The 55,407-nt window shown below is 62.9% G+C and carries 55 protein-coding genes and 5 pseudogenes (1 of these 60 only partly in view); 36 read left to right on the top strand and 24 right to left on the bottom strand.

The features are described 5' to 3' along the window. From hemA to BQ8482_RS13075, 3 genes are all read right to left on the bottom strand, one after another. Positions 1-164, bottom strand: partial view of a 5-aminolevulinate synthase gene (gene hemA / locus BQ8482_RS13085; RefSeq protein ID WP_123148062.1) — the beginning only. 1,093 nt of this gene lie to the left of the window's left edge; 164 of the gene's 1,257 nt are visible here — the first part of the coding sequence; the start codon lies at positions 162-164; the stop codon falls past the left edge of the window. Positions 165-350: 186 nt separating this feature from the next. Next, on the bottom strand, positions 351-578 hold the full coding sequence (locus tag BQ8482_RS13080; RefSeq protein ID WP_244602781.1) for a hypothetical protein: 228 nt from the start codon (positions 576-578) through the stop codon (positions 351-353). An 80-nt stretch (positions 579-658) separates the two neighbouring features. Then, positions 659-1,144 (bottom strand): SCO family protein, encoded by a 486-nt coding sequence (locus BQ8482_RS13075; protein WP_244602780.1) that lies wholly within the window; start codon positions 1,142-1,144, stop codon positions 659-661. Positions 1,145-1,453: 309 nt separating this feature from the next. Between BQ8482_RS13075 and BQ8482_RS13070 the strand changes: the two genes are divergently transcribed. The 10 genes from BQ8482_RS13070 (at position 1,454) to BQ8482_RS13035 (ending at position 10,750) form a co-directional block, all read left to right on the top strand. Next, positions 1,454-2,152: a hypothetical protein gene (locus BQ8482_RS13070; protein WP_425294098.1), complete on the top strand. Its 699-nt coding sequence runs from the start codon at positions 1,454-1,456 to the stop codon at positions 2,150-2,152. Between the two features lie 90 nt (positions 2,153-2,242). Continuing rightward, complete coding sequence (locus tag BQ8482_RS13065) at positions 2,243-3,379, top strand: metallophosphoesterase family protein (protein WP_123148006.1); 1,137 nt, start codon at positions 2,243-2,245, stop codon at positions 3,377-3,379. A 29-nt stretch (positions 3,380-3,408) separates the two neighbouring features. After that, a complete protein-coding gene (locus tag BQ8482_RS13060) occupies positions 3,409-3,870 on the top strand; it encodes a c-type cytochrome (protein ID WP_123148005.1) in 462 nt (153 codons plus the stop codon). Positions 3,871-4,031: 161 nt separating this feature from the next. Continuing rightward, positions 4,032-5,453, top strand: coding sequence for a cbb3-type cytochrome c oxidase subunit I (locus BQ8482_RS13055; protein ID WP_123148060.1), 1,422 nt, complete (start codon positions 4,032-4,034; stop codon positions 5,451-5,453). Further along, entirely contained in the window at positions 5,450-7,135 is a 1,686-nt protein-coding gene (locus tag BQ8482_RS13050) for a cbb3-type cytochrome c oxidase subunit II (RefSeq protein ID WP_123148004.1), read from the top strand. Before BQ8482_RS13055 ends, BQ8482_RS13050 begins: the two co-directional genes overlap by 4 nt. A gap of 3 nt (positions 7,136-7,138) precedes the next feature. Then, a complete protein-coding gene (locus BQ8482_RS38100) occupies positions 7,139-7,315 on the top strand; it encodes a hypothetical protein (protein ID WP_165848552.1) in 177 nt (58 codons plus the stop codon). Further along, positions 7,287-7,490 (top strand): hypothetical protein, encoded by a 204-nt coding sequence (locus BQ8482_RS13045; protein WP_133254763.1) that lies wholly within the window; start codon positions 7,287-7,289, stop codon positions 7,488-7,490. Before BQ8482_RS38100 ends, BQ8482_RS13045 begins: the two co-directional genes overlap by 29 nt. 169 nt (positions 7,491-7,659) lie before the next feature. Next, positions 7,660-7,782, top strand: a complete 123-nt coding sequence (locus tag BQ8482_RS40065; RefSeq protein WP_280178825.1) for a hypothetical protein — start codon at positions 7,660-7,662, stop codon at positions 7,780-7,782. Between the two features lie 56 nt (positions 7,783-7,838). Next, positions 7,839-8,567, top strand: coding sequence for a sulfite exporter TauE/SafE family protein (locus BQ8482_RS13040; RefSeq protein ID WP_123148002.1), 729 nt, complete (start codon positions 7,839-7,841; stop codon positions 8,565-8,567). Further along, positions 8,564-10,750, top strand: a complete 2,187-nt coding sequence (locus BQ8482_RS13035) for a heavy metal translocating P-type ATPase (protein ID WP_244602778.1) — start codon at positions 8,564-8,566, stop codon at positions 10,748-10,750. Before BQ8482_RS13040 ends, BQ8482_RS13035 begins: the two co-directional genes overlap by 4 nt. Before the next feature lie 8 nt (positions 10,751-10,758). Here BQ8482_RS13035 and BQ8482_RS13030 read toward each other — a convergent pair whose 3' ends face one another. The 4 genes from BQ8482_RS13030 to BQ8482_RS13015 are packed head-to-tail and all read right to left on the bottom strand — an operon-like array spanning position 10,759 to position 13,217. Beyond that, positions 10,759-12,027 (bottom strand): NAD(P)/FAD-dependent oxidoreductase, encoded by a 1,269-nt coding sequence (locus BQ8482_RS13030; RefSeq protein WP_123148000.1) that lies wholly within the window; start codon positions 12,025-12,027, stop codon positions 10,759-10,761. Next, positions 12,024-12,374, bottom strand: coding sequence for a c-type cytochrome (locus tag BQ8482_RS13025; protein WP_244602777.1), 351 nt, complete (start codon positions 12,372-12,374; stop codon positions 12,024-12,026). Before BQ8482_RS13025 ends, BQ8482_RS13030 begins: the two co-directional genes overlap by 4 nt. A gap of 54 nt (positions 12,375-12,428) precedes the next feature. After that, the gene (gene soxZ, locus BQ8482_RS13020) at positions 12,429-12,755 is read right to left on the bottom strand and encodes a thiosulfate oxidation carrier complex protein SoxZ (protein WP_208867669.1); all 327 of its coding nucleotides are present in this window, start codon (positions 12,753-12,755) and stop codon (positions 12,429-12,431) included. Between the two features lie 15 nt (positions 12,756-12,770). Next, complete coding sequence (locus BQ8482_RS13015; protein WP_123147998.1) at positions 12,771-13,217, bottom strand: thiosulfate oxidation carrier protein SoxY; 447 nt, start codon at positions 13,215-13,217, stop codon at positions 12,771-12,773. Between the two features lie 168 nt (positions 13,218-13,385). On the opposite strand from BQ8482_RS13015, the pseudogene BQ8482_RS39205 reads away from it, so the two are divergent. Next, positions 13,386-13,619 (top strand): annotated as a pseudogene (locus BQ8482_RS39205) (sulfite exporter TauE/SafE family protein); the annotation flags it as partial. A 91-nt stretch (positions 13,620-13,710) separates the two neighbouring features. Here BQ8482_RS39205 and BQ8482_RS13005 read toward each other — a convergent pair. Both BQ8482_RS13005 and BQ8482_RS13000 read right to left on the bottom strand, forming a co-directional pair. Further along, positions 13,711-14,073: pseudogene (locus BQ8482_RS13005) on the bottom strand (tyrosine-type recombinase/integrase); the annotation flags it as partial. 389 nt (positions 14,074-14,462) lie between these two features. After that, the gene (locus BQ8482_RS13000; RefSeq protein WP_123148058.1) at positions 14,463-14,873 is read right to left on the bottom strand and encodes a DoxX family protein; all 411 of its coding nucleotides are present in this window, start codon (positions 14,871-14,873) and stop codon (positions 14,463-14,465) included. Positions 14,874-15,625: 752 nt separating this feature from the next. Here BQ8482_RS13000 and BQ8482_RS12990 point away from each other — a divergent pair. The 11 genes from BQ8482_RS12990 to BQ8482_RS12940 all read left to right on the top strand — a co-directional run bounded on the left by BQ8482_RS12990 (position 15,626) and on the right by BQ8482_RS12940 (position 27,293). Next, on the top strand, positions 15,626-17,020 hold the full coding sequence (locus BQ8482_RS12990; RefSeq protein ID WP_244602776.1) for an FAD/NAD(P)-binding protein: 1,395 nt from the start codon (positions 15,626-15,628) through the stop codon (positions 17,018-17,020). A 269-nt stretch (positions 17,021-17,289) separates the two neighbouring features. Further along, positions 17,290-18,240, top strand: a complete 951-nt coding sequence (locus tag BQ8482_RS12985) for a sulfonate ABC transporter substrate-binding protein (protein ID WP_123147995.1) — start codon at positions 17,290-17,292, stop codon at positions 18,238-18,240. Beyond that, positions 18,237-19,415 carry an FMNH2-dependent alkanesulfonate monooxygenase gene (ssuD, locus tag BQ8482_RS12980; RefSeq protein ID WP_123147994.1) on the top strand — a complete coding sequence of 393 codons (1,179 nt, stop codon included), beginning with the start codon at positions 18,237-18,239 and terminating at the stop codon, positions 19,413-19,415. Before BQ8482_RS12985 ends, ssuD begins: the two co-directional genes overlap by 4 nt. A 2-nt stretch (positions 19,416-19,417) precedes the next feature. Beyond that, positions 19,418-20,236, top strand: a complete 819-nt coding sequence (ssuC, locus tag BQ8482_RS12975) for an aliphatic sulfonate ABC transporter permease SsuC (RefSeq protein WP_123147993.1) — start codon at positions 19,418-19,420, stop codon at positions 20,234-20,236. Between the two features lie 74 nt (positions 20,237-20,310). Continuing rightward, complete coding sequence (locus BQ8482_RS12970; RefSeq protein WP_425294097.1) at positions 20,311-21,063, top strand: ATP-binding cassette domain-containing protein; 753 nt, start codon at positions 20,311-20,313, stop codon at positions 21,061-21,063. A gap of 45 nt (positions 21,064-21,108) precedes the next feature. Beyond that, complete coding sequence (locus BQ8482_RS39200; protein WP_244602775.1) at positions 21,109-22,905, top strand: vanadium-dependent haloperoxidase; 1,797 nt, start codon at positions 21,109-21,111, stop codon at positions 22,903-22,905. A gap of 5 nt (positions 22,906-22,910) precedes the next feature. Beyond that, a complete protein-coding gene (locus BQ8482_RS12960; RefSeq protein ID WP_123147991.1) occupies positions 22,911-23,783 on the top strand; it encodes a sulfurtransferase in 873 nt (290 codons plus the stop codon). Positions 23,784-23,788: 5 nt separating this feature from the next. Continuing rightward, a complete protein-coding gene (msuE, locus tag BQ8482_RS12955) occupies positions 23,789-24,424 on the top strand; it encodes an FMN reductase (RefSeq protein WP_123148056.1) in 636 nt (211 codons plus the stop codon). 196 nt (positions 24,425-24,620) lie between these two features. Continuing rightward, entirely contained in the window at positions 24,621-25,469 is an 849-nt protein-coding gene (locus tag BQ8482_RS12950) for a MetQ/NlpA family ABC transporter substrate-binding protein (RefSeq protein ID WP_123148055.1), read from the top strand. Positions 25,470-25,573: 104 nt separating this feature from the next. Next, entirely contained in the window at positions 25,574-26,656 is a 1,083-nt protein-coding gene (locus BQ8482_RS12945) for a methionine ABC transporter ATP-binding protein (protein ID WP_123147990.1), read from the top strand. Further along, positions 26,637-27,293, top strand: coding sequence for a methionine ABC transporter permease (locus BQ8482_RS12940; RefSeq protein ID WP_123147989.1), 657 nt, complete (start codon positions 26,637-26,639; stop codon positions 27,291-27,293). Before BQ8482_RS12945 ends, BQ8482_RS12940 begins: the two co-directional genes overlap by 20 nt. Before the next feature lie 9 nt (positions 27,294-27,302). On the opposite strand, the pseudogene BQ8482_RS12935 reads toward BQ8482_RS12940, so the two are convergent. From BQ8482_RS12935 to BQ8482_RS12925, 3 genes and pseudogenes are all read right to left on the bottom strand, one after another. Continuing rightward, positions 27,303-27,584, bottom strand: a pseudogene (locus BQ8482_RS12935) (LLM class flavin-dependent oxidoreductase); the annotation flags it as partial. 17 nt (positions 27,585-27,601) lie between these two features. After that, positions 27,602-28,378: a sulfite exporter TauE/SafE family protein gene (locus tag BQ8482_RS12930; protein ID WP_123147988.1), complete on the bottom strand. Its 777-nt coding sequence runs from the start codon at positions 28,376-28,378 to the stop codon at positions 27,602-27,604. Positions 28,379-28,947: 569 nt separating this feature from the next. Then, complete coding sequence (locus tag BQ8482_RS12925) at positions 28,948-31,785, bottom strand: AMP-binding protein (RefSeq protein ID WP_123147987.1); 2,838 nt, start codon at positions 31,783-31,785, stop codon at positions 28,948-28,950. A 190-nt stretch (positions 31,786-31,975) separates the two neighbouring features. Between BQ8482_RS12925 and BQ8482_RS39195 the strand changes: the two are divergent. Both BQ8482_RS39195 and BQ8482_RS12915 read left to right on the top strand, forming a co-directional pair. Continuing rightward, positions 31,976-32,086 (top strand): annotated as a pseudogene (locus tag BQ8482_RS39195) (sulfite exporter TauE/SafE family protein); the annotation flags it as partial. Between the two features lie 217 nt (positions 32,087-32,303). Next, positions 32,304-33,575: a flavin-containing monooxygenase gene (locus BQ8482_RS12915; protein WP_123147986.1), complete on the top strand. Its 1,272-nt coding sequence runs from the start codon at positions 32,304-32,306 to the stop codon at positions 33,573-33,575. Between the two features lie 546 nt (positions 33,576-34,121). On the opposite strand, the gene bfr is transcribed toward BQ8482_RS12915, so the two are convergent. Continuing rightward, a complete protein-coding gene (gene bfr, locus BQ8482_RS12910) occupies positions 34,122-34,607 on the bottom strand; it encodes a bacterioferritin (RefSeq protein ID WP_029351163.1) in 486 nt (161 codons plus the stop codon). A 426-nt stretch (positions 34,608-35,033) separates the two neighbouring features. On the opposite strand from bfr, the gene BQ8482_RS12905 reads away from it, so the two are divergent. Beyond that, positions 35,034-35,471: a YybH family protein gene (locus tag BQ8482_RS12905; protein WP_123147985.1), complete on the top strand. Its 438-nt coding sequence runs from the start codon at positions 35,034-35,036 to the stop codon at positions 35,469-35,471. Positions 35,472-35,739: 268 nt separating this feature from the next. Here BQ8482_RS12905 and BQ8482_RS12900 read toward each other — a convergent pair whose 3' ends face one another. The 3 genes from BQ8482_RS12900 to BQ8482_RS12890 are packed head-to-tail and all read right to left on the bottom strand — an operon-like array spanning position 35,740 to position 37,808. Then, positions 35,740-36,456 (bottom strand): HoxN/HupN/NixA family nickel/cobalt transporter, encoded by a 717-nt coding sequence (locus BQ8482_RS12900; protein ID WP_123147984.1) that lies wholly within the window; start codon positions 36,454-36,456, stop codon positions 35,740-35,742. A gap of 39 nt (positions 36,457-36,495) precedes the next feature. Next, positions 36,496-37,536 carry a cation diffusion facilitator family transporter gene (locus BQ8482_RS12895; protein WP_123147983.1) on the bottom strand — a complete coding sequence of 347 codons (1,041 nt, stop codon included), beginning with the start codon at positions 37,534-37,536 and terminating at the stop codon, positions 36,496-36,498. Positions 37,537-37,544: 8 nt separating this feature from the next. After that, entirely contained in the window at positions 37,545-37,808 is a 264-nt protein-coding gene (locus BQ8482_RS12890) for a metal-sensing transcriptional repressor (protein WP_095491135.1), read from the bottom strand. 304 nt (positions 37,809-38,112) lie between these two features. Between BQ8482_RS12890 and BQ8482_RS12885 the strand changes: the two genes are divergently transcribed. Continuing rightward, positions 38,113-38,328: a hypothetical protein gene (locus tag BQ8482_RS12885; RefSeq protein ID WP_095491134.1), complete on the top strand. Its 216-nt coding sequence runs from the start codon at positions 38,113-38,115 to the stop codon at positions 38,326-38,328. Positions 38,329-38,349: 21 nt separating this feature from the next. Here BQ8482_RS12885 and BQ8482_RS12880 read toward each other — a convergent pair whose 3' ends face one another. Beyond that, positions 38,350-38,976 carry an NAD(P)H-dependent oxidoreductase gene (locus BQ8482_RS12880; protein ID WP_123148054.1) on the bottom strand — a complete coding sequence of 209 codons (627 nt, stop codon included), beginning with the start codon at positions 38,974-38,976 and terminating at the stop codon, positions 38,350-38,352. A 191-nt stretch (positions 38,977-39,167) separates the two neighbouring features. On the opposite strand from BQ8482_RS12880, the gene BQ8482_RS12875 reads away from it, so the two are divergent. After that, positions 39,168-39,842, top strand: a complete 675-nt coding sequence (locus BQ8482_RS12875) for a GntR family transcriptional regulator (RefSeq protein WP_165848551.1) — start codon at positions 39,168-39,170, stop codon at positions 39,840-39,842. A 92-nt stretch (positions 39,843-39,934) separates the two neighbouring features. Beyond that, positions 39,935-40,639: a pseudouridine synthase gene (locus BQ8482_RS12870; RefSeq protein ID WP_165848550.1), complete on the top strand. Its 705-nt coding sequence runs from the start codon at positions 39,935-39,937 to the stop codon at positions 40,637-40,639. A 134-nt stretch (positions 40,640-40,773) separates the two neighbouring features. On the opposite strand, the gene BQ8482_RS12865 is transcribed toward BQ8482_RS12870, so the two are convergent. Then, entirely contained in the window at positions 40,774-41,517 is a 744-nt protein-coding gene (locus BQ8482_RS12865) for a 2OG-Fe(II) oxygenase (protein WP_123148051.1), read from the bottom strand. A gap of 446 nt (positions 41,518-41,963) precedes the next feature. On the opposite strand from BQ8482_RS12865, the gene BQ8482_RS12860 reads away from it, so the two are divergent. Both BQ8482_RS12860 and BQ8482_RS12855 read left to right on the top strand, forming a co-directional pair. Further along, on the top strand, positions 41,964-43,361 hold the full coding sequence (locus tag BQ8482_RS12860; RefSeq protein ID WP_123148050.1) for an NfeD family protein: 1,398 nt from the start codon (positions 41,964-41,966) through the stop codon (positions 43,359-43,361). After that, the gene (locus BQ8482_RS12855; RefSeq protein ID WP_123147982.1) at positions 43,358-44,131 is read left to right on the top strand and encodes a slipin family protein; all 774 of its coding nucleotides are present in this window, start codon (positions 43,358-43,360) and stop codon (positions 44,129-44,131) included. Before BQ8482_RS12860 ends, BQ8482_RS12855 begins: the two co-directional genes overlap by 4 nt. Positions 44,132-44,298: 167 nt before the next feature. On the opposite strand, the gene BQ8482_RS12850 is transcribed toward BQ8482_RS12855, so the two are convergent. Beyond that, complete coding sequence (locus BQ8482_RS12850) at positions 44,299-45,237, bottom strand: LysR family transcriptional regulator (RefSeq protein ID WP_123147981.1); 939 nt, start codon at positions 45,235-45,237, stop codon at positions 44,299-44,301. Between the two features lie 111 nt (positions 45,238-45,348). Between BQ8482_RS12850 and BQ8482_RS12845 the strand changes: the two genes are divergently transcribed. The 3 genes from BQ8482_RS12845 (at position 45,349) to BQ8482_RS12835 (ending at position 47,719) form a co-directional block, all read left to right on the top strand. Beyond that, positions 45,349-46,359 (top strand): zinc-dependent alcohol dehydrogenase family protein, encoded by a 1,011-nt coding sequence (locus BQ8482_RS12845; protein WP_123147980.1) that lies wholly within the window; start codon positions 45,349-45,351, stop codon positions 46,357-46,359. A 251-nt stretch (positions 46,360-46,610) separates the two neighbouring features. Further along, positions 46,611-47,189 (top strand): TetR/AcrR family transcriptional regulator, encoded by a 579-nt coding sequence (locus BQ8482_RS12840; RefSeq protein WP_123147979.1) that lies wholly within the window; start codon positions 46,611-46,613, stop codon positions 47,187-47,189. Between the two features lie 113 nt (positions 47,190-47,302). Next, positions 47,303-47,719: a nuclear transport factor 2 family protein gene (locus BQ8482_RS12835; protein WP_123147978.1), complete on the top strand. Its 417-nt coding sequence runs from the start codon at positions 47,303-47,305 to the stop codon at positions 47,717-47,719. A 167-nt stretch (positions 47,720-47,886) separates the two neighbouring features. Here BQ8482_RS12835 and BQ8482_RS12830 read toward each other — a convergent pair whose 3' ends face one another. The 3 genes from BQ8482_RS12830 to BQ8482_RS12820 are packed head-to-tail and all read right to left on the bottom strand — an operon-like array spanning position 47,887 to position 51,688. Next, entirely contained in the window at positions 47,887-50,208 is a 2,322-nt protein-coding gene (locus tag BQ8482_RS12830) for a xanthine dehydrogenase family protein molybdopterin-binding subunit (protein WP_123147977.1), read from the bottom strand. Then, positions 50,205-51,188 carry an FAD binding domain-containing protein gene (locus tag BQ8482_RS12825; RefSeq protein ID WP_123147976.1) on the bottom strand — a complete coding sequence of 328 codons (984 nt, stop codon included), beginning with the start codon at positions 51,186-51,188 and terminating at the stop codon, positions 50,205-50,207. The genes BQ8482_RS12830 and BQ8482_RS12825 overlap by 4 nt, the downstream gene beginning before the upstream one ends. Then, positions 51,185-51,688 (bottom strand): (2Fe-2S)-binding protein, encoded by a 504-nt coding sequence (locus BQ8482_RS12820; protein WP_123147975.1) that lies wholly within the window; start codon positions 51,686-51,688, stop codon positions 51,185-51,187. Before BQ8482_RS12820 ends, BQ8482_RS12825 begins: the two co-directional genes overlap by 4 nt. 399 nt (positions 51,689-52,087) lie before the next feature. Between BQ8482_RS12820 and BQ8482_RS12810 the strand changes: the two genes are divergently transcribed. Then, entirely contained in the window at positions 52,088-52,717 is a 630-nt protein-coding gene (locus tag BQ8482_RS12810) for a TetR/AcrR family transcriptional regulator (protein WP_123148049.1), read from the top strand. A 70-nt stretch (positions 52,718-52,787) separates the two neighbouring features. On the opposite strand, the gene BQ8482_RS12805 is transcribed toward BQ8482_RS12810, so the two are convergent. After that, positions 52,788-53,693 carry an alpha/beta hydrolase gene (locus BQ8482_RS12805; RefSeq protein WP_123147974.1) on the bottom strand — a complete coding sequence of 302 codons (906 nt, stop codon included), beginning with the start codon at positions 53,691-53,693 and terminating at the stop codon, positions 52,788-52,790. A gap of 233 nt (positions 53,694-53,926) precedes the next feature. Then, complete coding sequence (locus BQ8482_RS37675) at positions 53,927-54,370, bottom strand: hypothetical protein (RefSeq protein WP_133254762.1); 444 nt, start codon at positions 54,368-54,370, stop codon at positions 53,927-53,929. A 270-nt stretch (positions 54,371-54,640) separates the two neighbouring features. Here BQ8482_RS37675 and BQ8482_RS12795 point away from each other — a divergent pair, with 270 nt between their 5' ends. Next, the gene (locus BQ8482_RS12795; protein ID WP_123147972.1) at positions 54,641-55,072 is read left to right on the top strand and encodes a dihydrofolate reductase; all 432 of its coding nucleotides are present in this window, start codon (positions 54,641-54,643) and stop codon (positions 55,070-55,072) included. Between the two features lie 92 nt (positions 55,073-55,164). Then, positions 55,165-55,342 (top strand): annotated as a pseudogene (locus tag BQ8482_RS12790) (TetR family transcriptional regulator); the annotation flags it as partial. Positions 55,343-55,407: the final 65 nt, after the last annotated feature.

Genomic DNA, 55,407 nt, shown 5'->3' with positions numbered 1-55,407 from the left:
TGCGGGGAATGCCACACGGCATTGGGAAAGCGTCCGGCGATGCGCTCAAGGTCCGCGAACACACGGTAGCGCCGTTCCTCCTGCAGACGCGCGATCGCATCCGCAAAGAAGCTGTCATAACTCGTAATTCCTGGCTCCGAGATACTCCCCTGCCCATCGGCCATATCGCCCGCATCTCCGGTCATCGGAGGTCCAAATCGCCGCAGCGCCATGGCGTCCTTTACGCCGCCAGGTTTGCCGGTGTGCAACGCTGTGGGTTCCGCCATCGCCCGATTCCTCTGCTTGCATACGAATTATGTCGAAGCGCGATGCGCGCCGATCCCGCTCGCATCGTTCCTCACGACCCGCGTTCAGGAAGGTCGAAGTTGAGCTGCAACATTCGCGCGATGTTTATCAGAATCGTCTCGCAGACCTTCTTGATTAGGATCCAGGTATTTGACAGTCCAGTTTGCCCCGTTCTTCTTGGTTTCGAGCCGCTGAATTACAAAATCGGTGACGTGCCCGCATCCCGGCTCCTTATGAAGATCCGCGAGGATCAATGCCTTAAGCTCCGAAGCTTCCTTTGCATGTCTTTGCATGGCCGCTCTCCTTCCGGATGACAACTTTCTATAGATCGATCAACTGCATAATCGTGATCTCCGTCATCAAGGGGCTCGTATCATCGCACCAGTTCACCCAACGTGGCGGCAATGCCGCTGCTTGGTGTGTCAGAGTCTAGCCCCTCCACAAATTGCCCCTGTGGGTTCATGATGTAGATGTGGGTGCCGTGATCCATTAGGTAGTCGTCACCGCCCGCCTCGCCCTGGCGCGCCACACCATAGGCGCCATATGCCTCCGAAACCGCAGCGATCTGTTGCGGGCTGCCCGTCAGTCCCACGATGCGCGGATCGAACGCCGCGGTAAAGCTTCCCATCACCTCAGGCGTGTCGCGTTCGGGATCGACGGTGATGAAGAGCGGTTGCAGTTTTGCGGCGTCGGGGCCGAGTTCCTCAATCGCCGCGGCGATTGAGGACAGCGTCGTCGGACAGATGTCGGGACAAGAGGTATAGCCGAAGAAAACCAGCAGCCATTTGCCGCGATAAGTCTCATCGGTGACCGTCGTTCCGTCCGGCGCCGTAAGCGTGAATGAGCCGCCGACCGTCACGGGCGAGTCAGTCCGCGCGAGCGGTTGGCAGATCGACAGGGCCGCTGCGAATATGATGCAGAAGCGGGATATGGGGGACCGTAGGCCCGGAGCGAGGAGTTCATGACGTCGGCTCATCAAGTACCTCCGGTACCTCGAGAAAGACGCTCCAAAACCCGCGACGTTTGCAACTAGCAAACTCGCCTAAACTGCCGAACCTTATCATGTTTTTTTGCTGAATGGCTAGACATGGTACTGGTTTGGCCCTATTTTACAAAGTTGCCGCTCATCCTAATGAAGGAGGTGGCGTTTATGACGATTCGCGAATTGATGAGCGGGCTGGCGGCGATCGCTTTCGTTGCGACGATGTCCGCGCCAACGCAAGCCTACGAAGAGAGTCCGGTCACGGGAGGCGGAACGATCGAGGGTACGGTCGTCTACCGCGGGGACGTGCCGACAACAAAGATCATCCCCACCAAGGATGTCGAGGTGTGCGGGGCCCCCCGCGAGGAGCCGCTGATCGAGATCGGAGGCGATCAGGCCGTGCTGAACGCGGCGCTGTACCTGGTCGACGTGGCAAAGGGAAAAGCCTGGCCGGAGCCCGGCAAGCCGCCTGAGCTTAACAACCTCAAATGCCGCTTTGAACCCGCGGTTCAGATGATACCGGCCGGTTCGCTGGAGGTGGTCAACAGCGACCCAATGCTCCACAACACCCATGGCTATTATGGCAAGCGCACCGCCTTCAACCTGGCGCTGCCCAATAAGGGCCAGCGCATACCTGTCGAACTGAAGCGCGCCGGCACAGTCCGCATCGACTGCGACGCGCATGGCTGGATGGAAGGCTGGGTCTATGTGGTGGACAATCCCTACTACGCGATCACCGGCGCCGATGGCAAGTTCAGCATCCCCGATGTACCGCCTGGGGACTACAAGCTCGTGGCGATCCACCCCTTCACCGGACCCATCGAGCAGCCCGTAAAGGTAGAGGAGAATAAGGCCACCAGTCTGACGATTGAACTGAAAAAATAAGAAAATGGGCGACCCACTGATTCAACAGGGTCGCGTTCCTGCGAGAAGACCGACGCTTTAAGAAACGGTCTGCACTGAGGAGGAACCCTGATGTCTGACGAGCTTGACCGCATTCGGCGCGAAATGCATGCGGTGCTGCAGCCGCCTGGAGTACGCCCTGACGACTCGCTGCAAATCACCCGCCGCACCTTCATTCACAGATCGCTGCTGTTCGGCGCTGCTTCCGTCGGCCAGACCTTCGCGTGGTGGCCGCTGCTCAACACCATCGACGTCGCTCACGCCGCCGAAGCGCCCTTCAAGTTTGCCTGGATTTCGGACACCCATCTCTACGAGAGATCCCTCAACACGCGCTTCGTCGACAAGGTGGTGCGCGCCGTGCAAGAGGTCCAGGCCATGGATCCGCCGGCCGACTTCCTGATCTTCGGCGGCGACCTGGCCCAGCTCGGAAAGATCGAGGAACTTGAGCTTGGCGTCGAGCTCCTCAAGGATCTGACGATCAAGAAGTACTACATCCCGGGCGAGCATGACTGGTATCTGGATATGGGCAAGAAGTGGGGCGAGTTGTTCGGCCAACCCAACTGGACCTTCGATCACAAGGGCGTGCGCTTCATCGGGCTCGATACGGTCAGCCGGGGGCCGGACTACTGGACAGCGAAGAAGATGACGCCAGAGGAGCGCATGGGCCATATGGCGACCCTCGACGGCACGGTTGCCGGCGCGTGGGCAGGCGTCGGCCGCGACCAACTCGACTGGATGCAGAAGACGCTCGCCGACTGGGACAAATCCAAACCGATCGTCATCTTCAGCCATAATCCGCTCTACGAGTACTACCCGCCCTGGAACTTCTGGGTGCGCGACTGGCGCGAAGTGAATGAGGTGCTGAAGCCTTATACCAAGGTCACCAACATCCATGGTCACGTCCACCAGGTACTCTACAACGAGATCGGGTCCATGCGCTCGATCGGCATGCTGGCGACCTCCTGGCCCTGGCCCTATGCGCCGGAGGGCGTGCCCAAGCTCACCAAACCAATGATCCGGGCCGACCCCGGCGATCACTTCGATGGGGTTGGCTGGGAAACCGTGAACGTGAACGCCGACGACAAGGTCGACGTCGAGTACATCATGTGGGGCCGCAAGGAGGTTTTCGTTCAGTCGGACCCGGATTCCTCGCTTAGTCAGCCCGAGAAGTTGCGACCGCGAATGGCCGACAATATGTGGCCATACTAAGGGAGGGCCATACTAAGGGAGGAATGGCGATGACAATCAGAGCGATTCTCGGCACGTTGTGCCGTCCGTTCTCCGTCGCTGCGATTGCGGTGGTCGCCGTCGTAGTCGGCCCCAGCAGTGCCCACAAGGCACCTCACACACCGGAGCAGTTGAAACTATTCGACGAGGTGCTCATGGAGGAGGTCAGGAAGGGCGACCTCTTGTTCCATGGCGATGCGGCGACCGCCAAACAGATGAACGTCGTCCTCTCCAAGACGGGAATGGCCTGCGCAATGTGCCATCCCATGGCCTCCGACACCCACCCGCAGTCCTACCCGAAGTTCCAGGTTGAAATCAACAAATTCGCGACGCTACGCGACATGATCAACTGGTGCATCGAGAAGCCCAATCAGGGCGAAAAGATCGAGTTCGATTCGGAGGCAATGAAGGCCTTGGAAGCGTACATCCTCTGGTCGAACGCCGGCTCGGTGTTGGTCCCCGGCAAGCATTAGTTCTTTCGGCTTGGCGCGGGCTGAGGGGACGAGCTGCGCCGGAAGATATCTGAAACCGGCAACCGACATCGGGTGGTCTCGATGCCGGCAAAATTGGGAGTATTGAAAAGTCGCGCGGCTCAAGCGCGCGTGATGGAAGAGGCGCGCCCGTGGAAGAAACATTGCGTGGCAAATTTGCCGGTATCGACCTGGATGAACTGGTCGACTGGACGGTTGTGCGAACTTGGCTCTATTGGGGCATGTTCTGGCTCTTGGTCACACCGTCGATCGGTGTGGCGCTGTCGGGCCTCTTCAATTATCCCGATTACCTCGGCACCACCCTGGGACTGACCTTCGGCAGGTTGCGGCCGGTCCATGTCAACGGCGTCATCTTTGGCGCCTTTTCCTCCCTCTTCATCGGTGAATGCTATTACTTGGTGCCGCGCCTATGCGGTGTGCGGGTGCCGTGGCCGCGATGGAGCGTATCGCTGGCCTGGCTGTGGAATATCTCCGTGGCGGCAGCGCTCATCTCGTTGCCGTTCGGCGAAAACCACGGCCTCGAAGCGGGCGAGTTCCCGCTGTTCGCCAAAATCCCGATCTTTCTCGTTGTCGCCGTGGCGACCGCACAATTTCTGATCGCCATCGGCCGACGCCTCGAGCCACCGCTCTATGTCGCGCTCTGGTATCTGATCGGGGCTTTCGTGTGGACGACGATGAATCTCGTACTGGGCATCATCCTACCCTACACAATTTCTGGCATAAACAGCGCGGCCTTCCACGGCCTCTACATCCACTACATCGTCGGATTGTGGCTCACGCCGGCGGGCTACGTGCTGATCTACAACTTCTTGCCGCTCAGCGTGCGCAATCCGATCTATGGCCACAAGCTCTCGCTCGTCGGCTTCTGGTCCCTCGCCCTATTCTACCCCTTCGTCGGCATCCATCATTATCTCTACAGCCCGATCGCCGATTGGGCCGAGACGATCGCGATCGTCACCTCCATGCTACTGATCATTCCGGTGTGGACGGTGCTGGTGAACTTCTTCGGCACGGTGAAGGGCCGCTGGGAAGCCTTCGGTCAGAACCTCCCGGCAAAATTCCTGATCATGGGCTCACTGATGTACCTGGCAGGGTGTTTCCAAGGCTCGACGGAGGCTTTGCGCTCGATCCAGCAGCCGACCCATTTCACTGATTTCGTCATCTCGCACTCGCACCTCACCGTGTTCGGGACGTTCGTGGTCTGGGCAATGGGCGGCCTGGTCTATGTCTGGCCGCGGGCGTGCGGGCGCGAGCTTTGGTCGTTCACAATGGGCAATTGGGCATTTTGGCTGATTACCGTCGGTATCTCCACCATGGGCCTGGTGCTGACCGCAGCCGGACTGCAGCAAGGCTTCCAGTGGATGGCCGGCACCGAATGGCTCGACACGGTGATCTCGATGCGACCCTATTGGCTGGTACGTACCATGGGTGGCATAACCATGGATATCGGGATGACGCTTCTCGTCATTAATCTGATGATGACGGCGCTAACCCGCCCCGCCGAAGTGGCGGAAGGTCCGGCATTCGGTGCGGCACCGGTTCCGGCTGGCGGGGCGAACCGATGAGCGCGCGGTTCGTTACGCTAGTAGCCGGCATCTTTTTCTTCTTCGCCGCCCTCGTTACGCAAGGCTTCCTACCATTTTTCGAACCCTCGGCGCGAACCAACCGGGTGACCGCCGTGGTCCGCACCGATTTCGGCCAGCTCAAATGGATGATGACTGAGGCCACCGATTACACGCCGCTGCAACAGCTCGGTCGCGACGTGTATCTGCGCGAAGGTTGCTGGTATTGTCATTCCCAGTACGTGCGCCCGGTGACCGGCGAGACGCGCCGCTGGGGACCGGTGACGGAGTCAGGCGAATTCGCCTACGACGTGCCGCATCTGTTCGGCACGCGGCGCATCGGACCCGATCTGATGCGGGTCGGACTTAAGTTCAGCGACGAGTGGCATCTTGCCCATTTCTGGAATCCACGCATGCTCTCCCCGGATTCGATCATGGCGCCGTATCGCGGGCTGTTCGACGAACCCGAGCAGCCGGTCAAGATCGTCGATGATGGAGCCGGCAATCGTACGCTGGAAAGGACGCCGGTTTCCGAGGGGCTGTTCGACTTCGCTAGCAAGGAGCAGATCAGGCTCACGCCAAACGCCGACGGGCTCCTGTTCGTGCCGATGCAGGCGCGTGGCAAGGCCCCAGTCATTGTGATACCAAACGAGGAATACAAAGGCGACGCGGTCAAGATCGCCGCCGAGACGAAAGACCTGGAAGGCCTCATCGCTTATGTCCAAAAGCTAGGCATGAACCGCGGCAAGTGGCGCGATCTTTTTGAACCGCAGCAGCTTGAAGTGACCGAAGTCACATTCCCGCGTTCGAGTGAATGGATCGCCCATGGCCGCGAGGTCTATGAGCGGCGATGCCTCGGTTGCCATGGCCTGAATGGAGACGGCAATGGGCCTGCTGCGACCTTCCTTCACATACAGCGCCCGCGAAGCTTCGCGGCTGCTGTGTTCAAATTCCGGCTGACCAAGGAGCCACTACCGACTGACGGTGACCTCTTGCGCACGATCACCCGCGGGGTACGCGGCACGGCGATGCCGGCCTGGTATGAACTGCCTCTCACGGATCGGCTCGCCGTCATCCAGTACATTAAATACGAACTGGCGGTGGACCGCTCCGATCCGGCGGAGCCTTATGCATTTTTCATCGAAGAGCCACCCGGCCCTCCTCTCTACATCGCAAAGCCGCCCACTGCTTCTCAGGCAATCATCGATCGCGGCAAGGAAGTGTGGCAGATCGCGAAATGCTGGGAGTGCCATGGTCAAGGCGGAAAGGGCGATGGGCAGAAGGCTGCCGGGCTGAAGGACGATCTCGGCTTCTCCATCGTGCCTGCGGACCTCACCAGCGGCCAGTTCAAGTCAGGGGCGGCGGTGGAGGATATCTTCCGGACCATGACGACCGGGTTGAGCGGCACGCCTATGCCCTCCTATCGGGACTCGTTGCCCGAGGAGGACCGCTGGGCGCTCTCGTACTACGTCCTCGCACTTTCCGCCTATAAGGACCCGCTCACATTGCAGCCGCTGACGATCAGCGACACGGATCGCGCGGCGCTTAATGATCTGACGCTGGAGGCGGCTTCTCCGGATAGGGCCTATGTTCCGGGCGGGGGGCCGGCGCAGAAGGCTTCCGAACTCGGCGAAGGTAACGGCGGATCGGTGACCGAGAAACAAAATGCTACTGAAGGAGGCTGAGTTATGCTCGGATTTGAGGTCACCGGACCCTACCTAAGTGCCTTGCTGATGAGCCTTGGTGCGCTCTGTATCTTTATTTGGGGCGTGCTTTCAGGTGCCTTCCACGGCGCCGATGACGCGGCCACTAGGTTCTACGAAAGGGAAGTGGAAAATGACAACGCCAAGCACACCGGAGAGTGACGACTCGGATCACGGTTCGGACCACGAGATGGAGGAGTACGCCGGCGGCACTATCCAGTCGCGACACGGATATATCCCGGTATGGCTGCTGGTCGTCTACGCGGTTCTTTTCGTCTGGGGGCTCTACTACGCCTACCTTTATTGGGGCGGGGTCGGGCCGGGAAGGATCGGCTAGGGAGCACGGTCGCGCACGCTAGGTGATGGCCGAGGAATTGAGAGAAGGAGCAGGAGATGCTGGTAGCCAAGATCGTAATGGGTTTAGCGATTCTGAATCTTTTCCTACTGGCCTCCGCGCTCGCTATGAACGTTGCCCTTGCTTATTTCGGCTGACCAGGAGGAGGCGTATGCTTGCAGATACCGTTTTCTCGTTCGCAAATGCGAGCCCGTACCAAGCGATTGCCTTTATCGGCGGCGCGATAGCCCACATCGCCTTCTTCGTATGGGTGGCGTACCTCGTGCGCCATTAGCGGCGCGGAGCAACACCTCTGGTTGATCGAGCGATGCGCCGGCAGGAGGTCTGCCAATGACCTATTATCTCGTGATCTTCGCCGCTGGGTTCGCGGGCAGCTTTCACTGCATCGGTATGTGCAGCGGCTTTGCCTGCGCGCTGGGCCGCGATCAGCGAGGGGGAGGCGCAACCGTCCTTCGCCACCTGCTCTATAATACCGGCCGATTGACAACCTATTGCTTTCTGGGCGGGCTGGCGGGCGCGCTCGGTCAGGTCATCTGCACCACGCAAGGTTCAATGGCGCCGCCGCTCTTGAACGACTCCCTCGACATCGCCCAGCGAATTCTCGCGATCGTCGCCGGCCTGCTCATGATTGCCATGGCGTTGCAGTTCTTCGGCTTGCTGCAGGTCTTCCATCGCCTTGCGATCGGATTCGGCGGCAGCACATTTGCAATGTCCCTGCGCAGTCTGCTGACGGCCCGGAGCAGCGCCGCGCCGCTCGCCTTTGGCCTGTTCAACGGCTTCCTGCCATGTCCTCTGGTCTATGCCTTCGCCGCCCAGGCGGCGAGCACCGCCGGAGCGCTTCCCGGCTTTCTCGTCATGGCGTCGTTTGGATTGGGAACCTTTCCCGCGATGTTGATGATGGGCGGCGTTGGCCAGGTTCTCGGGCCAGCCTGGCGGCTGCGCGGCGTTAGGCTGGCCGGCGGCTTTATTCTTTTGCTCGGCGTCATCACGCTCGGCCGTGGTCTGCTGCCTTCCGACGCGCATATCGGCCTTGCCTGGCTGGGCGGACATCCCGCATGACTGCGCATGGCGATATCCTGTGTAGCCATTGCTCGCTGCCCATCGGCCCGCGCCCGATGGAGCGCAGGCTCAACGGGGAAGCTTGCGCGTTCTGCTGCTACGGCTGTTGCATCGCCTTTCAGGTGAAGAGCGGCAGACACGAAGAGTGGGAGGCCGCCTGGCTGCTGATCCAGCTCGGCGTGGGCGGCTTTCTCTCCATGAATATCATGATGTTCAGCCTCCTCCTCTATTCGGACGCTTTCACCGGCGTCGATGCGGGCGTGCTGCCGTGGATTCATCTTGTGCTCTGGATCTTCGCGACGCCGGCGGTGCTGATTCTCGGCAGCCCCTATTTTCGTGAAATGTGGCTCGATGGTATTCAGGGACGCGTGACATCATCAGCACTCATCGTGCTTGGCGTCGCTGCCGCCTATCTTTATTCGGCATTTGCCGTGTTCGAGGGCAGCACGCACGTCTATTTCGACACCGCCGTGATGGTGCTGATGCTGTTCACCGTTGGCCGCTATCTCGAGGCCGTTGGCCGCGCCAGGGCGGCGCGCGACCTCGAACCGCTCCTCGCCGCCGAAAGCGAGAGCGCAACAGTTGTCGATGGCGCGGCAGAGATCCGCCGCCCAGTGCGGGAGGTGACGGCCGGCATGCTGGTTCGGGTCCGGCCAGGCGAGCGCATTCCAGTCGACGGCGTGGTTGTCGAGGGGGAATCGAACATCGATGAAGCCGTGATCACCGGAGAAAGCCGGCAAGTGACAAAGGGCGCCGGCTCCAAGGTGATTGCCGGCAGTATCAATATCGACGGCCCGCTCCTGATCCAAAGCAGCGGTGACGGAACCGCAACCCGCTGGGCACAGATTTGCCGGTCGGTGCGCGAAGCGCTGGGCCGTCGCAGTCCAACCCAACGCCTTGCCGATCGCGTCGTTGGCGTGGCCGTGCCGCTTGTCCTCGCCCTCGGCGGGCTGACGATCGTCTACTGGGCGCAGTCATTGCCGTTCGATCGGGCGTTGCTGATTGGCCTTTCGGTACTGGTGGTTGCCTGTCCTTGTGCCGCAGGCCTGGCCGCTCCGATGGCGACATCGCTCGGCATTGGCCGGCTGGCGCGACACGGTTGCCTCGTCCGCGACCCCGGCGTGATCGAGACCCTCGCGCGTGTACGGTTGCTAGCTTTCGACAAGACCGGCACTCTGACGGCGGGAAAGGCGCGTCTCGTCGGCGTCGACCGCGAGGAGGTCGGCATCGACGAAGTGCTGGCGCGCGCCGCCGGTCTGGAGCGCCATTCCGAGCATGATCTGGCACGGGCCATCGCGGCGGCAGCCGCTCAGCGCGGCATCACGCCGCTCGTCATCCGCGATGTCCGGGCGGTTCCCGGTCGTGGCATCCGTGGCAGCGCAAATGGCGTGCCCATGGCGGCGGGGAACGGCCGATTGATGAATGATCTGGGCTGGCCGCTTCCCCCTGCACTGGCCGAACGTGCGCGGTCGCGGGAGGCGAGCGGTCATTCGGTGGTCTATGTCGGTTGGGGCGAGCGGGTTCACGCGGTGCTGTCGCTCGATGATTCGCCGCTTCCCGAGGCGCAGGCGGCGATCGCAGCACTGCGTGAGCGCGGGCTCGACGCCACGCTGTTGACCGGCGACCTGGCGCCGGCGGCGGAGCGGATCGCGGCCCTGGTCGGGATCAAGGACGTCCAAGCGGGCCTTTCGCCGGAGGCCAAACGGCTGGCCCTGGATCGGCTCCGCCATGACCACGGTTCGGTGGCGATGGTCGGCGATGGACTGAATGACGGGCCGGTCCTGGCCGCCGCAGATGTCGGTATCGCCGTCGGCTCCGCCACCGATCTCGCCCGCGAGACTGCGGCGCTCGTGCTGCCTGCGGACGGATTGTGGATGCTGCCCTGGATCGTCGACGTGGCCCGCGCGGTCCGCAGGACCATCTTGACCAACCTTATGTGGGCGTTCGGCTACAACCTCGTCGCCCTGACGTTCGCAGCATTCGGACTTCTGCAGCCAATCCTTGCGGCGGCGGTCATGGCCGGCTCGAGCATCCTCGTGGTGGTAAATTCGCTGCGGCTGGAGCGGCTGCCCGACCCTATTCCAACGCTGATCCCGGAGCAACGATCCGACACCAAGGCGGAGCGTACCCACGATGGCGCCGGCATTTCGGCAATGGCCGGCCCGGCCGTCGAGCGGAGTTGAGTTTCGTTTCAGCCAAACACGTCGTGCGTGAAGGCGTCATACCAGCCTTCCGCCGCGCGCGCAGCCTGCCGGCGGACCTCGGAGCTTTCCTCGACCTTGCTGACGAAGCTGATGACGCTCTTGAGCTTCCCGTCGACGGGCTTGAAGCTGATGGCGTTGCTGAACGCATCGTCGGGGGCGAGATAGGTGTAGCAAGTGTTGAACAAATGCGCCGGGAAACGCGCTGATCCGGTGAGATCGGCCGCGATGGCAAAGGCGCAGGCTTTGGCCTGGCTGTTGGCGCAGAAGGCGGATTTCGGCATATCCCCGCCGATGATCGCGTCACCGACCAGATGGACGCCGGGCTGCAGCGCCGATTCGAAGGTGACCGGATCGACCGGACACCAGCCCGACCGATTGGCGAGCCCCGCCTGCTGCGCCAAGCGCCCGGCCATTTGCGCCGGGATAACATTGGCCACCGCGGCCTTGAATGTTGCTCCCGCGGTGATCACCGACCGGGTCTTCGCGTCGATTGCCGTGACCCCGCCAGTGAACTGGGCCGGTAGCCATTCGATCATTCCCGGATAGTGGCGGTTCCAGGCGTCCTGGAACAGGTCCTGCGCGTTGAAGCTGTCTTTCGCATCGAGGATCAGAATTTTGGCCTTGGGCTTGCGGCGTTGGAAATAGGATGCGACGAGCGAAGCGCGCTCGTAGGGGGCGGGCGGGCAGCGAAACGGATTCGGCGGAGCAACCAGCACGAACAGCCCGCCGTCCTCCATGCTTTCCAGTTGCTGGCGCAACAGCCTGGTTTGCTGCCCTGCATTCCAGGCGTGCGGCATGATCTCCATCGCCGCTTCGTCATAGCCCTCAAGCGCCCGATCCCTGAATGCGATGCCTGGCGCAACAACGAGACGGTCGTAGCTGAGCTTTGAACCGTTGTTGAGCGCAACGGTTCTCGCCGCCGGGTGAATCGCCGCGGCGGACTCATGAATGACGATGACACCATATTGTTTTGCCAGCGCTTCATAACCATGACTGAGCAATTCGAACGGGCGCAGCCCGGCGAGATAGAGATTGCTGAAGAAACAGGTCGCGTAGCTCTGCCGCGGTTCAACCAGGGTCACCTCGATAGCCGTGGCGCTGGCGGCGAGATATCTGGCGACCGTTGCGCCGCCGATGCCGCCGCCGATCACGACGACACGCGCCTTGGCCTGGCCCCGCGCCTTCGGCTGGTTGAGCGCCGTTAGCAACGCTGCTCCGGTGAGGCGTCCGAACTCGCGACGAGTCCAGGATTTCATCGCGGGTTACTCCCCTGCGCTGCGACATAGCGCGCGACGCTCGCGATCTCCTCGTCGCTGAGCGACAGCGCGATAACGTGCATGATGTGATTTGGACTCTCGCTCGCCCGGTAGGCAAGCAGGGCGTTGGTGAGCCTCTCCTCACCAAGCCCGATGATGCTGGGAATGCCTGTGCCGCCGCCATCGAGACGATGGCAGGACGCACAGGTTGCGGCGAGTTGAGCGCCTTGATCGGGCCCCGCCGCCGCGCCGGATTGGCTGAAGAGCAGCACGAGGCCCGTGGCAATCGCAGATCTCGCGACGGGGCGCATGCTGAATACCCGTCTGTTTCGCAGTTTTCCGGTCACGCTCCCACTCAACTTGTCACGCTATAATTCGCGCAGCTCGATTGCGTCGCCACCTCAACCCACCGTGAACTGGTGCGACAACATATGGACGGCACCGCCGTCTTCTTCCCAGACAAAATCGAGCCGGCCGCTCTCCGTCGCGCGCAAGGAAAATTCGAAGAACGGGTTGGCCGAAATCGCCTCGTGAAGATCGACACTGAACACCACGGTTTCGTTGTAGCGGCAGACAAACTTGTTGATGATCTTGCGCGGGATTACATTGCCTTGATCATCATGGCGTAGCCCCGTTTCCATCTCATGGCTGATGATGGTCTTGACCTGAAAAATCTCCCCCTTCGCCGCAGCATTTGGCACGATCACGCGTGGTGTCGGGGTGGTCACTGTCTCTCTCCGATCTCAGGCACAGCCATCCGTAGCGACACGGACCCACGTCGTGGTCATCAGCAAGATGCCGTCATTCATTTCAGCGACAGCGACGACGTGTTGCGGTTTGGCAAGCCGGATGCGTGTCGACACGCGGGGCAGACTGCGTTGCGGGACGAAGTGGAAACTGGCCACTTCGATGAGCGGGTTCCGCGGCGCGAACACGCGCATCTGCCTCACATGGTCGGCCTCGGTCATGGGGCTATCGATGTAAAGACTCATGGGCACGGTGTAGCCGGTCGGGAAGTCCGTCGGCATTATCAGGTGAAGGCGATCCGACACCGTGGCCGTCCGTCCGGTGAACTGCTTGACGAGATCCAGCGCTTCATCGTTCGCACGCGCGCTCCGCGGCGAGAAGAACGCGACCCCGGCAACCCCCCCACTCCCGGCGATCAGCACATCGCGGCGCGTCAAGCTCATCGTCCCGGTCTCCAAACCCTGCCACTCTTTAGGCCACTCCAAGAACACATCGGCGGCGGCAGGCGGCGCACTCGGACAACATCAGTGCGGCAGCTTCTACCAAATTTAGCACCGACAACCGCTGGGAGCAATCTCGCGGAAGTGCCCATGGCCGCCCTTTAAACCAATGCATTCTGTTTTACCGGCCGTTGGAAGCACGCCGGCGGATTCTGCGACTACCCAACTTCGGTCGCCGGCCTGATCGCTGGAGGCGTTATTGCGGCACCGCTGTCGGGATAGATGGTCAAGGCATTGCGGGAAAGGACGCCATTGCGGGTTGTCGGATCTCTGATCACACTCTTGGCCGGCTATCAGATGCTCGAATTAACTGGAGCGCTCGAACCGCGCCAGCGCAATGTCTGATTTACAAGCATGCGCGACATTCATGATAAGGCTGAAAAGGACGGGTTAGGGTCAGGAACGACGCTTTGCGAAAGCGCCGCTCCCTTGTGTGTCAGAGTTCAACCTGCTCAGAGATCGCCAATGCGTCGTCGACTTCAATGCCCAGGTAGCGCACGGTGCTCTCCAGCTTTGTATGACCAAGAAGCTGTTGCACGGCTCGGATATTGCTGATCTCCTTGTAGATCTGCGACGCCTTGGTCCGCCTCATCGAGTGCGTGCCGTACCGTTTCGGGTCGAGGCCGATGCTGGCCACCCATTTGTCTACGATCCGCCCATACTGCCTTGTTGATATGTGCGGCTTTGCCCGAACCCGACTCGGGAATAGGAAATCCCTTTCGGCGAGGTGGCGGCAGTTTATCCATGCACCGACGGCGGCTCGGGTCTGCTCTGTGATCTCGAACTGTACCGGCCGCCCCTGGCCGACTATGTGGCCTCTGTTCCAACTAGGCATGGTCTTTCTCCCATGCCGCCCTCCACAGCCGCAGCGCCCGATGTGAGCTCATGAATTGTAACGCCTAACCCGAAGCCGCCCCGAAGGATTTGGTTCAGGCGTTACCGAATTGCACTGCCCGATGAAGTGGACCATGGCAATGGGCGCGGTCGCGCCACTTTGCGCAGACCACGACGAAGGTCTCGATCCGCCCAACGCGGCCATTCTTGAGACCGTCTGGCGCCCCGAAAGCGACGATCAGCGGAGCCGAAACTTCTTATCATTTCCACCTAGGGCAACAGCATATGCTCTTCGACACCCTTGCAGGACGTGCTCCGCTGGAAGCCGCCCAGGAGGTTCTCTCGCGATCCTATTCAGGGCGTCGCGAGGCCGGTTCCGCGACGGGCCGCATCGACGCTCCACGCGCCGCCTCCCGCGAAAAAGAAGTACAGGAAAATGAAGCAGTAGAGGATCGCCGCGTCGCCCTGGTTGACAACCGGAAAGAAGTTTTGCGGCGCGTGCGCCATGAAATAGGCGACCGCCATGTTGCCGGACAGAATGAACGCGACGGGCCGGGTGAAGAGTCCGAGGGCAAGCAGCACGCCTCCGATCACCTCGATCAATCCCTGAATCACAAAAAGCCCCGACAGTTGCATCGGCTCGGGAGCGGGCGGAAAATTGAAGAACTTTTGAGTTCCGTGCTCCAGAAACAGCAGCGCCGACATGATCCTCACGACGCTTAACCACTCCGGAGCCCAGGCCGAAATCTTGTCGAAATTCATCAGTTGGCCTCCATCATGACCCGGTGATTCCGGCCAGCAGGCTGAATTATCAGCGGGTCTGCTCTTCGCACCGATTTTGCGAAGAGGGTATGATGCACAGCGCGAGGCGTAAACCAATACTCCCAGTTCACAGTCGCGTGACATCCGGTCGTACTATTGATGGAGTGCCGAGCCGCGGGAGCCTAGACCTTGCCGATTGCGCTCGCTCCGCCAGTGACTAGCGCGCAATGTCGCCGACCGTGATGGCGACCAGGTCGCAACCTCGAAGCTTGCGAGATTGAAGAGTGCCAGATCCCGTTCTGCGCCGGACACCTGCAGTCGTGTTCGAATGCTCCAGACCTCACGCGGTTGAGAGGAGGCTTCTGACCGACGATGTGGCCACTGTTCCTGTTAGGCATGGTTTCTCTCCCATGCCACCCTCCGCAGCCGCAGCGCTCAACACAAGCAGGCGAATGTAATAAAGGCTGAGAGCGTCGCCGAGGGTTTCAGCCGAAAGGGTTACCGGGCTCCCGGTTGATCGAAGCCGCGGGGCCGGCCAATGGGCGCAATCGCGCCAGATTCGGACATTGACCGCCCCGGCGAATAGGGGCGGGAGTCGAAGTTCCGGAAGTTCGGATTGAAGCCCCGCCGTGGGCTGGCTGCGAATGAGCCGGCGTCGCCGCCGACCTTCTTCGGCTGCGCTAAACACGTAGATCTCATTGTTGACTTAATCGCTAGACATTGTAGCTTGCCGGCTGCTCGGAGAACGTGCAGTCATGACAGTCGTCTTTCCCCGAATGTGGAATTCAGCCAGCACCACGCCGTCGGCCAAGTCGGTTGCGATCATCGGCGGCGGTGCAAGCGGAGTGCTGATGGCGGCGCATCTCCTGCGAAGCGGTAACTCCGGCCTCGAGATCACCATCATAGAGAAGCAGGCCTCACTCGGGCGAGGTCTCGCCTATTCGACCGACCTCCCGGAGCACGTTCTCAACGTCCGGGCAGCCAACATGAGCGCCTTTGCCGATGATCCCGACCATTTCGCGCGCTGGCTGAAGGCACGCAGCTTCCCCATCGATGATGCGACCACGTATTTTGCTCCCCGTCGGCTCTATGGCGAATATCTTGGAGAGTTGTTGACTGAGCCTCGGCAGAAGGGTGGTCCGCGATTGCGGATCGTCGATGAGGAATGCGTCGAGGTTTTGCAGCGCGGCGGCTATCTGGAGCTGCGCCTTTCGAACGGGTCCAACATTGTGGCGCAGCAATGCGTCCTGGCCACAGGTCACGACCGCACAGCGAATCGCGGCGGGTCGCTGCTTGCACCCTCAAAAGAGCGGCAAGCCGCCTTGCCCGGACCGGCCGATCGCGTCCTGATCCTCGGCACCGGTCTCAGCATGGTCGATACCTGTCTCTCGCTGCTGCTTCGCGGACATGTCGGGGAGATCGTCGCCGTTTCACGCAGAGGCCTGCTCCCAGCCGTGCACAGAAAGACCAGCCCCATCGTCATTCAAGGAGCCGACATACCGCTTGACCGAAGCCTGCCAGAATTCGTCCGCTGGTTCCGGGATCTAGTTCGCTCGACTGAGGCGCACGGCGGCGACTGGCGTGACGTCGTGGACGGCTTGCGACCTCACAATCAGGCGATCTGGCGGACATGGCCCGATGCTTCTAGACGACAGTTCTTCAGGCACCTGAAGGCTTGGTGGGACATCCACCGGCATCGAATGGCGCCTGAGGTAAGCGAGCGGCTCTCCAAGGCGATCGCAAACGGTCAGCTACGCGTAATCGCGGGCCGAGTGCTCGACGTGACATCCGACGACGCCGGTTTCGTGGCAAGGCTGCGCCGTCGAAACAACCAGCTCGTCGAGGAAATTCGGGTTGCACACGTCTACGAATGCGCCGGCGTCATTACCGACCCTGGCAGGAGCACAAATCCCCTGATCCGGTCGCTTCTGGCGGCCGGCGTGGCCCGAGCGGATCCGCTTCGAATCGGCCTCGACGTCGCCGCCGATGGCGCCCTGATCAGTCGAGAAGGCGCTTGCAACGATCGTATCTACGCCGTGGGTCCACTCACCCGCGGCACTTTTCTGGAGATCGAGGCGGTCCCCGACATCCGTATCCAGTGCCAGAATCTCGCCAGTTTGTTGGTCAAACAGCCCGTCTCGATGCGGTGAGCCTGAGGCGCCAGATCACACCGTCGAAGGGCGGCGCCGTGGTCTGAGCAGGTTGGCGTTCGGCAGCTCTCATTCGCGCAGGTAATTCATTCCATATAAAGTCTATGAAATTAGTAGAATTTTCTTTGAGAGCATTCTCCGGGCCCGATACGCTCACCGAAATCAGGCAATCCGACTGCGCCGCTTAAATTGTGGGGCGCAGCGTGAGGCATGCGTCGTGCCCGCCGGTTCAAAGTCTTGGCTGACATTGGAAGAGGAGTCCGATTTTGATGAATACCTTCCTACGATATCTCGCGCAGATCACGCTCGCCGGCAGCATCGCGCTGGGCGTTGCGACCGCAGCCCATGCCGAGGACAAGGTTGTCCGGATTGGCTTCCAGAAGTACGGCACGCTCATTCTGCTGAAGACAAAGGGACTGCTTGAGGAAAAGCTGAAACCGCAGGGCTACACGGTCGAATGGACCGAGTTCCCGGCTGGCCCGCAGCTGCTCGAGGCGCTCAACGTCGGCTCCATCGACTTCGGCACGACCGGCGAGGCGCCACCCATCTTCGCGCAGGCCGCCGGCGCGCCGCTGGTCTATGTCGGCTATGAGCCTCCAGCGCCGGAAGCCGAGGCGATCCTCGTTCCCAAGGACAGCCCGCTCAAGACGGTGGCCGACCTGAAGGGCAAGAAGGTCGCACTGAACAAAGGCTCGAACGTCCACTACCTGCTGGTCAAGGCTCTGGAGAAGGCGGGACTTGGCTACACGGACATCGAGGTGAACTTCCTGCCGCCGGCCGACGCGCGCGCCGCCTTCGAGAAGCAAGCGGTCGATGCCTGGGTTATCTGGGAGCCGTTCCTGGCTGCAGCAGAGGCAGCAACCGGCGCCAGACAGCTGGCCAACGGCAGCGGCGTCGTGGACAACCACGAGTTCTATCTCGCCTCCCGCGACTTCCTCGATGCCCACCCTGATGTGGTCGACACGATCGTCGCGTCGCTCGGCGAGGTCGACACGTGGATCAACGCCAACCGCGGCGACGTGGCCGAGCAGTTCTCGCCGGCGCTCGGCATTCCGGTAGACGTCCTCGAAGTCGCCGTCGAACGGCGGACGTACGGCGTGAAGCCGATCACGCCGGAGGTGGTGGCCGCTCAGCAGAAGATCGCCGACGTTTTTCATCGACTTGGCCTGATCCCGGCCGCGATCCGGATCGCCGACGCAGTGAAGAAACCACAGTCATGAATGCGCCCGCCGACATCGCGCCTGACCGAGTGAATGTGCTCTGGTTCCTGCCGACCCATGGAGACGGCAGGTACCTCGGCACCGCGGTCGGCGGCCGTGCAACTGACCTCCCGTATCTGCGCCAGATCGCGCAGGCGGCGGACCAACTGGGCTACTACGGCGTGCTTTTGCCCACTGGAAAGAGCTGCGAGGATTCCTGGATTGTCGCTTCGGCGATGCTCACCTCCACCGAGCAGCTGAGATTCCTGGTCGCGGTGCGGCCAGGGCTGCAGCCACCGACGGTCGCGGCCCGCATGACCGCGACGCTCGATCGACTTTCGGCTGGACGCCTGTTGATCAACGTCGTCACCGGCGGCGACCCGATCGAGAACAAGGGCGACGGCATCTTCCTCAGCCATGCCGACCGCTACGAGATCACCCGCGAGTTCATGCATGCCTACAAGGCGCTGCTCGCCGGGGAGACCGTGACGACGTCAGGCAAGCATATCCGTCTCGAGGGCGGACAGTTGCTGTTTCCGCCGGTGCAGGCACCGCACCCGCCGCTCTATTTCGGCGGGTCCTCGGTAGAAGGAATCGAAGTAGCCGCCGAGACGGTCGACAAATACCTGACTTGGGGTGAGCCGCCGGCACTCGTCGCCGAAAAGATCGCCAAGGTGAAGGCAGCGACCGGGAAGTGTGGCCGAAAGCTCAGCTTCGGCATTCGTCTCCACGTTATCGTGCGCGAGACCTCCGATGAGGCCTGGGCGGCAGCAGACCACCTCATAGCGCATCTCGACGACGAAACGATCGCCAAGGCGCAGTCCGTGTTCGCGCGGATGGACTCCGTCGGCCAGAGCCGGATGAGCGCACTGCATGGCGGCCGCCGCGACAAGCTGATCGTCAGCCCGAATCTTTGGGCAGGCGTCGGCCTGGTTAGAGGCGGCGCGGGCACCGCCCTCGTCGGCTCGCCCGAGGAAGTGGCGGCGCGCATGAACGAATATCGCTCCATCGGGATCGACACGTTCATCCTGTCCGGCTACCCGCATCTCGAAGAGGCCTATCGCTTCGCCGAGCTCGTCTTCCCGCTGCTGCCGCTGGCGCACGCGCCGGAGAGGGCCGAACTCTCTGTCAACACCGGTCCGTTCGGCGAGACGATCGCCAACGAGATCCGTCCGGCCGCAAGAAAGGCGTCCTGAGCATGGCCGGGCCATCGCGCCTTCATGGCACCGGCGCAGCGGCGCTCAGGACGCTGGCGTCCTGGGCACTCCCGATCGTGCTGCTGATCGCATGGGAGATCGCCTCGCGAAGCGGCACACTGTCGACGCGTCTCCTACCGGCGCCGAGCGCGGTAGCCGCCGCCTTCTGGGAGAGCCTGCGCAATGGCACGCTTCTCACCCATGCAACAATCTCGACCGAGCGAGCGCTGAAGGGCCTGCTCATCGGCGGTGGCATCGGCTTCGTGCTGGGAGTCCTCGCCGGTATATCGCGGCCGGCCGAAACAGTGTTCGACTCGTCGATGCAGATGCTCCGCAACGTGCCGCATCTCGCCATCATCCCGCTCGTCATCCTCTGGTTCGGGATTGGTGAGGAAGCGAAGATCTTCCTCGTGGCGATCGGGACCGCGTTTCCGCTCTACCTCAATACCTTTCACGGCATCCGCACTGTCGATCCGAAACTGATCGAGATGGCGCGTGTCTATGGGCTCGGTCCCGTACCGCTGTTCTGGCGGGTAATCTTGCCTGGCGCCATGCCGTCGATTCTTGTCGGCCTTCGTTTCTCGCTCGGCCTCATGTGGCTCACCCTGATCGTAGCCGAGACGATCTCGGCGTCCTCGGGCATCGGCTACATGACGATGAACGCGCGCGAGTTCCTGCAGACCGACGTCGTCGTCCTCGGCATCATCGTTTACGCGCTACTCGGCAAGCTCGCCGATTTCATCACGCGGCTGCTCGAGGCGCGGGCGCTTGCCTGGCACCCTACCTATCGCCTCACCGTCACCAGGGGAGCGACGTCGTGAGAGAATCTGCGACCGTGCTGCGGCTGCACAAGGATGCCGCGTTCCACGAAGCGGATGCGCTGGCCGAGTCAAACCTGCTTCGCGAGGCGGGACCGCGCGGTCAAGACGCGCCGTCACTGAACGGGCAGGACATACGACTTGATCGCTTGTCCAAATCCTTCGGAGACAGAAGTGTCCTGTCCGACCTCGATCTGGTCATTCCTGCCGGACAGCTGCTGGCGATTGTCGGCCGCTCCGGCTGTGGCAAGTCCACCCTCCTTCGCCTGATCGCGGGACTCGATCGTCCGACGAGCGGAATGATTGCCATCGGCGACGCCGAGGTCCAGTCGCTGCAGCCGAACGTGCGCCTTCTCTTCCAGGACGCGCGGCTGCTGCCCTGGCATCGCGTACTGAGCAATGTCGGCATCGCGCGCACGAAGGGGTGGCAGGAGACTGCTGCGGCAGCCCTCGCCGATGTCGGGCTTGCCGATCGGTGGAACGACTGGCCTGCCGTCCTGTCCGGCGGCCAGGCTCAACGTGTCGCTCTCGCCAGAGCTCTGGTGAGCCGACCGGACGTCCTGCTGCTCGACGAGCCGTTCGGCGCTCTCGATGCACTGACGCGCATGGAGATGCATCGCCTACTCGAGCGCATATGGCGCGAGCACGGTTTTACGACCGTGCTCATCACCCACGACGTCGCCGAAGCTGTGGCACTCGCGGACCGGGTGCTCGTCATTCGCGACGGCGGCATAACACTCGACTTGCCGGTCGATCTTCCCCGCCCACGACGCGAGGGGGCCGACACCGCGGCTGTCGCCCTGCAGTCACGAATTCTCGAAGAGGTATAGGCGCGGCGTCGATCCGTGCGCTTCGGTGAAAAGTAGGAGATGACAATGACGCATCGGGATCGCGGAATGGAAAACAAGGGTCAGACCCGCCGTACAGCATCCACATCCGCAGACCTTCGCGATGGCGGCCGCCGCCGCTTTCTTGGCGAAGCCGGGGGCATGGCAGCGATGGCGGTTACCGGCGTGCCGTCCCTCGCAATTGTCGGCTCGACCGGGGTCGAGGCCGGCGAGGAGGCTTCAGGGGATGCACATCTTGTGTTCCGCAAGCACGCATTCGTCGTGCGAAGCGCCGCAGCGGATGCGGATTTCGCGGTGGCGATACCGCCGCATCCGGTCAATGGCGACGAGCAGAAGTATCCGAACCTGATCGGCTCCGACACGCGCGGCCTGCCGCATGACGAACGCGGCGAGGTCGACCGCACGGCCTTCGACGCAACGTTGAAGGCCTATGCCTCGGGCGATCCGACCGACTTCGAGGCGATACCGCTCGGCGGCAAGCGCAAGCAGCTCAATCCGATCGGCTCCCTCGCCGTGAACCTGACAGGCTGCGTCGGCCCGCAGTTCGCGATCCCGCCGGCGCCCGCGCTCGACAGCGCAACGCGCGCGAGCGAAGCTGTCGAGCTCTACTGGCAGTCGCTGCTGCGCGACGTTCCGCTGTCCGAGCTGACGAACGACACCAAGAACAAGGACGTGCTCGTCGCGGTCGACGAGTTGAACAAGCTTGCCGCCTTCGAGGGCCCGCGCAAGGACGGTGGCATCACGCCGGAGACGCTGTTCCGCGGGACGGCGCTCTATGTCGACGCGGCCGATCCGTCCGGGCGAACCGGGCGCTATGTCACGCCGCCCGGCACGCTGGTTGGTCCTTACATTTCCCAGTTTCTGCTCAAGGATACCCCTTACGGCAGCCAGCTCATCCCGGCGCGCATCCGCACCGCCGCGGCCGGGACCGATTTCCTCACCGGCTATGACGAGTGGCTCGCCATCCAGAACGGCATTCCGCCTGCGAAGCCGACCAGCTTCGACCCGACGCCGCGCTATATCGCGACCGGCCGGGACCTCGCCGAATACGTGCACAACAATCCGGCCGCCTTCTGGTCGGCTGCCCTGCTGCTCGGCGTGGGACCCGACAAGGCCAATGCCGGGTTCGGTGGGTTCGGGATTCCGTTTGCCAAATCCAATCCGTACCTGAACTCGAAGACGCAGACTGGCGGCTACAGCACTTTCGGCCTGCCCTATGCGCAAAGCCTGCTGCCGGTCACCGCATCGCTCGCCATCCGAGTCGCCTACTGGCAGAAGTTCTATGTCCACCGCGCCTTGCGGCCGGAAGCCTATGGCGGGCTGATCCACCACCGCATCACCAACAAGGTGGACGCCTATCCCGTCCACGGCGACATCCTGAACTCCGCCGCTCTAGCACGAAGTGTCGGCAAGTTCGGCACCCATCTCCTGTCGCACGTCTATCCGGAAGGAGCGCCGATCCACTCCAGCTATCCCGGCGGGGCGGCCCAAATCGCCGCGTCCAACGTGACGATCCTCAAGGCGCTTTTCGATGAGGACGCCGTCCTCGCCAATCCCGTGCAGCCCGACCCGAAGGATCCGACGAAGCTCGTCCCCTACAAGGGTGAGCCGCTCACCGTCGGCGGCGAGCTGAACAAGCTCGCCTGGAACTATGGGGTCGGACGCGACTGGGCTGGCATCCATTGGCGCTCCGATTTCTCGGCGTCGCTGGCGCTCGGCGAAGAGCTCGCGATCAGTATTCTGCGCAACGAACGGCAAACGTATCGCGAGCCGTTCGAGAAATTCACGTTCACCCGCTTCGACGGGACGGAGGCCGAGGTCTGATATCGGTGCGCGGGACAACTGTAGTTGCAGCGGCAGGTGATACCACCTTCCGCAATGCCTCGAAGGAGCTTGCACCACGCGATCCAGTGATCGAGCCCGACGAACTTTCGCTGCTCGCCGCTTTTCGCCTGCTCGATGTGCGCGAAGCCGAGGCATTCCAGGCCGATCATGCGGCGAGTGCCGTTCGTGTGCCCGTCGAGCTCTGGGAAGCAGCCGCGAAGACAGGCGAGACCTCCTTCGAGAACATCTCTTACTGGGAACGTGCGATTGCCGATCTGGGCGTGGCCGAATCCGTGCCCACGGTGGTCTATGACGACGGGCGTATGACGGAAGCCGCGCGCGTATGGTTCATCCTGCAATATTTTGGAGCCGAGGCGCTCATTGTGAACGGCGGATGGCCTGCGATCCGTGAACGCAGGGAGCTTCTGGCTAAGGCAAGCGAGGCACCGGGATTGACGACGTTTCGCGCTCGACCCGGGGCCGGGTTGGTTGATCTGGTCGATCGTGACATGCTGAAGAGAGAGCTGGACAGCGTCCAGCTTCTTGACGCCCGCACTGCGGCGGAGTTCGTCGGCACCGATCTTCGGCGCAATGCTCGGGGCGGCCATCTACCCGGAGCGCATCTGCTTCCTCACGCAGGCCTGCTCGAGGACGGCCGCCTGAAGCCGACCGCCGAGCTTCGAAGATTGCTGTCCGACGCCGGATTCCGCTCGGGAGATCACGTGGTCACGCACTGCGACGGTGGGGGTCGCGCGGCGCTGGCCGCAGTCGCCGCGGTTCGTGCAGGCTATGACGACGTCCGCGCCTATTACCTCAGCTTCGCCGACTGGGCGAAGGACGAAAGCTGCCCGATCGTGCAGGACCAGCAGACCAGGTGACCGCCATGACAAACGCCACCGTTGTCGGCTTCTCTGGCAACCTTGCGCGGCCGTCGAAGACGCGCGGTTTCGTCAAGCATTTCGTCAGCGAGATCGCGGATCGGCATGGCCTTGCGGCAGTGACCTTCGATCTGGACGATGTCGGCCGGTCGCTTGGGACGGCACGTTGGTCGCGCGATCTCGACGAGGCAGGCCAAACGGTACTTGATGCGGTCGTCTCGGCCGACGTGCTCGTCGTCGGCTCGCCGACCTACAAAGGCAGCTATACCGGCCTGTTCAAGCACTTCTTCGACCTCGTCGATCCGGTCGCGCTGCGCGGCAAGCCGGTGCTTCTGACCGCGACGGGCGGCGGCGAGCGCCATGCCTTGATGGTAGACCATCAGCTGAGGCCGCTCTTTGCCTTCTTCGAGGCTCTGGTCCTACCAACCGCTGTCTACGCGACGGACAGAGATTTCCTGGAGGGCGCGCTTGCGTCCGAAGCGATCCGCAAACGTGGCGAGCAAGCAATCGAGGAGGCCGGGCTGGCGCTCGCCTCGCGTCGGCACGCCGCAGCCGAGGATTTCGCCCCGTCGCCCGAGATGGACGGCCGACCACGATCGCTGATCGACCGCTACTGGCTCGAGTGGATCCCTCGCCTCTAGCGCAGCGGCTCCAGCAGTTTGCAGCTCGTCTCTACCCCCAACACCAGAAAACTTTGAGATCATTTTCTAGGCATAGCGTTAATCGGGCAATACGATGCTTTGTCGAAATCCGAGCGCCGTAGGCAATATGCATCCGAGGCAGGGTGAGATTCTTCTGACAACCCTTCCTCACCTGACCCATTCCAAGGAAATCATCATGACTGAACTTCCAAAGGCTTCCAATCTTCTTTCCAGACTGATCACCCGGCGCACGGGCCTCGCCGCACTTTTTGCCTCGGCCGTCACGCTCGCGGCCCTCGCCGAGCCCCAACCGGCTGCTGCGGAGGAAAAGGTCATCACGGTCGGCATCATCTCCGGCGAGGACGAGGACGTTTGGCGTGTCGTCACACAGGAGGCGGACAAGCGCGGCCTGAAGATCGAGACTGTCGTGTTCAACGACTACACGCAGCCCAACGAGGCGCTGGAACGCGGCGAGATCGACGCAAACGCCTTCCAGCACAAGCCCTATCTCGACAACCAGATCGCCACGCAGGGCTATCACATCGTGCCGGTCGGCTATACGGGCGTCTGGCCGATCGGCCTCTATTCGAAGAAGCATGCCAAGGTCGCCGACCTGCCGGATGGTGCCGTGATCGGCCTGCCGAACGATCCGTCCAATGAAGGCCGCGCGTTGCGCGTTCTGGAGAGCGAGAAGCTTATCAAGCTGAAGGAAGGCACCGGCATTCTCGCCACCACGGCCGACATCGTCGAGAATCCGAAGAAGATCGAAATCAAGGAACTCGACGCCGGCATCGTCGGCCGCTCCATCGACGACCTCGATGCCGCCGTCGTCAACACCGACTGGGCGCTGAAGAGCGGGCTCACGCCCGAGAACCGCATCGCCCAGGAGCCGATCGCCGAGAACCCGTACCGCAACTTCATTGCAGTGAAGGCCGGCAACGAGAACGAACCCTGGGTCAAGGTGCTGGTCGAGTCCTATCAGAACGATACGGTCAAGGCCGAATTCGACCGCGTCTACAAGGGCACCGGCCTCAGCGCCTACTGAGCCGGCAAGATTTGCCTTTCGCCAGATTACCGGCGGTCCGCATCGACCGCGGGCCGCCGCGTCATATGTGAAGGGATGCGCCGGGAAGATTGGAAAGGAGCGTCGTGAACCAGCATTTCTCTGCAACCGTGCAGCCAGCTGCCGAGACCAGGACGCCGGAGGACGTCGTCAGGCTGACCGACGTCAAGCGCCGGTTCGGCGCGACCGCCGCCCTCGACGGCGTGTCGCTCCGCGTCCGAAAGGGCGAGATCCTCGGCATCATCGGCCGCAGCGGCGCCGGCAAGTCAACGCTGATCCGCTGCCTCAACGGGTTAGAGCGGCCCGACTTTGGCGAGATTTTCATCGAAGGCCGCGACATCGCGCGGCTCGGCGAACGCGAGCTGCAACCGCTTCGCCGCCGCATCGGCATGATCTTCCAGCACTTCAACCTGCTCTCGGCAAAGACCGTCGAGGACAATGTCGCACTGCCGTTGAAGATCGAGGGGCGGCCGAAGGCAGAAAGGCTTCACCGTGCCGCCGAGCTTCTCGAGTTGGTCGGATTGTCGGCGAAAGCCAAGGCGTATCCGGCGTCTCTTTCAGGCGGGCAGAAGCAGCGCGTCGGCGTCGCGAGGGCGCTCGCCGCGCGGCCCGCGCTGCTGCTTTCGGACGAGGCAACGTCGGCGCTCGATCCGGAGACCACCCGCTCGATCCTGGCGCTGCTCAAGGACATCAACCGGCAACTTGGGCTCACCATCCTGTCGATCACCCATGAAATGGAGGTGATCCGCTCGATTGCCGACCGCGTGGCGGTGATCGACGCCGGCCGGATCGTCGAGGCAGGTCCCGTCTGGTCGGTTTTCGCCAATCCGCAATCGCGGATCACGCAAAGCCTTCTCGGCGGCATACGTCCGCAATTGCCGGACGAGATCGCGGCCAGTCTCTCTGCCTCGGCCGGGAAAGAGGCAATCCTCAGGATCGACGTTGCGGGAGAGGCTGCGAGCCGCCCCCTGCTTTCCGATCTCGCCACAAGCATCCCGGGCTCGTTCCGTCTTATTCATGGCGGGATCGACCATATCCAGCAGCAGCCGGTGGGAAGCCTGTTCCTCGGCGTCCCCACCGGTGCGGACCATGTGGCGCGCGTGATCGATTTTCTGGCGGGCCGCGGGGCCCGCGTGGAGGTGCTTGGCTATGTCGCCGGTAATGATTGAACTGCTTTTCCGATCCCTGTGGGAGACCGTGTTGATGACGGTGGCCTCCGGCTTCGTCTCGCTGGTTGCCGGCCTGCCGCTCGGCCTGGCGCTGGTCGTCACCGATCGCGGCGGGATCGCCGAAAATCTTTGGGTGAATCGCGTCCTGGGCGCCGTGATCAACGGCTTCCGATCGGTTCCCTTCATTATCCTGTTGGTTGCGCTGATCCCGGTGACGCGGCTGATCGTCGGCACCTCTATCGGCACATGGGCCGCGATCGTGCCGCTGTCGATTGCCGCAACGCCCTACTACGCCCGCATCGCGGAAGTGTCGCTGCGCGAAGTGGATCACGGGCTGATAGACGCGGCACGCGCCATGGGCGGCAACCGCTGGACGATCATCCGTGAAGTCCTTGTGCCCGAGGCGCTGCCGGGCATCGTCGCCGGCTTCACCGTGACGCTGGTCACGCTCGTGGGTGCTTCGGCCATGGCCGGCGCCATCGGCGCCGGTGGGCTGGGCGATCTCGCCATACGCTACGGATACCAGCGCTTCGAGACCACCGTCATGGTCGCGGTGGTGGTCGTGCTGATCATCCTCGTCAGCGGCATCCAGTGGATCGGCGACCGGCTAGTTGCCCGTCTCGATCGCCGGACATGATCCGGTTCGCTATTCGAAAAACCGATTCCTGGGAGGCGCCAAGCCGAGATTTTCGCGAAGCGTCGGCCCCTCATATTTGCGCCGGAACAGCCCGCGCCGTTGAAGTTCCGGCACCACCTTTTCGACGACATCGTCGAGCCCGGCTGGCAGGAACGGGAACATCACGTTGAAGCCGTCCGACCCCTCCTCGACGAGCCACTCTTCCATCTGATCGGCTATCGTTCTTGTTGTGTCGACAAACGCCAGGCCGGAATAGCCGCCCAATCGTTGCGCCACCTGCCTCACCGTTATTGAACGGTATCTTGTCACTAGACCAGCGCAACCAGCTGTGCCGACTGATACAGCGACAGACACACGATAAGAATACCGACAGCACGAAGCAGCGCTTTCTCCGGAACGGTCTTCACCATCCAGCCTGCCATGGGGGCAGCAAGGAGTCCGCCCGCAATCAAGCCCCCGATCGACCAACCGTACTCGGTCAATGTGCCTGCAGCCTGCCAGTGACCGGACATGAGCGACGCCAGGAACGTCACGGATACCGATAGTGTGATCAGGAACTCGCTGGCGTTGACGGTGCCGATCACGTAGCGCGGCGGTGCACCGGCACCTAGTAGACCGCTTGTTACGATCGGTCCCCAGCCCCCGCCACCGGCAGCGTCGAGAAAACCGCCGACTGCCCCAAGCGGAGCTACCACGCTCGCCGATACCGGCTTGTTGGGAATTTTGTGGAAAGAACGAACGACCAGATACAGGCCGATCACAGCAAGATAGATCGTGACCAAGGGCTTGACAGCGTTACCTTCGAAGGAAGTCAGCACATATGCGCCAAGACAACCCCCAATGATCCCAGCTGGTGCCAAGCGCCAGAACAGCTGCCAATCGACATTTCGGTGCACAAGATGTGCCGATCCCGACGCGGCTGTCGTGAAAAGCTCTGCTGCGTGGACCGAAGCCGAAGCCTGCGCCGGTGGCACACCGAAGGAAAGGAGAACCGTCGCAGAGATGACGCCATACGCCATCCCAAGAGCTCCATCGACCGCCTGCGCGAGAAAGCCGACAATCAGGAACAGGATGAACTCTGACACGCCGGCCCCTTGTCAATGGCGCCACTGAACTGCGAGCCAATGCTACGCTATGATTGGTCCCGCAGATCATGACGGATTTCTCAGCATATAAGACGAAATGAGCTGCTCCGCCTATCAAAAAGCTGCTTCGACGGCGGTCTGCAATCGGGCAGAGGATTTTTACGCCATGCAGTATCGCTAAAGGCGAATGTCCGTGTCCGGAAAGGGAGATCGGCGCGGGAAATGTCTGGATTGCGGCCAACTTGCGCGATAGCGCGAGCAAAATCTGGATCACGGATTGCCGTATGGCTGCTCCGAAGGAAGGGCAGAGAAGGGGTCGAACTTTACCGTTTGCAATTTTGTCCCTGGCGGCTGGAAGCAGCCGCGATCTTTCCCAGACCTCGACGGCCGCGAAAGTCGACCGGCACCCACAGCTTAGCCGCTCGTAGTCCTCTCGATCGGAGCGCGACAATGGTGCGCGCCGCGATGAGTTCCGGCTTGGCGTCCTGCTGCTTCTCATGATCGCCGGCCACATCACGCGTAGCGTCTAGCCAGCGCCTGTTGAGGATACCTTTGCGACCGTGATGCCGTCAGGCCCCGGCCTCGGGCCGTGGCGGCTTTACCATCTCGCCGAGGTCCGGCTCGCCACAGCGCGCCAAGATCGCTTCGCGTACTGCGTCGCGGAGACGCAATACCGATGCAAAATCAGTTCCAGACGGCGCAATGGGAGCGCCGATCTCGATTGTGACCGGCGTCCATCGTGGAAACCATTGGTCACCGCGCAGCATGGATCGCGTTCCACGGATAATGCCGGGCAGTACCGGCAGGTTGGCATCAACCGCGATCTTGAAAGCTCCGAGATAGAAGGCGGAGAGACCTGGTCTGCGCGTGAACGTGCCTTCGGGGAAGAACACGAGAATGCGTTCTTGCCGGGCGATCTTGGTCAGGGATTCGGCGTCGGAAAGGCTGCCGGTAACATCGTAGCGCTCGACAAACAGTGTGCCTAACCGGCGCAGGAAGGGGCCGGCAAAGACCTGCCCCGCCAGCTCCTTCTTGGCCACGAAAGCTGGTTCTCCCGGCAGAACCGCAGCCAACACCAAGGCGTCCATATAGCTCGAATGGTTGAATGCGAGTATCGCGTTGCGGCGGGGAATGTGCTCGATGCCGCTCGCCGTGATGGTCACGCCGGCAAGGGCGAGCGCGGCACGGGCGATCGTCCTCGCCGCGGCCCAGCGCCAGCCGAGTCGCGGCAGAAGCATCACCGCCAGCCATGCCAAGAAGAAGCTGCAGGCTATGACGATCCACCACCATCCGGCGTAGAGAACGTCGGCGAGAAGCCGGCGCAGTCGCCTCAGCTGCGGGCCCGCTCCCGCAAACGACAGCCGCAAGACTTGCCACCAGAGCGAGCGTTGCGGCGCTCCAATTGTCCCGCTCTCGTAAAGCTCCTTAGCCGTGCTGCGGCGAATCTTCCCGCTGGATGTCTTCGGCACGGCCCGTGGTGGCGCGAGGACCATATCGTCGGGAGGTGTCCCGGCGATATCCGTTGCGACCTCACGAGTGCGCTCCTGCAACTCCTCCCGGGCAGATTCGTCGGTCTCGCGCGTTTCCGCCACGACGACCACACGCTCAGTTCCGGTGGACTCATCGGTCGCGCCGAACACGACGACGCCTCCCTTGCGCACGCCGGGGATGCCCGCGACAGCCTCTTCGATCTCTTGCGGATAGATGTGACGCCCGGCGCGAATGATGATGTCCTTTACCCGGCCGGTAATGTAGACATCACCGCTCGCCACGTATGCCCTGTCTCCGCTGTCGAGCCAGCCATCGCGGAACAGCTCGCGTGTCTTGGCGTCGTTCTCGAAATAGCCGGAGGTCGCCGACGGGCCGCGGAATTCGAGCCGGCCTTCCTGGCGTTCACCAAGCTCGTAGCCGGCGCCATCGACGATGCGGACTTCATGACCTGGCAGAGGATGTCCGCAGGCGACGATTTCAAGCGGCTTCGGATTGTCGGGGCCGGCGGGCACGGCCGCGCCACGGCCGGTCAGCGCAGTACGATCCACGCGATCGATGATCGGCGAGCGGCCCGGCGGGGGAAAGGCCAGCCCCACCGTGTTCTCAGCCAGGCCGTAGACCGGGGCCATGGCTCCCGGCTTGAAGCCATGATGCTCAAATCTTTCGATGAACCGACGCAGCGTCTGAACACTGACCGGCTCCGCCCCGTTTGCGATCATGCGGAGCGAGCTTAGATCAAGTCCTTCGAGATCGGCGTCGTCTGTCTTGTTCAGACAGAACTCAAAGCCGAAGTTCGGGGAAGCGGACAAGGTGGCGCGAAAACGGTGCATGGCCCAGAGCCAGCTCTCCGGGCGCACGAGAAAGCTCAATGGCGACATCGCATAGAGCGGCGCGCCAAAATGAAGGCATCCCAACCAAGCGCCGATCAGGCCCATGTCGTGATAGAGCGGCAGCCAGCTGACAAAGACGTCAGCCGAGCTCGCCTCCATCACCGCGCCCATGGCCCGAACATTGGCAAGCAGGTTGGCGTGGCTCAGCACGACGCCTTTCGGATCTCCGGTGCTGCCTGACGTGTATTGTATCAGCGCGGTCGAGTGATCGTCCGTGACCGGCGGCAGCTGTGTGGCAGCGGGCTCGGTGCTGAGACTTGCGACGTTCTCGACGCTGTCCAGGGATTCGACCTGTCCGCGCAGCAGCGCTGCAGGACCCATTCCTTCCTGCATCGTGACGAGTATGCGGGCGCCGGCATTGCTCAAGATGCCGGCCTGGCGACGCAGATGGTCCTCGATCTGCGACAGCCGCATCGGCGGATAGATCGGCACCGGCACGGCTCCGGCGTAGAGAATGCCGAAGAATGCGGAGAAGAAATCAAGACTCGTGGGCAGCATCAAAGCGACACGATCGCCCGGCTCGACACTGCGGCGGATCAATCCGGCCGCGACGGCACGAGCTGATTCCGCCAGTTCTGCATAGGTCATTGCCCCCAATGCCGTTGTGTCGTCCTGCAGGACCGTCAGGTGCAGGCGATCAGGATGCTGCGCGACGTGCCAGTCGAGGACCTCGACGAGCGTCCCGGCCTCCGTGGCAGCCGGAACGGGAGGAAGGGCAATGGTCGGCTGCACCGTGCGGGCCGAGCCTGGTCGGGCGCCGGCGTGTTCGAGCGCATTGATCAGATCGCCGATTGTGTCCGCCTCGCCAACTAGTTGAGTAGGCAGCCGCACCCGGAACGCGCGCTCAATCCGCAGAATCAGCTCCGTCCGACCAAGGCTGTCGATGCCGAGATCCCTTTCGATCCGGCTTGACGGCGAGATGTCGATCGCATTTGCACGTTGCGGCTGAAGCTCGTGCACGAACTCGCGCACGACGGCGATCAGGTCGCCCTCGCGCGATCTCCTGTCATCGGTCGTAGGAACCATCTTCGTGCCCGTTTCCCACGCCAAATGTTAACGCTTCAGGCAATTGGACGTTGACGCGCGTGTTGTCAGAGCAATCGAGCCTCCCCTGCGGTTGGCGTTGATGCGGATCAAAGCCGTGGCGAGCGGCGAGGCCATTGTTGTCTTAACTATAGCGTTCTGGCGGCTCAGCAACGGCCTGGACGCGAGCGGCGTTATTGGAAGCTGGCTTCTATATCGGTCGTTTCATCGTATTCCCACCAACCCCGCGAAACTGGCGATTGTGGCGCCGCTGGGCGTGACAGCCGGATTCCTGGATGCCGCAGCGCCAAGATCAGCCATTTGTACCGCGCTCGTTAGTGACCGGTTTCAGCCGTTGGGCCGACGAACCGGTCACTAGAAAAATTGGCGGTCGATACTGTCGACGGAGGTTTCGGAGGCACTTGCCCTCCGGCGTGGCTTCCGTCCTTTGGAATTCCCGGAACTAGCTCTTTGCGGTATGCTGCCGGATTTGTAGCATCACTATCTTGGCGGGGGAACGCATGAGGGGGATTGTTGACGCGGTCGTCATAGGCGCGGGCTCGGCCGGGCTTGGCGTCAGCTACTTCCTGCAACAACGCGGCTGCGCGCACCATGTTCTCGAGCGAGGTCGTATCGGAGAGACGTGGCGGAAGCAGCGCTGGGACTCCTTCCGGCTGAACTCGACGAATATACGCACCACGCTGCCCGGCGATTCCTACGACGGGCCGGACCCTTGGGGTGCGATAACCCACCATGAATTCGTCGGCTATCTGGAAGGCTATGTTGACCGGCACCGCTTGCCGGTCCGCACTGGAGTGCCGGTTGAGCGGCTGAATCGAGAGGACGGAGCCTACCGAGTCACGACTGATCGCGAGACGCTTCTGGCGCGCACGATCGTGGTTGCAACCGGCAACCAGAGCCGTCAGGTCCGGCCGCCCTGGTCGTCCGACTTGCCGACGGCAGTTCGCCAGGTCGATTCCTCTGCCTATCGCAAGCCGGACGAGTTCGCTGACGGCGCCGTGCTGGTAGTCGGGAGTGGCCAGTCGGGCGGCCAGATAGCCGAGGACTTGGTGCATGCCGGACGTCTTGTGTATCTAGCGACGAGCCGCACTGGCCGCCTGGTACGCCGCTATCGCGGCGGCGACTCGTTCAACTGGCTCACTGTATCCGGCTTTGCCGACGTCCCGCGCCGGGAGCTTATCCTGGAGAACGGCAGGCTGCCGCCGCGTCCGCTGCTCGGGGCAATCCACACGATCAGCCTGCAATCGCTGAGCGCGCAAGGGGTGGTGCTGCTCGGCCGCTTCCGAGGCGTGGAGAACGGCAGCCTCATCTTCGGCGACGAGATCGGCGAGCACATGCGCTTCGCAGACGAGGCCTCGGCGGACGCGAAGCGTGTAATCGACGAGTATATCGAGCGCGCCGGCCTCGATGCGCCGCCGGCCGACGATGATCCTGCCGAAGCGGTTGCGCCGATTCTGGCTGATCCGCCGATCCGCTCGATCGACCTGGCCGCGAGTGGCATCTCCTCGATAATCTGGTGCACCGGTTTCTCGGGCGACTTCTCATGGGTGAAGGTTCCCGGTGCCCTGGATGAGGCTGGCCAACCCATGCACGAGGATGGTGTCGGCACCATTCCCGGGCTCTACTTCGCCGGCCTCGATTTTGCGCTAACGCGGAAATCAGGCACCATACCGGCCGTTGCCGAGGAGGCGGACAATCTGGTGGCGCACATCGTCAAAAGACGAGTGGACTCACGGTCGAGAACGCCTGGAGTGGATCGCGAGGTCATGTGATGACTTTCCATCGCCACCTCTGGAGCACCGATCACAATGGCGACGGTTGCTCGTTTGTCTAGTGTCGCTAGCCGCCAGCGCTGGAACTTCCCTTTGGCTGCCGGAAACGGACAAAGCTGCCATTGACGGGCGTAAAAGTAGCGGCGCTCGTTGACGAGGAGCGCTCACCCAGCCGTCGGGTTTGAGTCGACCTGGCGCGCGTTTTGGCTCTGGTCAGCGACGGGGGCGGTTGGCGCATCGATCCGGCTCAGAACGTGATCGGAGATGCCGCGCGCGATCTCCCGCTGAGCAGGTGCAGCTGGGGAGTGGGCATCTGAATTTTGACGCGCCCGTTTGAACGGCTGCGCGGCAAGTCCTGATGGCCGCTATCGGGCCATTCATGATCCATAATCGAACGTGGCAAGTGCTTTGCCGCAGGATACCGGCGAACGGCACAGAGCTTAGAGGCGTCACGTCGAGTCTTTGGTGCCGTTCACCTGATGCGCGCCATGGCTGCGGAACCTCAAACCTGTCGCGCAGTATTTCCGCCGCGTGGCTTTCCCAATACTACTCTGCCTCATCCCCGGAAGCGGCATTGAGGAGGCCGTATCTCTCATCGCCGATCGAGGCGAGCAGATCGAGCTGGGTCTCGAGAAAGTTGATGTGGCCCTCCTCGTCTTTGAGCAGATCCTCGAACAGGTGCATGGTCACGTAGTCGCCCAGCTCCTGGCAGATCTCGCGTGACTTCTTGTAAGAGGTGCGCGCGTCGTATTCGCCGGCGAGGTCCGATTCCAGCACTTCCTTCACATTCTGCCCGATGCGAAGCGGCGCCACCGCCTGCAGGTTCGGGTGCCCTTCGAGGAAGATGGTCCGTTCGATAATCCGGTCCGCATGGTGCATTTCCTCGATAGATTCCTCGCGCTCCTTCTTCGCCAATTTGAAATAGCCCCAGTCCTCCAACAGGCGATAATGCAGCCAAAATTGATTGACGGCACCGAGTTCCAGAAACAGCGCTTCGTTAAGACGTTCAATGATCCTATCTTCGCCTTTCATGGGTTCTGCTCCCTTTTTGGGCGCGCGCCCCGCACGCATCATGTGGAACGATGCGCCCTTGTTCGCCTCCGAGCGCAGGATAGCACGCGGCGACCTAACCGTCATTTCGGGGGGACCGGAGGTTGCAGAGAGCGTATGAGATCCTTCCCGCCGCCCTGCGTTCTTGGTGAGCAGTTGCTAATCTGCCACGGTCGGGCGCTTGGAAGCTTGACGCACAATTTGAACGGCTGGAACGGGGCGGGGGAGCGGCCATTACCGAGCCGTCTCAAAACGCTGTCGCGAAAACTTGTCTCGCGCCGTGCTATACTGACCACGCCAACCTGCACTGCGCAGCAGTTAGGGAAATGCCTCACCGCTGCGCACACAGAATGTTGACCTGCGGGAGTCGCCAGTCCGGATCAGAAATAAAACGACAGGGAGGATGACATGTCCCTCGACGCCAATGACTTCGATCAAGCAGTTGAAAAATACCACCTGGCTCTGGATGAGTTCATGAAAGGGAACCCCGCGCCTGCGAAGGAGCTCTTTTCCCAACGAGACGATGTAACACTGGGAAATCCCTTTGGCCCTTTCGCGCATGGATGGAAGCAGGTCGTTGAGACGATGGAGCAAGCGGCATCGAATTACAGGGACGGCGACGCTACCGGCTTCCAGAACGTAGCGAAGTGTGTGACGTCTGAACTGGCATACCTCGTCGAAGTAGAGCGGCTCAGGTCCAAGGTTGGCGGTCGGAGCGATGTCACCCCTTTGGCGTTACGCGTGACGAGCGTCTTTCGCCCAGAGGATGGTCTCTGGAAGATTGTGCATCGTCATGCCGATCCGATAACGACGGCTCAGTTGGCCGATTCGGTACTCCGCCGATAGACGCGGTTGCGGTTTGGACCTTCGGTCACCGATGCCGGGGCGAAGAGCGCAGAGTGAAGCGGCCAGCGCGCCGGTTGCGACAATCCTTCGCCGGAGCGGCTGCGCGCCTGACATGGTGTCGCGGCGACGTGACATGATCCAAGAATAAAGTTTCACTAAACAAGCAGATAGAGCCATGTCTTGATTCTATCTGGCAGGATGGCTTCTCGGCATCGCCGGCCCGGCGCATGCCGATCGGTGTGCAACTCGATCTCGCCCTTGAGCATGATCAGGAAGCGAACATGATCTGCCAGACGGCAACGCCCGCAAGCGCTAGCCCGGCAACGCCTTCGATGGTTTGGGAAATGGTTTCGAACATGGCTGGCTTGCCGGCGAAGAAATCCACCAGACGTTCCCGAAACAGGATCGACAACACCGCGACGCAGGACAGCGTCAGCGCCACGCCGACCATCATGGTGATTGCGAAGAGCAAGCCGGCGCCGGGAACGCCTCTGGACATCGCGAAGGTCATCACGAAAAGCGTCAGCGGGCACGGGATCAGACCTGCCATGACGCCGACTGCCTCGCCCTCATGCTTGTGGTGATGGCCGTGGCCCAAAGCGCGCCAGAGCATCCAGACACCGATCAGGCCGAGTAGCCCCCGACTGATATTCTCCAAAAACGGAGCGCGGCCGACGCTGCCCAAAGCGATGGAGACCAGCGGCAGCGAGAGAACCGCAATCAGAACGGCAATCGTCACATGGGTGAAGGACAGCGTAATCGATACGAAAAGGCCGCGCGGAACCTTGGCATCCGAACCCGCAAGATATGTCGCTAGCACAGCTTTGCTGTGGCCGGGCGTCAGCGCATGCGCAGCGCCGAAGACGATGCCAATCGGCAGGAAGCCCATGAACGCCAGCCAGTCGCCTCCCACTGAGAGCAGTTTGATCTGCTCGCCGGCCGCCAGATAGATCGTTCGTTGGAACTCGACAAGAATTTGGAACATCAGCTGAGGGTAACAGAAACGAGCCGCTCCGAGCGACCGTTAGTGGCTGTCGTGTTCGCCGTGAGCATGTTCATGGGGATGATCGGCATCCGCGCTCGCCAATCTTATATTCGCCGCCGCAAGCGCCGGCATGTGCTCGAACAGATCGTGCTCCAGCGCTGCCGTAATCTTCTTCGCTTCGCAGACCGGCAGGCTTTCTCCTACGGCGATGGCAATGTCGGCGTGCAGCCTGTGACCGATCCACCGCGCCTTGGCGTCGACAATGCGCGCTGCCGGCACATGCGCGGCAGCATGGTGGATTTCGCCGATGACATCAGGCTCCACGCCGTCGAGCATGCGGGTCAGCACCGAGCGGGCCGACTGCCAGACGATGCCGAAGATGGCAAGAGTGATGAGGAGGCCGACGATCGGGTCGGCCAGCGCAAAACCGAGCCAGACGCCGAGCGCCCCGATGACCACGGCAAGGCTGGTCAGGCCGTCGGTGCGGGCGTGATAGCCGTCGGCAATCAATGCGGCGCTGTTGATTTCCCGGCCGACGCGGATGCGGAACACCGCGACGGCCTCATTGCCGAGAAAGCCGACAAGGCCCGCCGCCGCCAGCCAACCAAGATGCGTCACCACGCGTGGATTGATCAAGCGGTCTATGGCCTGGTAGCCGGCGACGATGGCGCTGAACAGGATGATCCCGACGATGATGATCCCGGCCAGGTCCTCGACCCGGCCAAGGCCGTAGGTGAAGGTCGGCGACGGCTTGCGCCGGGCCAGCATGAAGGCGATCCACAGCGGAATGGCGGTGGTGGCGTCACCGATGTTGTGGATCGTGTCGGCCAGCAGCGCCACGCTGCCCGACAGCGCGACCACGACCATCTGCAGCGCCGCGGTGATTGCCAGGATGACAAACGACCATTTTATCGCCCAGATGCCTCGGTCGGTCGTCGCAATGGTCGCATCGATGACCCCGTGGGTGTGACCGTGCGACCCGCTCGCATGATCGTGATGGCCATGACCATGCGCGGCGTGATCGCGCGACCCGAACCCGAACCAGTCGAGAATGTGCGCGCCGAGACGGCTCACAGGCATTTGACGGCTCACAGGTATTTCGCCAGTTGCTTGAGTTCCGCCAGCGAGTTGCCGCCGGCTTCCGCGGTGTCCGTCAGGCAATGCTCGATATGATCGTGGATCAGTTCGCGCTTTGCGCTGCTGATGGCGCTCTCCACGGCGTGGAGTTGCTGCGCCAGATCAACGCAAGGACGATGCGCCTCGAACATCGACAGCACCGCCGCGAGGTGGCCTTGCGCGCGCTTCAGACGCTTCACGATAGCAGGATGCGAACGATGGATGCTTACGGACATGCTTCTTTTGTATCCTCCCCCCGGGGATACAGTCAATCTTTTCGACTTACTTTACTTTGCCGCTGAGTGTCCCACAGTCCGAAGAAAACCCTCGGCGCGCCCAGCGACCTGCCACCCTCCTACGGATAGCTTTGCCGGCCGCCGGTTGCGCCGTATTATTTCGTGACCGTGTCGCGCGGGAACCTTCCCTCGCACCACGCGTTCGGGGCGCTGTATTCGTCATGCCTCATATTTAGGCAAACATAGGTGACGGGCGAATACCGGCTGGGAGGCTAATGCATGGGTTGGGGAGGAGCATATTGTGATGTCGAACCGCGAAATTGAAACGTCCCACACATTGGGGCTGCGCGTCGCTAATCTCAAGGCCAGGATGAGAAGCGCCCGTATTACCGAACACGAAATTAAAACGTTTCAGAAGGTCGCCGCCGTCATGGGAGGAGGTGAAGGCTCCCTACGGCTCGATGCCGACGACCTGATTGCGGCGTCTTTCGTTGTCGAGGACGAGCCCAGGACAAACTGACGATCGTGGCGCCCCAGGCGATCAGCCAGGCACCACGTCGGAAGCCAGGAAAGCGGCACGTCCGAGGCTGGCGACCGCTTTCCTGACACGCTGCAAATGCGCCTGGCGCTCCACCGCTGAGACAGTGTCCATCCGATAGAGCGCCAGGAATTTTGTCGAGCACAGCGGATGGCAAACGGAGCGGAAGCCGCGCAGCAGGGTGCGCCGGCCGGGCTGGCCCATGATCCACGACATCAGCGGCGTCGCGCCGCATGTGGTCATTACCAGCACCCGATGTATATGCCGCAATTTGGGGCGTGCGCCACGCTGCGCCGTCGGCATCTCGAAGGCGAAGCCCGGCACCAGCACCCGCTCCAACCAGCCCTTGAGCATGGCCGGCAGGCCGTACCACCAGGTCGGGTAGATGAAGATGACGGCCTCCGCCCAAAGCAGTTCCTGCGCCCGGTCATGCACCGGCGCGAGGTTCGCCGCCTTGTCGTGATAGCCGAGCCATTCGTCGGCGCGCATGATCGGGTCGAAACCGGTCGCGTAGAGGTCGAGGAGATGAACCTCATGGCCGCGTTCGGCAAGCGTCTCCAGCACCGTGTCGCGCACAGCCCCGTTGAAGCTGTCGGTGCAGGGATGGCAATAGACGACAAGGACTTTCATGTTGGGCTCAACCGGCTGGCTTTGCATCATCGCCGGCTTGAAACGCGCATGCAATGGCCTGCGGGACGTCGTCAGCACCGTAATCGAGGCGCCTCTGCGCCGCCCCTCGTTTCTGGATACTCGTATACGAGGATACAGATATCCACACGGGCGGCTTTCTGTTAGCAAGGCTCACCTGACGGGAGAATCGATTGCGCGGACTTGGCGAAGGCTTACTGCAGAAGCCGCTGACGGTGGCGGAGCAAGTGGCGAATGTGCTGCGCGAATCGATTGCCGAGGGCAGCCTGGCGGCCGGCACGCCGCTGCGTCAGGACGACCTGGCCGAGCGGTTCGGCTTCAGCCGCATGCCGGTCCGCGACGCGCTTCGCCAGCTCGAAGCCGAAGGCATCGTGTCGATCCATCCGACCAAGGGCGCGCATGTCGCCAGGATGGACGCTGCCGAGATCAGGGAGATCTTTGCGGTCCGCGCATTGCTCGAAGGCGAAGCGCTGCGGCTCTCGATCCCCAACCTCGGCAAAGAAAAACTAGACGAGGCCGGCTATGTGCTCAACCAGATCGATGCCGAGCCGAATGTCGGCCGCTGGGGAACGCTGAACCGTGCCTTTCATCTGGCCCTTTACAGCGCCTGCGGCAACACAAGGCTGCTCGGCCTGATCGAAGCCCACCACAATGCGGCCGACCGCTACGTTCGCGTTCTCCTGTCCAACCTCGACTATCGCAGCCGCTCGCAGTCGGAGCACCTCGACCTGTTGACGACGTGCCGCCACCGTGACGCCGAGGCAGCCGTCCGCGTCCTGAAAAGGCACCTGAGCGAAGGCATGGAAACGCTCGCCAGGGCTGGAGATGGGCTAGCGGGAAAGTCCTGACCTTGCCGGAGCGCTCTCGCAAAACCATAGCGCCACGACCGAATACCGGCCGGCAACGCCCCTCGCCTAGCGCCGGAGCCAATCCGCCAGGAGTGAGCCTTTGCCGTGCGCTGTCGAAACTCGGCCTGTGCTCGCGCAAGCAGGCAGAGATTCTGGTCGCCGAAGGGCGCGTCCGTGTCGCCGGAAAAATTGTGCGCAACGGCTCGCTGCGCGTCGATCCCGGCCGCGACCGCATCGAGGTCGACGGCAGCCGCGTTGTCGCCGAGCGCAAGGTCTATCTGATGATCAACAAGCCGCGCGGCCTGGTCACCACCCGCGACGACCCGCAGGACCGCGGCACCGTCTATGACTGCCTGGCAGAACTCAACCTGCCCTTCGTGTCGCCGGTCGGCCGCCTCGACAAGGCCAGCGAAGGCCTGCTTTTGATGACCAACGACACGCGCTTCGCCCAGCGCCTGCTCGACCCCGCCTCGCACCTTGCCAAGCTCTATCACGTGCAGATCGGCGCCCTGCCCGACGAGGCCCTGCTGGCGCGGTTGCGCGCCGGCGCCACCGTCGACGGCGAAGATTTGACGGCGCGGTCGATTGAAATCCTGCGCAGCGGCACCAGCACCGCCTGGCTGGAAATCACGCTCGACGAGGGCCGCAACCGCCACATTCGCCGGCTGCTCGGCGCGCACGATGTCGAGGTGCTTCGCCTGGTGCGGGTGGCGATCGGCCCGTTGCAGCTCGGTGAGCTCGCCAAGGGCAAGGCCCGCCACCTCACCGTCGAAGAGCTGGCGCTGTTTGCGGCCTGAGCGAAGGTGCGTCGCTCTCCCTTCTCCCCCTGTGGGAGAAGGCGATGAGGGGCGGCGCCGACTCCGACAACTGAACGCCTTAGCATGAAGCTGCCCGTCGCCTCGACGTAGCCCTTCGAAGTCTATGACATTCTTTACTTCGCGTCGTGGAAGATGATGCCGACGGTGTGGCGCAGGCCGGAGCGAAGCCGGCTGACGCCGTGCCTGAGATTGACGCGGTAGCTGCCTTTGCTGCCCTGGACCGGACGATTGTGGACCGCGAAGGCGACGGCGTCCCCCTGGCGCAGCGGCACCACCTCGGCGCGGCTCTGCATGCGCGGGCGCTGTTCGGTCAGCACGAACTCGCCGCCGGTGAAGTCCTCGCCGGGTTCGGACAGCAGGATCGCCACCTGCAGCGGGAAGGCAAGATCGCCGTAGAGATCCTGATGCAGGCAGTTGAAGTCGCCGGCAATGTATTGCAGCAGGAGCGGCGTCGGCCGCGTCTGGCCCTGCTCGTGGCATTGCTTAAGGAACGCGGCGTGTTCGTCTGGGTAGCGCTGGGCGATGCCCATGCGTTCGTTCCAGTCGTTGGCGACCGCGGCCAGGCGCGGATAGAGCGCGGTGCGCAAGCCGCCGATCAGTTCGGGCAAGGGATAGCGGAAATAGCGATACTCGCCCTTGCCGAAGCCGTGCCGCGCCATGTGGACATGGCTGCGGAAATGGCTTTCGTCGGGATAGAGCCCGGCGATCTCCCGGCATTCTTCCGGCGTCAGCAGCTTTTCCATCACGGCGCAGCCATAGCCGCTCATCCCCTCGGCCAATGCCTGCCAATCATATCCGGCGACCCGTGCTTCCGCCGATCGGACCGCTGCCTTCGAACTTATCGAATGGATGGTCATGGCTCTGCCTCCAATGGCTTCTTCTGCCATCAGAGATGGGTGAAACAGCGCGTGCAAACCACCCGTTTCCTGCCAATGGGTTACGCACAGCGTTCCAGCTTGGGTTCCTCGCCCCCACGAAAGTGGGGGAGAGAGGTGGCTCGGCGAAGCCGAGACGGAGAGGGGGCGCACTACGAAAGCCCCCTCTCCGGCAGCGGAGCCTGTCCTCGGGCTTGCCAAAGGCAAGACCCGTGGGCGGCCACCTCTCCCCCGCTTCGCGGTGGGCGAGGAACCCAGGCTCGAGAGTTCGAGGGACAGCACCCCCCTCTGCCTTGCCAGGCATCTCCCCCGCAAGGGGGAGATCGGCAGCTTCAACGCCCCGTTGTCCTGGATCAGCTTCACCCGCCGCGACGCAGCCATGGATTTCGGCAAAATCTGGCCCATATCCCTGATAGGGAGCTTTGAGCGTGAAACTCGCGCGTGTAGCCCTGATTGCCGCGGCTTTTGTAGCCGCCGTGGTCGTTTGTTCTTCTTCCGCAACCGGAGAGGCGAACGGCCGGGAGAGGATTGCGCTGCGCGTCGAGATAGACGGCGCCATCGGCCCGGCGAGCGCCATGCAGTTCGAGGAAGCGCTGACGGTCGCCGCGGAGCGAAACGCCGAGGTTTTCATCCTTCAGATGAACACGCCCGGCGGGTTGGTCACCAGCATGCGCGAGATTATCGCCGACATACTCGCCTCGCCGGTTCCCGTCATCGGCTATGTCGCGCCCGCCGGCGGGCATGCGGCGAGCGCCGGAACCTACATCCTCTACGCTACCCATGTGGCGGCGATGGCGCCCGGCACCAATCTGGGCGCGGCAACGCCGATCGAGATGGGCGGGCCGCTGCCATCCTTTCCCGGCGGCGACGACAAGAACAATGGCCCGGAAGCCGGCAAGGACCCTAAGAACCCACCGGCGGGCGATGCGATGATCGCCAAGGCGACGAATGACGCGGTTGCCCTGATCCGCAGCCTGGCTGAACTGCGCGGGCGCAATGCCGAATGGGGTGAAAAGGCGGTGCGCGAGGCGGCCAGCCTGTCGGCCAGCGCGGCGCTGCAGGAACGTGTCGTCGACTTCGTCGCCCGCGACACGACCGAACTGCTTCAGCTGGCTGACGGCCGGACGGTGGAAATAGCCGGCAGGAAAGAGGTGCTGGCGACCAAAGGGCTGCCGGTTGAAACGCTGGAGCCCGGCTGGCTCATCCGGCTGCTCGCCGTCATCACCGACCCGAACATCGCCGTGATCCTGATGCTGATCGGCGTTTATGGCCTCGTCTTCGAGTTCACGAGCCCGGGCGCGGTCGCGCCAGGCGTGATCGGCACGATCTGCCTGCTGCTCGGGCTCTATGCGCTCAATCTCCTGCCGATCAGCTATGCTGGCCTTGCCTTGATGCTGCTTGGCATCATCTTCCTCGTCGTCGAGGTCTTTAATCCCACAGTGGTGCTTGGGCTGGGAGGCGTGGCTGCGTTTCTGCTGGGCGCTGCCATGCTGCTCAGGATCGAGGGACCCGGCTTCGAGATGTCGTGGGCCGTTATCGGCACGGCCGCCGTCCTGACGCTCGGCCTGGCGCTGCTGTCCGGCAGCTATCTGTGGGCGGCCCGCAAGAACGTTCCGCGTGTTGGCGCACAGGCCATGCAAGGCCTATCGGCCAAGGTCCTCGACTGGGAGGGCAGCGAGGGCCACGTGCTTGCCCGGGGTGAGCGCTGGCGGGCGAAAGCCGACGAACCCATTGCAGTGGGCGACAGCGTCGAGGTGACTGATGTCAGGGGTCTCGTGCTGACGATACGGCGCCGCAATCTGCGAAGCGAGGGAGCAAGGCAATGATCATCGGTTACGTCGCCTATCTTGTAGCAGCGCTCGTCGTGGTCATGTTCCTGTCCGCGGCCATTCGCATCCTGAGGGAATATCAGCGTGGCGTGGTCTTCACGCTCGGCCGCTTCACCGGGGTCAAGGGCCCCGGCCTCATCATCCTCATCCCCTTCATACAGCAGATGGTGAAGGTCGACCTGCGTGTGGTGGTACAGGACGTGCCGCCGCAGGACGTGATCTCGCGCGACAACGTCTCGGTGAAGGTCAACGCGGTGCTGTATTTTCGTATCGTCGACGCCGAGCGGGCGGTGATCCAGGTCGAGGACTTCATGGCCGCCACCAACCAGCTGGCACAGACCACCTTGCGCTCGGTGCTCGGCAAGCATGAACTCGATGAAATGCTGGCCGAACGTGACAAGCTCAACAGCGATATCCAGGAGATCCTCGATCAGCGGACCGATGCCTGGGGCATCAAGGTCTCCGACGTCGAGATCAAGCATGTCGACCTCAACGAAAACATGGTCCGCGCCATCGCCAAGCAGGCCGAGGCCGAACGGCTGCGGCGTGCCAAAGTGATCAATGCCGACGGCGAACAGCAGGCGGCGGCAAAACTCGTCGAGGCCGGCAAGATGCTGTCCGAGACACCGCAGGCCATGCAGCTGCGCTATTTCGAGGCGCTCCATGACATCGCCGGTGAGCGCTCGTCGACGGTGGTGTTTCCGGTGCCGATGGATCTGCTCGGGCAGTTTTTGAAACTGCAGAGCGGCGGAGGCGCAGGCGGCTGAGCGCGTAATCTCCCCCCTTGAGGGGGAGATGGCCGCGAAGCGGCCAGAGGGGGTCGTCTCACATAAATCGCCGACGCCTTCCTCCACGAGAGACGGCGCTGGCACTCCACGCGCGGCGACCCCCCTCTGTCGCCTTCGGCGACATCTCCCCCCTCAAAGGGGGGAGATCAGCACCTTTCCCGCCGCCATGGCGGCTCCGGTGCGAATCGCTTGCCGATCCAGTCGGCGAAGGCGCGCGTCTTGGCCGCTTGCCCCTTGGCTGAAGGCATCACGACATAGACCGCGCCCTCGTCGGCAAGCGTCCAGTCCTCCAGAACAGGCACCAGCCGCCCGTCGGCGAGCTCGCGCCCGACCAGCCAGTCGGTGCTCATCATCAGGCCGACGCCTTGCACGGCGGCTTCGACCAGCACCTCGGCATCGTCGGTAACCAGCGGCCCTGAGACGTCGATTTGGACGCGGCGGCCCGTGCTGTCGGTCATCTCCCAGGTCGGAAAGGTTTGGAACCCAGTGAAACCCAGGCAGCTATGCTCAAGGAGCGCTTGCGGCGTGGCGGGCGTGCCCCGGCGGGCGAGGTAGGACGGCGCGGCGCACAACAGCCGCCGCCGTGTCGCGACCTTGCGCGCCACCAGGCGCGAATCCTCCAGCGCGCCGAGACGGACGGCGACGTCGAAATTCTCGGCGATGAGATCGACGAAACGGTTGGAGAACTCGGCCTCGATGCGAACATCAGGAAATTCAGCGAGAAATTGCGGCAGCAGCGGCCCGATCCACATGCGCCCGAACGATCCGGGCAGGGCCAGCCGCAGCACGCCGCGCGGCCCGCCGCCGGCTTGCGCCGAGGCCACGCTCTCCGCCTCGTCGACCGCGGCCAGAATGGCGCGGACGCGGACGAGGAACTCGGCGCCCGCCTCGGTCAGAGACACGCTGCGCGTCGTGCGGTGCAGCAGCCGCACGCCGAGCCGTTCCTCAAGCGATGCAAGCCGCCGCGACAGGATCGTCGCGTCGCGCCCGACGCGCGCCGCCGCCTTGGTGAAGGAGCGTGCCTCGGCGATCGCCGCGAAGGCGGCCATTTCGGCGAGTGCTGCCGGCTCATGGGATTGCTGCATAATGCGCAAAACTCAAATGTAAAAACAGAAGATTATGCAGGGATAGCGCAGCAGCTAGTTTCACTCAATCCCAACGAATTGGCCCGTCGGCCGATCAACCGGAGTGAGACCATGAAAGCCATCGAACTGACTGCACCCCGACTGGACGCCTTTCGCGCGGCCACCGTTGCCACACCTGAACCGCAGCGCGGCGAAGTGCTGGTCCGCCTGCGCGCCGCGAGCCTAAATTTCGTCGATGTCGCGGTGGCGAGCGGCAATTATCCCGGGCCGAGCTTCCCGCTCATTCCGGTCGCAGACGGCGCCGGCGAGATCGCCGCGCTCGGCGAGGGCGTCACCAAATACGCCGTGGGCGACCGCGTTATCGCCCATGCGAAACCGCGCTGGATCGGCGGCCGTCCGCGACCCTACGAGATGACGCAGATGCGCGGCCTGACGCTGCCCGGATCGCTCGCCGAATATGTGGCGCTGCCGGCCAATGCCGTCGTGCCGACACCGGCGCATCTGTCCTTCGAAGCGGCGGCGACGCTGCCGATTGCCGCGACCACCGCCTGGAACGCGACCCGCGCCGCCGATGTCGGGCCGGGATCGGTCGTTGTGCTGCTTGGCACCGGCGGCGTCTCGATCTTGACCTTGCAATTGGCCAAGGCGGCCGGCGCCACCGTCATCATCACCTCGTCGTCGGACGAAAAGCTGGAACGCGCCAGGGCGCTCGGCGCCGATCACCTCATCAACTACCGCACGACGCCGGATTGGGACGGCAAGGTGCTGAAACTAACCGACGACCTCGGCGCCGACCTGATCGTCGAGACCGGCGGCTCGGCCACCTTCGCCCGCGCGGTCAACGCCACGGCGCCAGGCGGCACGCTATTCACCATCGGCTTCGTCACCGGCGCCGAGGCCATGGTCGATCTGCTGCCGATCATCATCAAGGCGCTTAGGGTGGTGGGCAACAACACCGGCTCGGTATCCGACCTGCGCGACGCCGCCCGCGCCATCGGCGCCGCCGGCATCGAGCCGGTCATCGACAAGGTGTACAGCCAGGACCGAGCAGCCGAGGCCTACGCACACATGGCGGCCGGCGGCCGGCATTTCGGCAAGCTGGCGTTTCGGTTGGAGTGGTGAGTGGATGATTTAACGATTGGCGAAAGCGGATGAAGCTGCCGATCTCCCCCCTTGCGGGGGAGATGTCCGGCAGGACAGAGGGGGTGTGCAGGATCGCCAGCCCTTCCCTACTTGATGTGTTCCATCCAACCTGCCGGAAGGTACGCTACGATTCTCCGACAGGCCGGAGGGACAGCACCCCCCTCTGCCCTGCCCGCAGCTTCATCGATTTTTCTTGACCTACAAGTACAGAATCGCTACCACCATCGGCCATGGGAAGACTGAAGCAATTCGACCCCGAGGCCGCTGTGGCCGCCGCGACGGATCTGTTCTGGCGCCAGGGCTATGGCGCGACGACCCCGGCCGACCTCGTCGACGCGCTCGGCATCGGCAAGGGCAGCCTCTACAACACCTTCGACAACAAGCGGGCGCTGTTCGAGCAGGCATTGCGCCATTACGGTGATGCGCGCGTGGCGGCCCTGCTTACCGTGCTGAACCGGCCAGGCCCGGCAAGGGCGCGGCTGCAGGCAGCGCTCGAGCGGCTTGCTGCGCCGGAGATCGCCCATCTGCGGCGGCGCGGCTGCATGGGAGTGAACACGGTTGCCGAGCTTGGCGGGCGCGACGCGGCCGCCACCGTAATCGTGCACTCGATTTTCGAGCGCATGGAACGCGCGCTGCAGGCGACGATCGAGGAGGGGCAGCGCAATGGCGAGCTCGATGCCGGCCGCGATGCCAAGGCGTTGGCCAGCCTGCTGATGACGACGATCCTGGGTATGACCGTGATCGCAAAAATGTCCGACCGAACCGAGCAATTGCACCGCGTCGTGCATGCCGTGATGTCGTTGATCTAGCCCAGCCAGGCAATGATAGGCCCGCAGAAGCGAGCCTTTCGTCACGACAAATTTTGTACCTTTAGTTCAAGAATCGCCGCATCGTCCTCAACCCGCAACATCGGAGAAACCTCATGACCCTGTCCCTGCAGAAAAACACCGGCTCGGACGCTTCGAAGCTCGAGGCCAACAAGGCGATCGTACTGGCCTTCTATGAAGCCGCCATCAACCGCACGGATTTCGAGGCTGCCTCGAAGTTCCTCGGCAGCCGCTACGTCCAGCACAATCCCTTGATTGCCGACGGCATCGAAGGCTTCAAGGACTTCCTCGCCTTCCTGCGGGAAAACTTCCCAGGCCTGCGCGCCGAGGTCAAGCGGGTCTTCGCCGACGGCGACTTCGTCACCGCGCACACGCATGGCGTGCGCGTGCCGGGCGACCGCGGCTCGGCCATCGTCGACATCTTCCGGCTCGAGGAAGGCAAGATCGTCGAGCACTGGGACGTCATCCAGCCGATCCCGGAACAGCCGCTCAACCAAAACGGGATGTTTTGATTGAAGCAGATCAGACGCTGAAGCCGCCGATCTCCCCCCACTTGGGGGGGAGCCTGGTGGTGTCACTGTGTGGGCGCTGTCTTTGCAACGTTGGAGATTGGCGAAAGCCCAGGATGACGGCCGATCTCCCCCCGTGTGGGGGAGATTGGCTACTTCGCCGTCTCGCCCTAAATCAGCTTCTCCAGCGTGATCGGCAGATCCCGCACCCTTTTGCCGGTGGCGTGGAACACCGCATTGGCGATCGCCGGCGCCACGCCGACGATGCCGAGTTCGCCCACACCCTTGCCGCCGAGCGCCGAGGAATGCGGGTCGGGGATGCCGACCGAGATCACCTCGATGTCGGGAATGTCGGCATTGGTTGCGATGAGATAGTCGGCCAAATTGTTGTTGACGATGCGGCCGTGGCGGCGGTCGACGATGCCTTCCTCCAGCAGCGCCTGGCCGATGCCCATGATGATGCCGCCCTTCCACTGGCTTTCGGCGAGCTTGGGGTTGTAGAGCCGGCCTGAATCCAGCGCCGACACCACGCGCGATACGCGAACCGTGCCAAAATCCTCGTCGACGCGCACCTCGATGAAATGCGCGCACCAGCTGTGGCGGGAATAGTCGCCCTCGGTGTGCGACAGCGCCGTCGCGATGGTCGTGTAGTTCTTGTAGCGATCGTCAGCCGTCGAATTGGCCGGCATGGTGTCGCCCATCGCCTCGATCTGGCTGCGTCCGACGCTATCGAGCAGCTCGGCGATCGAGACTTCAGGGCCGTCGCCACGCGGTGAAGCGATGCGGCCATTGGCAACGACCAGGGTGTTGGCCTGCAGCGCATGGAACGGTGAATTTGGATCGCTGATCGCCAGCCCGACCAGCTGGTCGAGCGCGGCGGTCGCCGCCTTGTGCACCGCGCCCGTCATCACCCCCGCCAGCCGCGAACCGCCGGTGACGCCGGCGCGGGCATAGCGGGAGTCTCCCAGCTTCACTACGACGTTCTCAGCCGGCACGCCCACCACTTCGGCGGCGGTCTGCGCCAGGATCGTATAGGTGCCCTGCCCCATGTCGATGCTCGAGCTTTCGACCTCGACCGAGCCGTCGGCGAGGATGCGCACCATCGCCTCGCCATAGGCACGCCGCACCGGATAGGTGCCGGCGGCTATACCCCAGCCGATCAGCTGATCGCCGTCGCGCATCGAGCGCGGCTCTGGTGCACGTTTCGACCAGCCGAAGGCCTCAGCACCGGTAGCGAAAGCCTCGCGCAGCTGCCGTGTCGACCACGGCTTTTTCGCCTCCGGATCCTGTTCGGCATAGTTCCTGAGCCGGATTTCCAGCGGATCGATGCCGACCTCGTAAGCCAGTTCGTCGATCGCGCTTTCGATGCCGAAGGCGCTCGGGTTCTCGCCCGGCGCGCGCAACGCCCCCGGCACCACCGTATTCACCCGCACGACATTCTGCCGCGACGAGAAATTCGGTGTCGCATACATGATCGAGGTGACCGAACCGAGCGGCTCGACCCACATGCCGTCGACCGAGGTCTCGTTGACGCCGCGATGCACGATCGACTGGATCCGTCCCTCTGCGTCGGCGCCGAGCGCCACCGTCTGGCGCGTCGCCGCCCGTCCGCCATAGGCGGTGAAGGTCTGCGGCCTGGTGACCGCCAGCTTCACCGGCCGCCCCAGCATTCTCGCGGCCATCGCCGCCACCGCGCCGTAGCCGTAAGCGAACGCCTTGGAGCCGAAGCCGCCGCCGATATAGGGCGAGACCAGGCGCACATTCTCGAACGGCACGCCGAACCATTCGGCATAGGTCCGCGCCATGCCGTCGAGCCATTGGCTGGGCTCCCACACCGTCAGCCGCTCGCCCTGCCAATGCGCGATCAGGCCGTGCGGCTCCATCGGCGCCTGGTATTCGCGCGGCGTGTTGTAGGCGGCGCAGATCCGCACCGGGGCGGCGGCGAAAGCCGCTTGCGCATCGCCCCATTCCTTGGTCATCGTGTCGACCGGAATGCCGTCGCCGGCGTTTGGATCGTCGAGATCGACGATTGCCGGCGTCTCGTCATAGGCGACCTTGACCAGTGCTGCGGCCGCAACGGCCTGCTCGAAGCTCTCGGCCACCACCGCCGCGACATGCTGGCCGTTGAAGGTGATGTCGCGCGCCAGCGGGCAATAGGGAATATCCGGCGGCGGCGTGCCCAGCCAGTCCGTCGCGGTGTTGAGGCGCAACGCATTGTCCGGCGTCAGCACCAGAAGCACGCCCGGCGAGGCTTGAGCCGCTGCCGTGTCAATCGAACGCACCTTGCCGGCGGCAATCGTGCTCTCGACGAGGATCGCGTGGCTGAGCCCTTCGAACTGCTGCTCGACCGCGTATTTTGCGGCGCCGGTGATCTTGGCCGGGCCATCGACCCGCGACAGCCGCCCGCCCACTGCCTCCGCGAGGATGGCGCCGTCGGAAGCGTCGCCCCTCTTCGAATCACCATGTCTTGATCTGACGTCGTGAACGGTCATACCGTTTCTCCCATCTTGAGGATGGCGCGGGCGACGACGCGCGGCGCCAGTTCGATCTTGTAATGGTTGGCGCCGTGGTCGACGGCGCCCTCGATGGCGAGCTGGCTGGCGCGCCGGACCGTGTCGGGCTCCAGCAGCTTGCCTTTCAGCGCCTCTTCCACGGCGCGAGCGCGCCACGGCTTGGTGGCGGCACCGCCGAGCGCCACGCGCAAATCCCTGATCGTCCTTCCGTCAGCCTCGAACTCGATGCCGACGGCGGCGCTCGCGGCGGCGAATTCGTAGGACTGCCGGTCGCGGACCTTCAGATAAGTCGAGCGTTTGGCGGCGGCGGAAGCAGGAATACTGATCGCGGTGATCATCTCGCCTGGCGCGATCGCATGTTCGCGCTCCGGCGTAGTACCCGGCGCCAGGAAAAAGTTGTCGACCGCGACCTGGCGGTCGCCGAGATGAACGATCGCGTCGAAGGCAACGAGCGCTGTCGCCAGATCGCCGGGATAGGTGGCGATGCAGGCTTCGCTGGTGCCGAGCACGGCATGGCCGCGGGTGACGCCGCCGATCGCCGAGCAGCCGCTGCCGGGCGTGCGCTTGTTGCAGGTGGGGAAATTCGCCGGATCGCGGAAATACGGGCAGCGCGTGCGCTGCATCAGATTGCCGCCGATGGTCGCCATGTTGCGGAGCTGCGCCGAGGCCGCCTGCCACAGCGCTTCCGACACGGCGGGGAACCGGCTCTTGACGTCGGCATGGTCGGCGACGTTGCTCATCCTTGCCAACGCTCCGATCGTGGCGCCCCGGTCATCGACCGTGATCCCATCCAGTCCCTTGAGATGGGTGATGTCGACCACGGTTTCGGGTTCGGTGACGCCGCATTTGGCGAGATCGATGAGCGTCGTGCCGCCGGCAAGCAGCATGGCACCCGGCAGCGCCGCCGCCCGGCGTGCCGCATCGACGGAATTGGCGCGCAGATACGAAAAATCCCTCATGACGCGGTCTCCATGGATGACGCAACCTCCAGTGCCGCCTGGCGCACGGCGGCGACGATGTGCGGATAGGCGCCACAACGGCAGAGATTGCCCGCCATATATTCGCGGATCTCGTCATCCGAGCCGGTATGGCCCTCGCGGATACAGGCGACAGCCGACATGATCTGGCCCGGCGTGCAGTAACCGCACTGGAAGGCGTCCTGTTCGAGGAAAGCGGCCTGCACCGCGTGCAGCGTGCCGTCGCCGTTGGCGAGCCCTTCGATTGATGTGATCGCCCTGCCCTCGGCCTGGGCGGCGAGCGTCAGGCAGGCCAGGACACGCTGGCCGTCGACATGCACGGTGCAGGCGCCGCATTGGCCCTGGTCGCAGCCCTTCTTGGTCCCGGTCAGGCCGAGATGATCGCGCAAGGCGTCGAGCAGCGTGACGCGCGGCTCGACCTCCAGTTCATGAAGATATCCGTTGATTTGAAGTTGGATGGGAATTCGGGTTTTGCTTGTCATGGGGCGTCTGGCTCCAGTTGCTTGACGCGAAGGGGGATGATCTGGTGCCTGGCCGGCGAGCGGCAAGGCCGGGGAAGCTCGGCGAAAGCGGCGGCGCGCATAATCTCCCCCTTGAGGGGGAGATGGCCGCGAAGCGGCCAGAGGGGGTCGCCTCGCATAGAGCGCCATCTGCCGCAGGAGGTCGTGCCCGGTCGAACCGACCCCCTCTGTCGCCTTCGGCGACATCTCCCCCTCGAGGGGGGAGATCACGCTCTCGCCGCCTTGCAAGCTCTCGACACGTGACATACCGGTCCCCTGGTTATATGATAAAGGTGCTCCACTAAAACGGAGGCGCCTCCGTTTATCACGTGGGGAGTGGACCCGTCCGGTTCAAGCCCCGTATTTGCAGTGGAGAAAATTTTGGCTTCGCAGCCGCCCGCAACCGCCAAAGACGAGCCCGACGCGACAGCGGCAAAACCGCTGCGTGCCGATGCGCAGCGCAACCGCGACGCGCTGGTCGAGGCAGCAGCAGCGGCCTTTGCCACGCATGGCGCCGATGCCTCGCTGGAGGAGATCGCGCGCCAGGCCGGCGTCGGCATCGGCACGCTCTACCGGCATTTTCCGACGCGCGAGCATCTGGTCGAGGTGGTCTACCGGCGCGAAGTGGAAAGCCTGTGCGCGGCCGCCGACGAGCTCGCTCTTCACCACCCGCCCGACGTTGCGCTCGAACAGTGGATGCAGCGCTTCGTCGACTACATCGCCACCAAGCGCGGGCTGGCGACGAGCCTGCGTATCCTGCTCAACACCAATTCAGCCCTGTTCTCGGACATGTCCGGCCGGGTGACACTCGCCTTGCGGCACCTGATCGAAGCGGCGGTCGCCGACGGCTCGATCCGCGGCGACGTCGACGCCTCCGACGTTCTGCACGCGCTGGGCGGCATCTATTCGGCGCCCGATACCGAGGACTGGCGCGACCGCTCGCGCCGGCTGGTCTCGCTGCTGATGGACGGGCTGAGGTTTGGGGCTGGCAAGTCCGCGAAGGGCGGGTGAAGGCTGGGCTGCCGAAAGCGCGGCGCTGGGGACGAAGTCCGCTTTGCGGCAGCAGCTGCCTCACCCAGGGTTATAAATATTCGCGGACAAACATGCCCGCGCTGTGAAGAGTGCGGCGACCGGCACTCAATCCTGCATTCCAAACCGGCCAAGCGTGAATCATATACGGCCAAATTTCGAGACGTACTTTGACGTCAGCCGCGCCAGCGGCTTCCGCGAGCCGAGTTGCGTCCGACAACAGCGTCTCGGCCGAACCGACTTGTATCAGCATTGGGGGAAATCCGCTCAGATCGGCGAACAACGGCGAGATCAGGGGATCGCGCCGACCAACGCCATGGGGAACATAGGCGGTGGCCAGTTCCTCCAAATACGCCCGGTGGATGATAGGGTCGATCATGTCCTTAGTTGATAGTGTCGCGCCGGACATCGAAAGGTCCGTCCAGGGCGAGACCAGCCAAAGACATCGCGGCAACCGCTCCCCTGCCGCGCACAATATACTGACCAAGCACAGGGTGAGGTTGCCGCCCGCACTGTCTCCGCCAATCACGATGCGATCCGGCGCGATCCCTTGCCGGCTCAGAAAGCGCCATGCGGTGAGTGCGTCTTCATGTTGCGCAGGGAAAGGATGTTCCGGTGCGCGTCGATAGTCGAACGCGAGGGTGCGCATTCCCATTGCTCGACCTGCCTCGGTCACCATTCGACGATGACTTTGGAGAGAGCCGGAGCAGTAGCCACCACCGTGGAAAAAGAGCAGAACCTTATCCCTGTCACTCTCAGGCGCTAGCGACCACTCTCCCTCGAGGCCGTCAAAAACCGCATCCTCGCATCGGATGTCGTCCGCAATCGGCCACACCGAACCAACCTCGTCGAGCCGCGCCCGGCGTTCGTCCCAGTCCACCGGTCGTGGCTTTGAGGTCAACAACCTGCGGACGGCGTTGATCTCCGTCAGATCGAGGTGTTCGTCCGCATCGCTCATTTTGCTTCCCTAGCCTCATCAAGCTTAGAAAACCGGCGGACAGCAACAGCCACACGTCATTCATAAGTGCCAATGCCAGCGCTGGGAACTTTTCGTTACAATTGCGCCACGGCGAATACACGGGACGACAGGTCGCCCGTAAACCCGCTCGTCATCTTTTAGCACTGCCCCCCGCACATGCCAGCGGAGCAAGAACGAGCAACTCCGCGCTGAATTGCGTCCGGTGCGAAATCCTATGCGAACAAGCCGACTGCTCGATCGTAAAAATGGTCGAGAGCGCAGCGCCTGGCGGCAATCCGGGCGGCTTCAAGCAATTCCTCGCGACCCGAGGCGCCGTCCTTATAGGTTGCGATGACCGCGCGCGCGATCATTTCGGCGTCCTCGTTGTCAAGCTCCGCTTGGCTGGACCGCAAAATTTCCCGAACCACACCCCTCAAGAGATCCAGTTCAATGGTTGAAAAAACGCCCATATGGGGCGCGGATGTGCACTCCACTGCCATCTGAATTCCTCCCGTCGTCACGATATCAAACACATGAGAGATTACAACTAAAGTATTAGGCGCTTCGGAGATCGTTCGGCACCCGAACACCGCTGCAACCTTGCTATGCCGCATTTGCCCGAAGTGCCGCGAAATGCTTTTCTCACGTTGGGCTAACAGAAAATGGTGCCATCTCATTGCCGAAGCGTCCGCAGACAGCGATCGACGTCGAGGAGATGGACGGCCGCTGGTATATTAAAGTGAACGTCGAGGGTCGCGACCGGCGTCCTTGGCCCCTTCAAATCACGTGAAGATGCACGGCGAACGAGCAGCGCGATCGATTGAGAGATGAAGGCAAATATTAGCGTTTGAGGCGGTTGCCAGACGCAACGCCTTACTGAAACACGTTGCGCCGCATGACGTGCAAACGTCGCTAATGGGATCAGACCGGCTATCGGTGGAGTACTCATGAAGAAGACTGTCGTTAGGGTTGTCTGTGCCATCGGCCAAGCGGGGCAGATTGGCCTCGATGGGCGCCTTCCCTGGGAAGGCAACCGGTCGCCGGAGTTCGTCGCCGACGTTGCACGGTTTTTCGACGTCACGAGAGGACACGTCTTGCTCGCCGGCCCCAAGACGATCGCGAGCGTTCCGGATTTTGCTCGCGCGGATCGGGAACTTGTCGTTGTTCGCTCCAGCATGGATCCCGAGGACACGCTCCAACGCTTTGCCGGCCGTGTCGTTTTCATCGGCGGCGGTCCACCGGTGTGGGACGCCTACGCGCGCTTCGTCAGCCACTGGGATGTCACCCGGCTGCCCTATGACGGGCCGGCGGACCGCTGGTTCGATGCAAGATGGCTTACGGGAGGTGGCGAAGTTGCCAGAAATCACCGCGACCAATGAAGGCTCGGCCGTTTCGATCCGCGAACATTTAGACCTCGTCGCGACCCAAGTTCCAGTCCGCATTTTCTGCGACTTTGCGGCAGCTGATCTAAGCGGCGGTCGCCGATGGCTCGATCAGCAGCGACGCCTCCGACGTACTGCACGCGCTGGGCGGCATCTATTCAGGCGCCCGACACCGAGGACTGGCGCGACCGCTCGCGCCGGCTGGTGTCGCTGCTGATGGACGGGTTGAGGTTTGGGGCTGGCAAGGGCACCAAGGGTAGTGGGTGAAGGCTGGGCCGCCGAAAGCGCGGCGCTAGACGAAGTCGGCTACGGAGTTGATAGGTTTCCCAATC

The organism is Mesorhizobium delmotii, from assembly GCF_900149755.1.
Taxonomy (GTDB): Bacteria; Pseudomonadota; Alphaproteobacteria; order Rhizobiales; family Rhizobiaceae; genus Mesorhizobium; species Mesorhizobium delmotii.
Note: the sequence above shows the minus strand (reverse complement) of the source record. Positions and strands in the feature narration are given on the sequence as shown.

Coding starts and splice junctions, on each gene's coding strand:
- BQ8482_RS13080 (WP_244602781.1), bottom strand. CDS start 578: ATGCAAAGACATGCAAAGGAAGCTTCGGAGCTTAAGGCATTGATCCTC.
- BQ8482_RS13070 (WP_425294098.1), top strand. CDS start 1,454: ATGAGCGGGCTGGCGGCGATCGCTTTCGTTGCGACGATGTCCGCGCCA.
- BQ8482_RS13065 (WP_123148006.1), top strand. CDS start 2,243: ATGTCTGACGAGCTTGACCGCATTCGGCGCGAAATGCATGCGGTGCTG.
- BQ8482_RS13060 (WP_123148005.1), top strand. CDS start 3,409: ATGACAATCAGAGCGATTCTCGGCACGTTGTGCCGTCCGTTCTCCGTC.
- BQ8482_RS13050 (WP_123148004.1), top strand. CDS start 5,450: ATGAGCGCGCGGTTCGTTACGCTAGTAGCCGGCATCTTTTTCTTCTTC.
- BQ8482_RS38100 (WP_165848552.1), top strand. CDS start 7,139: ATGCTCGGATTTGAGGTCACCGGACCCTACCTAAGTGCCTTGCTGATG.
- BQ8482_RS13045 (WP_133254763.1), top strand. CDS start 7,287: ATGACAACGCCAAGCACACCGGAGAGTGACGACTCGGATCACGGTTCG.
- BQ8482_RS40065 (WP_280178825.1), top strand. CDS start 7,660: ATGCTTGCAGATACCGTTTTCTCGTTCGCAAATGCGAGCCCGTACCAA.
- BQ8482_RS13040 (WP_123148002.1), top strand. CDS start 7,839: ATGACCTATTATCTCGTGATCTTCGCCGCTGGGTTCGCGGGCAGCTTT.
- BQ8482_RS13035 (WP_244602778.1), top strand. CDS start 8,564: ATGACTGCGCATGGCGATATCCTGTGTAGCCATTGCTCGCTGCCCATC.
- BQ8482_RS13030 (WP_123148000.1), bottom strand. CDS start 12,027: ATGAAATCCTGGACTCGTCGCGAGTTCGGACGCCTCACCGGAGCAGCG.
- BQ8482_RS13015 (WP_123147998.1), bottom strand. CDS start 13,217: ATGAGCTTGACGCGCCGCGATGTGCTGATCGCCGGGAGTGGGGGGGTT.
- BQ8482_RS12990 (WP_244602776.1), top strand. CDS start 15,626: ATGACAGTCGTCTTTCCCCGAATGTGGAATTCAGCCAGCACCACGCCG.
- BQ8482_RS12985 (WP_123147995.1), top strand. CDS start 17,290: ATGAATACCTTCCTACGATATCTCGCGCAGATCACGCTCGCCGGCAGC.
- ssuD (WP_123147994.1), top strand. CDS start 18,237: ATGAATGCGCCCGCCGACATCGCGCCTGACCGAGTGAATGTGCTCTGG.
- ssuC (WP_123147993.1), top strand. CDS start 19,418: ATGGCCGGGCCATCGCGCCTTCATGGCACCGGCGCAGCGGCGCTCAGG.
- BQ8482_RS39200 (WP_244602775.1), top strand. CDS start 21,109: ATGACGCATCGGGATCGCGGAATGGAAAACAAGGGTCAGACCCGCCGT.
- msuE (WP_123148056.1), top strand. CDS start 23,789: ATGACAAACGCCACCGTTGTCGGCTTCTCTGGCAACCTTGCGCGGCCG.
- BQ8482_RS12950 (WP_123148055.1), top strand. CDS start 24,621: ATGACTGAACTTCCAAAGGCTTCCAATCTTCTTTCCAGACTGATCACC.
- BQ8482_RS12940 (WP_123147989.1), top strand. CDS start 26,637: ATGTCGCCGGTAATGATTGAACTGCTTTTCCGATCCCTGTGGGAGACC.
- BQ8482_RS12925 (WP_123147987.1), bottom strand. CDS start 31,785: ATGGTTCCTACGACCGATGACAGGAGATCGCGCGAGGGCGACCTGATC.
- BQ8482_RS12915 (WP_123147986.1), top strand. CDS start 32,304: ATGAGGGGGATTGTTGACGCGGTCGTCATAGGCGCGGGCTCGGCCGGG.
- bfr (WP_029351163.1), bottom strand. CDS start 34,607: ATGAAAGGCGAAGATAGGATCATTGAACGTCTTAACGAAGCGCTGTTT.
- BQ8482_RS12905 (WP_123147985.1), top strand. CDS start 35,034: ATGTCCCTCGACGCCAATGACTTCGATCAAGCAGTTGAAAAATACCAC.
- BQ8482_RS12900 (WP_123147984.1), bottom strand. CDS start 36,456: ATGTTCCAAATTCTTGTCGAGTTCCAACGAACGATCTATCTGGCGGCC.
- BQ8482_RS12895 (WP_123147983.1), bottom strand. CDS start 37,536: ATGCCTGTGAGCCGTCTCGGCGCGCACATTCTCGACTGGTTCGGGTTC.
- BQ8482_RS12890 (WP_095491135.1), bottom strand. CDS start 37,808: ATGTCCGTAAGCATCCATCGTTCGCATCCTGCTATCGTGAAGCGTCTG.
- BQ8482_RS12885 (WP_095491134.1), top strand. CDS start 38,113: ATGTCGAACCGCGAAATTGAAACGTCCCACACATTGGGGCTGCGCGTC.
- BQ8482_RS12880 (WP_123148054.1), bottom strand. CDS start 38,976: ATGAAAGTCCTTGTCGTCTATTGCCATCCCTGCACCGACAGCTTCAAC.
- BQ8482_RS12865 (WP_123148051.1), bottom strand. CDS start 41,517: ATGACCATCCATTCGATAAGTTCGAAGGCAGCGGTCCGATCGGCGGAA.
- BQ8482_RS12855 (WP_123147982.1), top strand. CDS start 43,358: ATGATCATCGGTTACGTCGCCTATCTTGTAGCAGCGCTCGTCGTGGTC.
- BQ8482_RS12850 (WP_123147981.1), bottom strand. CDS start 45,237: ATGCAGCAATCCCATGAGCCGGCAGCACTCGCCGAAATGGCCGCCTTC.
- BQ8482_RS12845 (WP_123147980.1), top strand. CDS start 45,349: ATGAAAGCCATCGAACTGACTGCACCCCGACTGGACGCCTTTCGCGCG.
- BQ8482_RS12840 (WP_123147979.1), top strand. CDS start 46,611: ATGGGAAGACTGAAGCAATTCGACCCCGAGGCCGCTGTGGCCGCCGCG.
- BQ8482_RS12835 (WP_123147978.1), top strand. CDS start 47,303: ATGACCCTGTCCCTGCAGAAAAACACCGGCTCGGACGCTTCGAAGCTC.
- BQ8482_RS12830 (WP_123147977.1), bottom strand. CDS start 50,208: ATGACCGTTCACGACGTCAGATCAAGACATGGTGATTCGAAGAGGGGC.
- BQ8482_RS12825 (WP_123147976.1), bottom strand. CDS start 51,188: ATGAGGGATTTTTCGTATCTGCGCGCCAATTCCGTCGATGCGGCACGC.
- BQ8482_RS12820 (WP_123147975.1), bottom strand. CDS start 51,688: ATGACAAGCAAAACCCGAATTCCCATCCAACTTCAAATCAACGGATAT.
- BQ8482_RS12805 (WP_123147974.1), bottom strand. CDS start 53,693: ATGAGCGATGCGGACGAACACCTCGATCTGACGGAGATCAACGCCGTC.
- BQ8482_RS37675 (WP_133254762.1), bottom strand. CDS start 54,370: ATGAGATGGCACCATTTTCTGTTAGCCCAACGTGAGAAAAGCATTTCG.
- BQ8482_RS12795 (WP_123147972.1), top strand. CDS start 54,641: ATGAAGAAGACTGTCGTTAGGGTTGTCTGTGCCATCGGCCAAGCGGGG.